42 protein-coding genes (1 of these 42 cut by a window edge) are annotated in these 44,077 nt (G+C 61.9%); 33 read left to right on the top strand and 9 right to left on the bottom strand.

Annotated elements, in window-relative coordinates; translation table 11 throughout:
• Positions 1-283: 283 nt before the first annotated feature.
• On the bottom strand, positions 284-1,534 hold the full coding sequence (locus ACIQAL_RS06280) for an aspartate aminotransferase family protein (RefSeq protein WP_401143650.1): 1,251 nt from the start codon (positions 1,532-1,534) through the stop codon (positions 284-286).
• A gap of 309 nt (positions 1,535-1,843) precedes the next feature.
• Here ACIQAL_RS06280 and ACIQAL_RS06275 point away from each other — a divergent pair, with 309 nt between their 5' ends.
• The 16 genes from ACIQAL_RS06275 (at position 1,844) to ACIQAL_RS06200 (ending at position 18,168) form a co-directional block, all read left to right on the top strand.
• A complete protein-coding gene (locus tag ACIQAL_RS06275; RefSeq protein ID WP_401143648.1) occupies positions 1,844-2,794 on the top strand; it encodes a MurR/RpiR family transcriptional regulator in 951 nt (316 codons plus the stop codon).
• Positions 2,795-2,858: 64 nt separating this feature from the next.
• On the top strand, positions 2,859-3,659 hold the full coding sequence (locus ACIQAL_RS06270; protein ID WP_166594631.1) for a transporter substrate-binding domain-containing protein: 801 nt from the start codon (positions 2,859-2,861) through the stop codon (positions 3,657-3,659).
• Positions 3,660-3,661: 2 nt separating this feature from the next.
• The gene (locus ACIQAL_RS06265; RefSeq protein WP_401143645.1) at positions 3,662-5,050 is read left to right on the top strand and encodes an MmgE/PrpD family protein; all 1,389 of its coding nucleotides are present in this window, start codon (positions 3,662-3,664) and stop codon (positions 5,048-5,050) included.
• Positions 5,047-5,703: an amino acid ABC transporter permease gene (locus tag ACIQAL_RS06260; protein WP_401143643.1), complete on the top strand. Its 657-nt coding sequence runs from the start codon at positions 5,047-5,049 to the stop codon at positions 5,701-5,703. The genes ACIQAL_RS06265 and ACIQAL_RS06260 overlap by 4 nt, the downstream gene beginning before the upstream one ends.
• A gap of 9 nt (positions 5,704-5,712) precedes the next feature.
• Complete coding sequence (locus ACIQAL_RS06255) at positions 5,713-6,357, top strand: amino acid ABC transporter permease (RefSeq protein ID WP_401143640.1); 645 nt, start codon at positions 5,713-5,715, stop codon at positions 6,355-6,357.
• A gap of 11 nt (positions 6,358-6,368) precedes the next feature.
• Positions 6,369-7,136: an amino acid ABC transporter ATP-binding protein gene (locus ACIQAL_RS06250; protein WP_341958151.1), complete on the top strand. Its 768-nt coding sequence runs from the start codon at positions 6,369-6,371 to the stop codon at positions 7,134-7,136.
• A gap of 72 nt (positions 7,137-7,208) precedes the next feature.
• Positions 7,209-8,174 (top strand): agmatinase, encoded by a 966-nt coding sequence (locus ACIQAL_RS06245; protein ID WP_341958153.1) that lies wholly within the window; start codon positions 7,209-7,211, stop codon positions 8,172-8,174.
• Positions 8,175-8,238: 64 nt separating this feature from the next.
• Complete coding sequence (locus ACIQAL_RS06240; RefSeq protein ID WP_166594637.1) at positions 8,239-8,649, top strand: RidA family protein; 411 nt, start codon at positions 8,239-8,241, stop codon at positions 8,647-8,649.
• A gap of 667 nt (positions 8,650-9,316) precedes the next feature.
• On the top strand, positions 9,317-10,477 hold the full coding sequence (gene arnB, locus ACIQAL_RS06235) for a UDP-4-amino-4-deoxy-L-arabinose aminotransferase (protein WP_401143636.1): 1,161 nt from the start codon (positions 9,317-9,319) through the stop codon (positions 10,475-10,477).
• A complete protein-coding gene (gene arnC, locus ACIQAL_RS06230; RefSeq protein ID WP_401143633.1) occupies positions 10,474-11,481 on the top strand; it encodes an undecaprenyl-phosphate 4-deoxy-4-formamido-L-arabinose transferase in 1,008 nt (335 codons plus the stop codon). Before arnB ends, arnC begins: the two co-directional genes overlap by 4 nt.
• On the top strand, positions 11,478-13,469 hold the full coding sequence (gene arnA, locus ACIQAL_RS06225; protein WP_401143631.1) for a bifunctional UDP-4-amino-4-deoxy-L-arabinose formyltransferase/UDP-glucuronic acid oxidase ArnA: 1,992 nt from the start codon (positions 11,478-11,480) through the stop codon (positions 13,467-13,469). Before arnC ends, arnA begins: the two co-directional genes overlap by 4 nt.
• Positions 13,469-14,353, top strand: a complete 885-nt coding sequence (arnD, locus tag ACIQAL_RS06220; RefSeq protein WP_401143766.1) for a 4-deoxy-4-formamido-L-arabinose-phosphoundecaprenol deformylase — start codon at positions 13,469-13,471, stop codon at positions 14,351-14,353. Before arnA ends, arnD begins: the two co-directional genes overlap by 1 nt.
• Positions 14,350-15,996, top strand: coding sequence for a lipid IV(A) 4-amino-4-deoxy-L-arabinosyltransferase (gene arnT / locus ACIQAL_RS06215; protein ID WP_401143628.1), 1,647 nt, complete (start codon positions 14,350-14,352; stop codon positions 15,994-15,996). The genes arnD and arnT overlap by 4 nt, the downstream gene beginning before the upstream one ends.
• Positions 15,993-16,337, top strand: a complete 345-nt coding sequence (arnE, locus tag ACIQAL_RS06210) for a 4-amino-4-deoxy-L-arabinose-phosphoundecaprenol flippase subunit ArnE (protein ID WP_401143625.1) — start codon at positions 15,993-15,995, stop codon at positions 16,335-16,337. Before arnT ends, arnE begins: the two co-directional genes overlap by 4 nt.
• Complete coding sequence (arnF, locus tag ACIQAL_RS06205) at positions 16,334-16,777, top strand: 4-amino-4-deoxy-L-arabinose-phosphoundecaprenol flippase subunit ArnF (RefSeq protein WP_401143622.1); 444 nt, start codon at positions 16,334-16,336, stop codon at positions 16,775-16,777. The genes arnE and arnF overlap by 4 nt, the downstream gene beginning before the upstream one ends.
• Positions 16,774-18,168, top strand: coding sequence for a UDP-glucose dehydrogenase family protein (locus tag ACIQAL_RS06200; protein ID WP_401143620.1), 1,395 nt, complete (start codon positions 16,774-16,776; stop codon positions 18,166-18,168). The genes arnF and ACIQAL_RS06200 overlap by 4 nt, the downstream gene beginning before the upstream one ends.
• Positions 18,169-18,245: 77 nt before the next feature.
• Here ACIQAL_RS06200 and ACIQAL_RS06195 read toward each other — a convergent pair whose 3' ends face one another.
• Entirely contained in the window at positions 18,246-19,871 is a 1,626-nt protein-coding gene (locus tag ACIQAL_RS06195) for an ArnT family glycosyltransferase (RefSeq protein ID WP_401143617.1), read from the bottom strand.
• A gap of 534 nt (positions 19,872-20,405) precedes the next feature.
• Here ACIQAL_RS06195 and ACIQAL_RS06190 point away from each other — a divergent pair.
• Positions 20,406-21,089, top strand: a complete 684-nt coding sequence (locus ACIQAL_RS06190; protein WP_401143615.1) for a histidine phosphatase family protein — start codon at positions 20,406-20,408, stop codon at positions 21,087-21,089.
• Between the two features lie 41 nt (positions 21,090-21,130).
• On the top strand, positions 21,131-21,973 hold the full coding sequence (locus ACIQAL_RS06185; RefSeq protein ID WP_401143613.1) for a phosphatase PAP2 family protein: 843 nt from the start codon (positions 21,131-21,133) through the stop codon (positions 21,971-21,973).
• On the opposite strand, the gene ACIQAL_RS06180 is transcribed toward ACIQAL_RS06185, so the two are convergent.
• The 3 genes from ACIQAL_RS06180 to ACIQAL_RS06170 form a co-directional block, all read right to left on the bottom strand.
• The gene (locus tag ACIQAL_RS06180; protein WP_401143610.1) at positions 21,933-23,222 is read right to left on the bottom strand and encodes a sensor histidine kinase; all 1,290 of its coding nucleotides are present in this window, start codon (positions 23,220-23,222) and stop codon (positions 21,933-21,935) included. The genes ACIQAL_RS06185 and ACIQAL_RS06180 overlap by 41 nt on opposite strands.
• A 122-nt stretch (positions 23,223-23,344) precedes the next feature.
• Positions 23,345-24,559 carry an MFS transporter gene (locus ACIQAL_RS06175; protein WP_401143607.1) on the bottom strand — a complete coding sequence of 405 codons (1,215 nt, stop codon included), beginning with the start codon at positions 24,557-24,559 and terminating at the stop codon, positions 23,345-23,347.
• 178 nt (positions 24,560-24,737) lie between these two features.
• Entirely contained in the window at positions 24,738-25,514 is a 777-nt protein-coding gene (locus ACIQAL_RS06170; RefSeq protein ID WP_401143604.1) for an alpha/beta hydrolase, read from the bottom strand.
• A 270-nt stretch (positions 25,515-25,784) separates the two neighbouring features.
• Here ACIQAL_RS06170 and ACIQAL_RS06165 point away from each other — a divergent pair, with 270 nt between their 5' ends.
• Together ACIQAL_RS06165 and ACIQAL_RS06160 are read left to right on the top strand one after the other, a co-directional pair.
• Entirely contained in the window at positions 25,785-26,057 is a 273-nt protein-coding gene (locus tag ACIQAL_RS06165; protein ID WP_401143601.1) for a DUF2790 domain-containing protein, read from the top strand.
• A gap of 116 nt (positions 26,058-26,173) precedes the next feature.
• Positions 26,174-26,941 (top strand): 2-keto-4-pentenoate hydratase, encoded by a 768-nt coding sequence (locus ACIQAL_RS06160; protein ID WP_401143598.1) that lies wholly within the window; start codon positions 26,174-26,176, stop codon positions 26,939-26,941.
• 112 nt (positions 26,942-27,053) lie between these two features.
• Here the strand turns inward: ACIQAL_RS06160 and ACIQAL_RS06155 are convergent, their stop codons facing one another.
• Both ACIQAL_RS06155 and ACIQAL_RS06150 read right to left on the bottom strand, forming a co-directional pair.
• Positions 27,054-28,169, bottom strand: coding sequence for a hypothetical protein (locus ACIQAL_RS06155; protein ID WP_401143596.1), 1,116 nt, complete (start codon positions 28,167-28,169; stop codon positions 27,054-27,056).
• Positions 28,170-28,251: 82 nt separating this feature from the next.
• The gene (locus tag ACIQAL_RS06150; RefSeq protein WP_166594651.1) at positions 28,252-29,163 is read right to left on the bottom strand and encodes a LysR family transcriptional regulator; all 912 of its coding nucleotides are present in this window, start codon (positions 29,161-29,163) and stop codon (positions 28,252-28,254) included.
• 108 nt (positions 29,164-29,271) lie between these two features.
• Here ACIQAL_RS06150 and gcl point away from each other — a divergent pair, with 108 nt between their 5' ends.
• The 3 genes from gcl (at position 29,272) to ACIQAL_RS06135 (ending at position 33,079) form a co-directional block, all read left to right on the top strand.
• The gene (gcl, locus tag ACIQAL_RS06145; RefSeq protein WP_401143593.1) at positions 29,272-31,047 is read left to right on the top strand and encodes a glyoxylate carboligase; all 1,776 of its coding nucleotides are present in this window, start codon (positions 29,272-29,274) and stop codon (positions 31,045-31,047) included.
• Between the two features lie 49 nt (positions 31,048-31,096).
• Entirely contained in the window at positions 31,097-31,879 is a 783-nt protein-coding gene (hyi, locus tag ACIQAL_RS06140) for a hydroxypyruvate isomerase (protein ID WP_401143590.1), read from the top strand.
• A 297-nt stretch (positions 31,880-32,176) separates the two neighbouring features.
• A complete protein-coding gene (locus ACIQAL_RS06135; RefSeq protein WP_401143587.1) occupies positions 32,177-33,079 on the top strand; it encodes a 2-hydroxy-3-oxopropionate reductase in 903 nt (300 codons plus the stop codon).
• An 87-nt stretch (positions 33,080-33,166) separates the two neighbouring features.
• Here ACIQAL_RS06135 and ACIQAL_RS06130 read toward each other — a convergent pair whose 3' ends face one another.
• Positions 33,167-34,495, bottom strand: a complete 1,329-nt coding sequence (locus ACIQAL_RS06130) for an OprD family porin (protein WP_401143584.1) — start codon at positions 34,493-34,495, stop codon at positions 33,167-33,169.
• A gap of 707 nt (positions 34,496-35,202) precedes the next feature.
• On the opposite strand from ACIQAL_RS06130, the gene ACIQAL_RS06125 reads away from it, so the two are divergent.
• The 10 genes from ACIQAL_RS06125 to ACIQAL_RS06080 all read left to right on the top strand — a co-directional run bounded on the left by ACIQAL_RS06125 (position 35,203) and on the right by ACIQAL_RS06080 (position 43,101).
• A complete protein-coding gene (locus ACIQAL_RS06125; protein WP_401143581.1) occupies positions 35,203-36,840 on the top strand; it encodes a methyl-accepting chemotaxis protein in 1,638 nt (545 codons plus the stop codon).
• A gap of 129 nt (positions 36,841-36,969) precedes the next feature.
• Positions 36,970-37,551 (top strand): cytochrome b, encoded by a 582-nt coding sequence (locus ACIQAL_RS06120; protein WP_401143578.1) that lies wholly within the window; start codon positions 36,970-36,972, stop codon positions 37,549-37,551.
• Positions 37,552-37,642: 91 nt separating this feature from the next.
• Entirely contained in the window at positions 37,643-38,194 is a 552-nt protein-coding gene (locus ACIQAL_RS06115) for a tetratricopeptide repeat protein (protein ID WP_401143575.1), read from the top strand.
• A gap of 72 nt (positions 38,195-38,266) precedes the next feature.
• Positions 38,267-38,761, top strand: coding sequence for an RNA polymerase sigma factor (locus ACIQAL_RS06110; RefSeq protein ID WP_401143763.1), 495 nt, complete (start codon positions 38,267-38,269; stop codon positions 38,759-38,761).
• A complete protein-coding gene (locus ACIQAL_RS06105) occupies positions 38,758-39,543 on the top strand; it encodes an anti-sigma factor family protein (RefSeq protein WP_401143572.1) in 786 nt (261 codons plus the stop codon). The genes ACIQAL_RS06110 and ACIQAL_RS06105 overlap by 4 nt, the downstream gene beginning before the upstream one ends.
• A 139-nt stretch (positions 39,544-39,682) precedes the next feature.
• Positions 39,683-40,069, top strand: coding sequence for a copper homeostasis periplasmic binding protein CopC (gene copC / locus ACIQAL_RS06100; RefSeq protein ID WP_166594660.1), 387 nt, complete (start codon positions 39,683-39,685; stop codon positions 40,067-40,069).
• Between the two features lie 4 nt (positions 40,070-40,073).
• On the top strand, positions 40,074-40,943 hold the full coding sequence (gene copD, locus ACIQAL_RS06095; RefSeq protein WP_401143569.1) for a copper homeostasis membrane protein CopD: 870 nt from the start codon (positions 40,074-40,076) through the stop codon (positions 40,941-40,943).
• An 84-nt stretch (positions 40,944-41,027) separates the two neighbouring features.
• Positions 41,028-42,137 (top strand): bifunctional DNA-binding transcriptional regulator/O6-methylguanine-DNA methyltransferase Ada, encoded by a 1,110-nt coding sequence (ada, locus tag ACIQAL_RS06090; RefSeq protein WP_401143567.1) that lies wholly within the window; start codon positions 41,028-41,030, stop codon positions 42,135-42,137.
• Between the two features lie 47 nt (positions 42,138-42,184).
• A complete protein-coding gene (locus ACIQAL_RS06085) occupies positions 42,185-42,634 on the top strand; it encodes an antitoxin Xre/MbcA/ParS toxin-binding domain-containing protein (RefSeq protein ID WP_401143564.1) in 450 nt (149 codons plus the stop codon).
• On the top strand, positions 42,634-43,101 hold the full coding sequence (locus ACIQAL_RS06080; protein WP_401143561.1) for an RES family NAD+ phosphorylase: 468 nt from the start codon (positions 42,634-42,636) through the stop codon (positions 43,099-43,101). The genes ACIQAL_RS06085 and ACIQAL_RS06080 overlap by 1 nt, the downstream gene beginning before the upstream one ends.
• Here the strand turns inward: ACIQAL_RS06080 and ACIQAL_RS06075 are convergent.
• Positions 43,098-44,077, bottom strand: the 3' portion of a protein-coding gene (locus ACIQAL_RS06075) for an MDR family oxidoreductase (RefSeq protein WP_401143558.1). 4 nt of this gene lie beyond the right edge of the window; only the last 980 of its 984 coding nucleotides appear in the window; its start codon lies beyond the right edge, outside the window; it ends in the stop codon at positions 43,098-43,100. The two genes, ACIQAL_RS06080 and ACIQAL_RS06075, sit on opposite strands and share 4 nt — an antisense overlap.

Raw genomic sequence — 44,077 nt, 5'->3', positions numbered from 1 at the left:
GCAGATCTATGTGCACAAACGCTTGCGGTTGATTCTGGCCGAAGGCCGTGGGAGCGTTGCTTGCTCGCGATCTGCCGGGAACCGGCAGCAAACCCTGTGCACGCGGTCTCCCTCGCCTTCGGCAGAAGCAGATCTATGTGCACAAACGCTTGCGGTTGATTCTGGCCGAAGGCCGTGGGAGCGTTGCTTGCTCGCGATCTGCCGGGAGCCGGCAGCAAACCCTGTGCACGCGGTCTGCCAGGCACAACGAGGTGCCCGGTTCGTCCTGCCTTTCACCTCGATCTCAATCAAGCGCCCTCAAACACGCTTCAAGAATGTCCAGCCCTTCGTTCAGCACGTCAGACTCAATGGTCAAGGGTGCGAGCAACCGAATGATGTGCCGGGATTTGCCGCTCGGCATGAGCAACAACCCGCGTTCCCGAGCCATTTGCAGCAGCTGCGCCATCTGTGCCGTGGCGGGTTTGCCTTCCGGAGTGATGAGTTCAATCCCGCGCATGGCCCCCACACCGGTCAAACGGCCCAGGTACGGCGATACCTTCTCCGTTTGCCAACGCTCGTAACGCGCCAACAACGTCGATGAATACTGCTCGTTCCACGCCGACAAATTCGCATCGGTCATGACGTCGAGCGTCGCCAACCCCGCCGCGCAGGCAATCGGATTGCCGGAATAGGTCCCGCCCAATCCGCCTTTAGGCAGCGTGTCCATCAGCGATTTGCGCCCGACCACCGCGCCCAGCGGCACGCCACCGGCAATGCTTTTGCCCAGCAACAGCAGGTCCGGCTCAATCCCCAGACGGCTGAATGCGAACCGCTCTCCCGTCCGCCCGAACCCCGACTGGATTTCGTCGACGATCAATACAATGCCCTTATCGTCACACAGCTTGCGCAGCGCCTTCGCGAACAGCGGGTCCAGTGCCAGGAAACCGCCCTCGCCCTGCACCGGCTCGATGATGAAACACGCCACTTCGTCGATGTCGATTTCCACGCTGAACAACCGGTCCAGCGCCTTGAACGCTTCTTCCGCAGACACGCCGTTGTCCACGCTCGGGTACGGCACGTGGAACACCGGCCCCGGCAGCACGCCCACTTTCTGTTTATAGGGCGCGACCTTGCCGTTCAGGTTCAGCGTCGCCAGCGTGCGGCCATGGAACGCCCCGTCGAACGCCACCACTGCGCTTTTACCGGTGTGGCCGCGCACGATCTTCAACGCGTTTTCCGCTGCTTCCGCGCCGCTGTTGGTGAGCATGCCGCTGACCGGGTAGCTCACCGGAATGAACGCCGCCAGCCGCTCGATGAACTGCTGATACGGCACGTGGGGCGCGGCGTTGAATGCGTAATGGGTGAGACGCTGGGCCTGCTCGCAAATCGCCGCGACGATCTGCGGGTGGCAGTGGCCCAGGTTCAGCACGCCGATGCCCCCGACGAAATCGATGTAGCGCTTGCCGTCAACGTCCCAGACCTCGGCGTTTTTTCCGTGGGTCAGGCTGACGGGGTGGACGAAGGAAATGGAGTTGCTGACGGAAGGGAAAGCCATGCTCAAGCGCCTTGCAGACTGTGGGAATGGCGCCTATCTAAGCGATGAAGCGCGTTTTCTCACAAGCGAAATAAAGGCAACGGGTCATTCCGCCAAGGACTGAACCCGCACTGACCCGGTGCGCCGCACCAACGTAACGCATGCCCGCGGGCGGGGTTTCAGAGCGCAAACCTGCGTTCAGGGAATTCACCAACCTCCCGCCCGATTCACCTATCAACGATTTTTGAATCAACCCAATCGAAATCGACTCACCCCGGTCACCGCGCCTTGCCCACTGCGGCGAATGACCACGCCCGCAAAATGAATCACTTGAATCATTTCGGAAATTTCTGGCACAACCGTTGCAATTTCACCTGCAACTCCCGCTTTCAGGTGATGCGCCAGATGGACCGCGATCTGCTCTGCAGCCAGCTTCAACAACAGTTCGAGGACTTTCCCCGGCAAGAGCGCGCGGCCGCCAGTTTCATTCTGGACAACCCCCACGAAATCGCCGTGATGTCGATGCGCGACATCGCCCGGCTGGCCAATGTGCCGCCTTCGACCATGACACGCCTGGCCAAACGCATGGGCCTGTCCGGCTACGACGACCTGCGCGAACTGTTCATCGATTCGCTGCGCGGACAGAACAGTGCCTACGGCTCCCGCGCCCATGACCTGGTGGAACTCAAACAGCGGGTCGGCGAGCAGCGAGTGATTCAGGACATGGCCAACAACGCCATCGAACAGATTCAGTCGATGTGCAGCCACGACAACCTGCGGGCGATTTCCCGGGCTGTCGCGCTGCTGGCCGGGGCGCGTCAGGTCTACTGCCTGGGCATGCGTTCGTCGTTCGGCGTGGCGTTTCAGTTCTCCCACGTCGCTTCTTACTTTGCGAAAAACGTGCGGCTGGTGGAAGGCGCGGGTGAAAGCGGCGTCATGTCGATCATCAATCAGACCAGCCCCAAGGACGTGGCATTGGTGTGCAGCCTGCCGCGTTATTCCCGGCGGCTGATCACCCTGACCAACTACCTGCACCAACAGGGCGTGCGCATCATCACCATCACCGACAGCCTGACCTCACCCACCGCAAGGCTGGCGGCGGAAACCATCATCGTGAAGAACCAGACCCCGTCGTTCTACGACACCATCGTCCCGGCCATGTTAGTCAGCGAGATGCTGGTGGCGTTGATGTCGGCCGCCTCGACCCAGGACGTAGAAGCCTCGGTCACCCACACCGAAGAGAAGCTGCTCAGCCTCGGCGAGTGGTGGGACCTGGGCTAGCCCCGCTTTCGATTTCTGCCGTTTTTCAATCCGATTCGACCCCTTCATCTACCGGAGCGTCCTGATGAAAGCCAGACCGTGCAAGCCATTCAGCCACATCCTCTTCGCCGCTGGGCTCAGCGCCCTGCTCTGCTCCACCTTCGCCCAGGCCGGTGAAGCGCTGGACCACATCCTCAAGGCCAAGGAACTGCGCGTTGCCGTGCCCGTCGACTACCCGCCCTACGGCTACGTCGGACCCGACATGGTGCCCCAAGGCCTGGACATCGATGTCGCCAACCTGATGGCCAACAAGCTGGGCGTGAAGCTGCAACTGGTGCCCGTGACGGCGCCAAACCGCGTGGCCTACATCCAGTCCGGCAAGGCGGATTTCACCATTTCGTCCCTGGGCAAGACCGCTGAGCGCGAGAAGGTCATCGACTACAGCATCGCCTACTCGCCGTTCTTCGACGCGGTGTTCGGCAAGGCCGAGTTGCCCGTCAAGTCCATGGGTGACATGGCGGGCAAAACCGTGTCCGTGACCCGAGGCTCGATGCAAGACAAGGAATTGACCGACATGGCCCCCGAAGCGATCACCAAGCGCTTCGAAGACAACAACAGCAGCATCTCGGCGTTTCTGTCGGGGCAGACGCAAATGGTCGCCATTGGCACCACCGTCGCCGCCGCGCTCAAACAGAAAAACCCCAACATGGACATCGCGCTCAAAGTGGTGCTGTCCAACGCGCCCAACTACATCGGCATGAACAAGGACGAGCCGGAACTGCGCAACAAGGTCAACGAGATCATTCGTCAAGCCAAGGCAGACGGCACACTGGACGCGATCTCGCAGAAATGGCTGGGCGCCCCGGCTGGCAACTTGCCGGAATAACCATGAGCGACTTCACCCCTTCACTGGTCACGTTGGCGCGCTGGAGTTCGGGCTTGCAGCTGGCGGACATCCCGCCAGCGGTGCAGGACGCCGCCAAGCGTTGCCTGATCGACACCCTCGGCGTGGCGCTGGCCGGCAGTCGCAGCACAGTCGCGGTTCAGGCCCGGGCGGTGATTGCGGTCACGGCGGGTGCAGGCGAATCGACGGTGCTGGGTCAGGCGCGCAACGCAGCCGCCCCGGCAGCGGCATTTGCCAATGCCACAGCAGCCCACGCGCTGGATTTCGACGACAACTGTTATCCCGGTTTCGTCCACGGTTCGGCGGTGATCCTGCCCGCCGCGCTGGCCGTGGCGCAGATGTGCGACTTGAGCGGGGCCCGCTTGCTGGCGGCCATCGCCGCCGGGGCTGAATGCGAATACGCGCTGGCCAAGGCGTTGACGCGGCAGATTTACGATCGGGGCTGGTGGACCACCGGCGTGCTCGGCGTGGTCGGGGCCTGTGCGGCGGCCTGTCATGGGCTGGGGCTGAACGCGGACCAGACCGCCGCTGCGCTGGGCCTCGCCATTGCAGGCACCGGCGGGATGAAAGCCGGGTTCGGCAGCGACGCCAAGATGCTCATGGCCGGTCGCAGCAGTGAAGCGGGCGTGATCGCGGCGCTGTTGGCCAGTCACGGCAGTCGCGGGCCGCTGGACGTGATGGAGCATGAGAAGGGTCTGGCGGCAATGTTCAACGGCGGGCTGCTCAATCCCCTGCCCGCCCTGGGCAGTCGCTGGAGCCTGATTTACCCCGGCGTAGACATCAAACGGGTGCCGGTGTGCCTGTCATCCCATGCTGCCATCGATGCCCTGCGCGAGTTACTCGATGAGGGCGAAGTCCGGGTCGGGGACATCGACGCGATCCTGTGCGACGTGCCGCCCATCGTGATCCAGAACCTGGTTCACGACGCGCCGGTCTCCCGCCAGCAGGCTCAGTTCAGCATGCCGTTCGCACTGGCCTGCACGGCGCTGCTCGGTGACATCACCGTCGACTCACTGGACGCGACGGTTCTGGCACGCGCTGACCTGCAACAGCTGATGAAACGGGTCCGCATGGCGAGCAGCGCCCGTTGGCAAACCTCTCTGCTGGATTCCGCGCCCGAAGGGGCCTGGGTGAAGGTCGTGCGCCGCGACGGGTCGTCGGTCGAGCGCTTTTGCGCGATGCCGGTGGGCGCCGCGTCACGGCCGCTGTCGGGGGATCAGCTTCACCAAAAGTTCATGCAGTGCGCGACAGGCGTGTGGCCTGTCGCCCGCGCTCAGCGCTTGTTCGATGACCTCTCGCACCTGGAAGACCTGCCCGGCGTTCGTGACCTGCTCACCTGCGAAACGCCCACTGTGGAAACGATGCAATCATGACCCTCGATTTTTCTGTGGTACTCAACCAATGGCCGCTGCTGCTCGACGGCCTGGCGCTGACGGTCGGCCTGACGATGATCGCGGCAGTCCTCGGCACGCTGCTGGGCATTGCCTGCGGGGTGATCCGCAGCAAAGGCCCACGCTGGGCGCGCTGGCTGATCGGCACTTACGTGGAGCTGATCCGCAACACCCCTTTCATCATCCAGCTGTTCTTCATTTTCTTCGGCCTGCCGGGGCTGGGCCTGAAGATGACGGCGCTGACCGCCGCGATTCTGGCCAACGTAATCAACCTCGGCGCCTACGTCAGCGAGATCGCCCGTTCCGGCATCGAAGCCACGCCCAACGGCCAGATCGAAGCCGCCGAAAGCCTCGCCCTCGACCGCTGGCAGATCTTCACCCGCGTGATCCTGCCGCCCGCTCTGAAACGGGTCTGGCCTGCGCTGGTGGGGCAGATGGTCATCATCATGCTCGGCTCGGCAGTGTGCAGCCAGATTTCGGCGGAAGAGCTGTCGTACGCGGCCAACCAGATCGCCAGCAACTCGTTCCGCAATTTCGAAACCTACATCGTCGTCGCGGCCCTGTACCTGCTGCTCTCCATCGCCCTGCGCCGCCTGCTGAACTGGGTCGGACCGCATTTCATCTTCGGTCGCTGAGGGCCTGCCATGTACGAATTCACGCTGTGGGACATCGCCCGGAACCTGCTGCTGGCGGCGCGCTGGACGGTCGGCCTGTCGCTGATCGCCTTCATTGGCGGCGGGCTGGTGGGTGGATTGCTGGTGGTACTGCGCCTGACGGGCACGCGCACCGTGCGCCGTCTGATCATGCTGTACGTGCAGTTGTTTCAGGGCACGCCGCTGCTGTTGCAGCTGTTTCTGGTGTATTTCGGCCTCTCGATGTTCGGCATTGAAACCAGCGCGCTGGTGGCCGCCTCGATCTGCCTGACGCTGTACGCCAGCGCCTACCTGAGCGAAATCTGGCGCGGCAGCGTCGAGTCCATCGACCGAGGCCAGTGGGAAGCGGCCAGCAGCCTGGCCCTGAGTTTTGGCGAGCAGTTGCGCCACGTGATTCTGCCCCAGGCCCTGCGCGCGGGGATCGCTCCGACCGTGGGCTTCATGGTGCAGGTGGTCAAGGCCACGGCGCTGACCTCCGTCATCGGTTTCGTCGAAATGACCCGCGCCGGACAGATCATCACCAACGCCACGTTCCAGCCGTTCTTCATCTACGGGTCGGTGGCGCTGATGTATTTCGCGCTGTGCTTTCCGCTGTCGCTGTACAGCCGCCGACTCGAACACCAACTTCGTCGCTAAGGACCTCTCATATGACTGCGTCATCTCACCACGACGCCGGGGCGGCCTTCGCTCTGGTGGACATTCGCGGCCTGCGCAAGCGCTTCGGTGACAACGAAGTGCTCAAGGGCGTGGACCTGCAAATCGCTCGCAAGGAAGTGGTCTGCATCATCGGCAAAAGCGGCTCGGGCAAAAGCACCCTGCTGCGATGCCTCAATGGGCTAGAGCGTTTTCAAGAAGGCTCGGTGGTGGTTGACGGCCAGCCGATCCAGCCCGACAACCGCGCCGCGATGCGCGAACTGCGGCAGAACGTCGGGATGATTTTCCAGGGCTTCAACCTGTTCCCGCACCTCACGGCCGGGCAGAACGTGATGCTCGCGCCCCGCCTGGTGCAGAAGACCGCCGGGGCAGACGCCGAACGGCAGGCGCGCAAGTTGCTGGAGCGGGTCGGCCTCGGCGAGCGCTTCGACGCCTTCCCCGATCAGCTCTCCGGCGGCCAACAGCAGCGAGTGGCGATTGCCCGTTCATTGGCGATGAACCCGCAAGTCCTGCTGTGCGACGAGATCACCTCGGCCCTCGATCCCGAACTGGTCGGCGAAGTGCTCCAGGTCGTCGAGGGCCTCGCGGCCGAAGGCATGACACTGATCATGGTCACCCACGAAATGGCCTTTGCCCGTCGGGTCAGCGACCGGGTGATTTTCATGCACCAGGGCCTGGTCCACGAAGCCGGACCGCCCCACGCACTGTTCGATAACCCGCAGACCGTTGAGCTGCGGCGCTTTCTTTCACTGGATCACTGACCGCTGCACGCGGCGCTGCTCATTCAGACACACGCTCGGAACCACGCTCAGAATCACTATCAGGAGACACCCATGGATTTTCCGTTGACCGTTCCACCGTCGAAAAAACACCAGAGCTTCCTGTGGTCGCCCATCTGCACCGACCTCGACCAGCTCGACGCACACGTGGCGATTCTCGGCATCCCGTTCGGCAAAGCGTATGTCGCCGAGCACATCAGCAACGACCAGAGCAAGGCGCCAGACGCCATTCGCGCCATGAGCGACCGGATCTGCCGGGCCTTGCACCATTACGACTTCGACGTCGGCGGCCCGATCTATGACAACCGCGCGCTGAAGGTCGTGGACTGCGGCAACGTGCCCGCCGACCCCACCGACCTCAACAGCCACAGCCTGCGCGCCGAACAGGCCGTGCGCAAAATCCTCGACGCTGGGGCGATGCCGGTGATTCTCGGCGGCGACCACAGCATCCCGATCCCGGTGCTGCGCGCCTACGAGGGCCGTGGCCCGATCACCCTGATCCACATCGACGCGCACCTGGACTGGCGCGACGAGATCAACGGCGTGCGCGACGGCCTTTCCAGCCCGATCCGCCGGGCCTCGGAAATGGAACACATCGGCGAAATCTTCCAGATCGGCCTGCGCGCCCAGGGCAGTGGCCGGCCTGCGGATTATCAGGCGGCGGTGGATTACGGCGCGCACCTGATCACCGCTTATGACGTCCACGACCACGGCATGCAATCGGTGCTGGACCGGATTCCCGACGGCGGCCAGTTTTACCTGACCATCGACGCCGACGGCCTCGACCCGTCGATCATGCCCGGCGTGGCAGGCCCCGCGCTGGGAGGCATCACCTACGTGCAAATTCGCCAGTTGATTCACGGGCTGGTGAAGAAAGGCAAGGTCGTGGGCATGGACATCGTCGAGATCACCCCGGCCATCGACGTCAACAACCTCAGTTGCATCACCGCAGGGCGTCTCATCGTCAACCTGATCGGCGCCGCTGTGCGCGCCGATTACTTCGACGCGCCGCCGCTGTAACGCCTATCCCCGGATTCAGCGCCAAGGACGGCCCCTCTCTTTCTGTAACCCAGGCCCGATCACCATGCCCACCCATACCCGCATCCGCATGTTCAACACCAAGGACACTTACCCCAACCAGTCACTGGACAACGATCTGTGTCAGGCCGTGCGCGCCGGCAACACCGTGTACGTACGCGGCCAGTTGGGCACCGATTTCGACGGCAACCTCATTGGCCTCGGCGATGCCCGTGCTCAGGCTGAGCAGGCCATGAAAAACGTCAAGCAGTTGCTGGAAGAAGCCGGCAGCCAGTTGCAGGACATCGTCAAGATCACCATTTACCTGATCGACCCCCGCTACCGTGAAGAGGTGTACCGCGAGGTCGGCAAATGGCTGAAGGGCGTGTTCCCGATTTCCACCGGGCTGGTGGTGTCGGCCTTGGGCCAGCCGCAGTGGTTGATGGAAATTGATGTGATTGCCGTTATTCCCGATTGAGCGGACACAGCCTCTCAACTTCAGGTTCCAGGACAGCGGCGACATTGACGGCTTATCGATGTCGCTGCCTGTTTAAACTCTATTCAAAAGTTACGCGTTGTCGATCACTTTCCTGCCTGCTTCCCAACTCCCCGCCTGACATCACGTCACTGCTTAGTTGTTGAGTCCTCTCAACATCCTTTCCTCATTTGAAGGGCTTTCAGTTTCCGTTCAGCTTTATGAGCGTACGCTCGAATTCAGACCTGGAAATGCCTCGACCGAGTTCCCGACACGTCTTTTCACATGACGAAAATGGCGTTCACCTCCCTGAAACAGGGGGCCTCAGCGCGAAGGGCGGAAGATCATAGACGGAAATAATGACCCTTACATTTCAGTTTGAAAATAATCGTGGCACCGCTTATCGCGGCACATCATTCGATGAAAAACCAACGCGGCTTAAACGGAATTTTCATAATTAACACTCTATTGTCGGACCATTAAGATTCATGAGTCCCTCCGCTGTTTAGAGCGCACTCCTGCAATTAAGGCACGGACAACCCATCGGTTTCAGTTCGATCACGGCTGCACCCGTTACAACGGTTTTACCCCTAAACAACGAGCGCTTTTAAACAAGTGGGCACGGACGTAACCGTGCGCCTCGATCATGCTGAACGAGCGGAGAGTATCAATGAGTCAGGACTTTCTTCCTTTTTCCCGCCCGACCATGGGCGACGAGGAAGTGGCGGCCGCCAGCCGTGTGCTGCGTTCAGGCTGGATCACCACCGGCCCCGAATGTCAGCGACTGGAACAGACATTCGCCGAGCGTTGCGGCGCGCAACAGGCGGTGGCGCTGTCGTCGGCCACCGGCGCCCTGCACATCACCCTTTTGGCGATGGGCATCGGGCCTGGCGACGAAGTGATCACCCCGTCGCAGACCTGGGTGTCCACCGCGAACATGATCTGCCTGTTGGGCGCGACTCCGGTGTTCGTCGACGTGGATCGCGACACCCTGATGACCGATGCCGCCCGCATCGAACGCGCCATCACTCCCCGCACCAAAGCCATCATTCCCGTGCATTACGCCGGTGCCGCCTTTGACCTCGACCCACTGTACGCGCTGGCCGGGCGTCACGGCATTGCGGTGATCGAAGATGCCGCCCACGCTGCGGGCACTGGCTACAAGGGGCGGCCCATCGGCGCGAAAGGCACGGCGATCTTTTCCTTCCACGCGATCAAGAACATGAGCTGTGCCGAGGGCGCAATGTTCGTCAGCGATGACGCGCAACTGGCGGATCGCGTGCGCCGCCTGAAATTCCACGGCCTGGGCGTCGATGCCTACGACCGCCTGACCCATGGCCGCAAACCCCAGGCCGAAGTGATCGAGCCGGGCTTCAAATACAACCTGGCCGACATCAACGCCGCCATCGCCCTGGTGCAATTGGAACGACTGGAAGCCATCAATGCCCGGCGCGCCGAACTGGCCAACCATTACCTCGAACGCCTGGCGGGCAGTCCGGTGCTGCCGCTGGCCCAACCGCACTACGACCAACACCACGCCTGGCACCTGTTCATCGTGCGCATCGATCCAGAACGCTGCGGGCTGGACCGCGACGCTTTCATGAAGGCCCTGCAAGCGCAGAACATCGGCAGCGGTATCCATTTCATCGCCACCCACCTGCACCGCTATTACCGCCAGCGTTTCCCAAACGTCAGCCTGCCCGACACCGAGTGGAACTCGACGCGGTTGTGTTCCATTCCGCTGTTCCCGGACATGACGATTGCCGATGTCGATCGCGTGGTCCGCGCCATTGAATCGACCCTGACCGTTAAAGGGGAAGCCCGCCCGTGAAACCGTACCCCATCCACCGCGTGTCGATCGTCATCCCGGTCTACAACGAAGAACAGAGCCTTCCCGAACTGCTGCGCCGCACCGAGGCCGCCTGCGCGCAACTGAGCGTGCCAGCGGAAATCATTCTGGTGGACGACGGCAGCCGCGACGATTCCGCCGAGATCCTGCTGGACGCCAGTCAACGGGAAGGCAGCCCGGTGGTCGCCGTCATCCTCAACCGCAACTACGGGCAGCACGCCGCGATCATGGCCGGGTTCGGCCAGTGCAAGGGCGACCTGGTGATCACCCTCGACGCCGACCTGCAAAACCCGCCCGAAGAAATCCCCCGCCTGGTCGCCCTCGCCCAGCAGGGCTATGACGTGATCGGCACTGTGCGGGGCAATCGTCAGGACTCGGCCCTGCGCCGGAGGCCGTCGAAGCTCATCAACCTCGCCGTACAACGTTCCACCGGCGTGGCCATGACCGACTACGGCTGCATGCTGCGGGCTTACCGTCGCAGCATCGTCGACGCCATGCTGTCGTGCACCGAACGCAGCACCTTCATCCCGATTCTGGCCAACAGCTTTGCCCGCCACACCACTGAAGTGGTGGTCGAGCATGCTGAGCGCGAGCATGGGGAATCGAAGTACAGCGCCATGAAACTGATCAATCTGATGTTCGACCTGATCACCTGCATGACCACCACGCCGTTGCGCCTGCTGAGTATCATCGGGTTCAGCATGGCCGCGCTGGGCATCGCCTTCGCCAGCCTGCTGATCGTCCTGCGCCTGATGTTCGGCGCCGCCTGGGCCGGTCACGGCACCTTCGTGCTGTTCGCCGTGTTGTTCGTGTTCACCGGCGGTCAGTTCATCGGCATGGGCCTGCTGGGTGAATACCTGGGCCGCATGTACAGCGACGTCCGCGCCCGCCCTCGCTACTTCATAGAACGCGTCGCACGCAGCACCCCCGCGACGCCGGTCAGCAAAGTCGATTCCCCCGCTCTCTTGAACAAGGTGGCCCCATGAGCCTCAACGCCGTTGTTTTTGCCTACCACGATATCGGTTGCGTCGGGATCGAAGCCCTGCTCAACGCGGGCTACACGATTTCGGCCGTGTTCACCCACGCCGACGATCCCCGGGAAAAGACCTTCTTTGGCTCGGTTGCGCAACTCTGCGCACAACACGACATCCCGGTGCATGCGCCCGAGGATGCCAATCATCCGTTGTGGATCGAGCGCATCGGCAAACTGGCTCCGGATTTCATCTTCTCGTTCTACTACCGCCACCTGCTGAGCGAAACCCTGCTGGCCCGCGCGAAACACGGTGGCCTGAACCTGCACGGTTCGCTGCTGCCGAACTATCGCGGTCGCGCCCCGGCCAACTGGGTGCTGGTCAACGGCGAAACCGAAACCGGCGTCACCCTGCACCGCATGGTGAAACGTCCCGACGCGGGCGCCATCGTCGCCCAGCAACGCATCGCCATCAGCGCCACCGACACCGCGCTGACGCTCCACGGCAAACTCCGCAATACCGCCGCCGACCTGCTGGCCGACACCTTGCCGCTGTTGGGACAAGGTCAGCTGTCGGGCACCGAGCAGGATGAATCCAGGGCCAGCTATTTCGGTCGCCGCACCGCTGCGGACGGCCTGATCGACTGGCAGCAACCGGCCTCGCGCCTGTACAACCTGGTGCGTGCCGTGACCCAGCCTTACCCCGGCGCGTTTTGCCCGGTGGGCGAACACAAACTGATCGTCTGGGGTTCGCGGGTCCAGTCCGGCAACGCCGGTCAGGCACCGGGCACCGTCATCAGTTGCGACCCGTTGCGCATTGCCTGCGGTGAGGATTCCCTGCTGATCACCGCTGGCCAACGCGGCGACGACGGCCTGTACCTGAGCGGCGCGCAGCTTGCCCGCGAATTCGGGCTGGTGGCAGGCTCGCGCCTGTTGGGGGGTGAAAAACGCCGCCCAGTCCGCCGCACCCGCGTGTTGATCCTCGGGGTCAACGGCTTCATCGGCAACCACCTGTCCGAGCGCCTGCTGCAGGACGACCGCTATGAAATTTTCGGCATGGACATCGGCTCCGACGCCATAGAACGCCTGCGCAGCCACCCGAATTTCAACTTCATCGAAGGCGACATCAGCATCCACACCGAGTGGATCGAGTACCACATCAAGAAGTGCGACGTGGTGCTGCCGCTGGTGGCCATCGCCACGCCCATCGAATACACCCGTAACCCGCTGCGTGTGTTCGAGCTGGACTTCGAAGAAAACCTGAAAATCGTCCGCTACTGCGTGAAATACAACAAACGGGTGATCTTCCCCTCGACCTCGGAAGTCTATGGCATGTGCCAGGACCCAAGCTTCAACGAAGACACGTCGAACCTGGTCGTCGGCCCGATCAACAAACAACGCTGGATCTATTCGATTTCGAAGCAACTGCTGGACCGGGTGATCTGGGCCTACGGCCAGAAAGGCCTGCAATTCACCCTGTTCCGGCCGTTCAACTGGATGGGCCCGCGCCTGGACCGTCTGGACTCCGCGCGCATCGGCAGCTCCCGGGCCATCACGCAACTGATCCTGCACCTGGTGGAAGGCACGCCGATCCGGCTGGTGGACGGCGGCGCGCAGAAGCGCTGTTTCACCGACGTGGTCGATGGCATCGAAGCCCTGGCGCGGATCATCGAAAACCGCGACGACCGCTGCAACGGCCAGATCATCAACATCGGCAATCCGGACAACGAAGCGAGCATCCGCCAGTTGGGCGAGGAGCTGCTGCGTCAGTTCGAAGCGCATCCGTTGCGTGACAACTTCCCGCCGTTCGCCGGTTTTCGCGAAGTTGAAAGCCAGTCGTTCTACGGCAAGGGCTATCAGGACGTCAGCCACCGCAAGCCGAGCATCGACAATGCCCGTCGCTTGATCGACTGGGCGCCGTCCATCGAACTGAGCGAAACCATCGGCAAGACGCTGGACTTCTTCCTGCGCGAAGCCATGGCCGAAAAGGCGCATGCCCATTGATCCCGGCCGGCCTGCGTATTGACGTCGATACCTATCGCGGCACCCGTGACGGCGTGCCGCGTTTGCTGGACCTGCTGGATGAAGCGCAGATCAAGGCCACGTTCTTTTTCAGCGTCGGGCCGGACAACATGGGGCGCCACTTGTGGCGTCTGATCCGGCCGCAATTCTTCTGGAAGATGCTGCGCTCCCAGGCGGCCAGCTTGTATGGCTGGGATATTTTGCTGGCGGGTACGGCGTGGCCGGGCAAGCCCATCGGTCGTGACCTCGGGCCGTTGATGCGCCGCGCCCAGGCAGCGGGTCATGAAGTCGGCCTGCACGCCTGGGATCACCATGGCTGGCAGGCCAACGCCGGACGCTGGACCCCGGCGCAACTGACCACGCAGATTGGGCGGGGGGTCGATACCCTGTCCGACATCCTGGGTCGGCCGGTGACCTGTTCCGCTGCGGCCGGGTGGCGCGCCGATGAACAGGTGGTGCGGGCCAAGCAGGCCTTCGGCTTTCGCTACAACAGCGATTGCCGGGGCCACAGCCTGTTCCGGCCGCTGCTCGCCGACGGGCAATCGGGTACCCCGCAGATTCCGGTGGACCTGCCGACGTTCGACGAAGTGGTCGGTCCGCAACTGGACGCCAGCGCGTTCGACGATTACCTGCTGCAACGCTTCACACCCGGAAAACTCAACGTCTACACGGTGCACGCCGAAGTCGAAGGCATCGTCATGGCCGACACCTTCCGCCGTCTGCTGGCCCAGGCGAAGGCCCGTGACGTGTGCTTCAAACCTCTCGGCGACTTACTGCCCGCCGAGCCTGAAAACCTGCCCATCGGGCATTTGGTGCGCGGCGCATTGCCGGGGCGTGAAGGCTGGCTGGGAGTACAACAGCCATGACCCGCGCTCAACACATTCTGCTGCTGGGAGCGGTATTCCTGTTGGCCTACCTGTTGCCGCTAGGCTTCCACGGCCTGTGGATTCCCGACGAAACCCGTTACGCGCAAATCAGCCAGGAAATGCTCCACAGCGGCAACTGGGCCGCGCCGCATTTCATGGGTCTGCGCTACTTCGAAAAACCGGCCGGCGGTTATTGGCTGATTGCTGTGGCGCAAGCGGTATTTGGCGAGAACCTGTTCGGGGTGCGTATCGCCTCGGCCTTGAGCACTGGCCTGACCGCGGTGCTGGTCTATCTATTGGCGGACAAACTGTGGCAAGCGCCGCGCAAAAGCTTCGCCAGCACGCTGCTGTTCATGAGCTTTGTGTTCGTCGCCGGGCAAGCGGGCTACGCCAACCTCGACCCGCCATTCACCTTCTGGGTGAGCCTGTCGCTCTTCGCCTTCTGGTTTGCCGTTTCCAGCGTCGGCAGGCGTCGGGGCGGGTATTGGGCACTCTTGGGCGTGGCCTGCGCGATGGGCTTCATGACCAAGGGTTTTCTGGCCCTCGCGCTGCCGGTGATCGTCGCCCTGCCCTACATGGTCTGGCAGCGCCGCCTGCGCGAACTGCTGACCTTCGGCCCGATTGCCGTGGTCGCCGCCGCCGTGGTGTGCCTGCCGTGGGTGCTGACGGTTCACCTGCGCGAGCCGGACTTCTGGCGGTTCTTCTTCTGGCATGAACACGTACGTCGTTTCGTCGGCAGCAACGCCCAGCATGACGAGGCGTGGTGGTTCTATCTGCCGCTGTTGGTGGGTGCGAGCGTGCCGTGGGCGGTGATGCTGCCGGTGACGTTCAAGCAGGCGTGGCATGAGCGTCGCCGTCCGGACATCGGTTTTCTACTGTGCTGGTTGCTGGTGCCGCTGGCTTTTCTGAGTCTGAGCAACGGCAAGCTGCCGACCTACATTTTGCCGTGCCTGATCCCCCTCGCACTGTTGATGGGCCACGGGCTGGTGGAGCGGTTGAACGTCGGCACGTCCCTGTCCTTGCGACTTAACGGCTGGCTGAACATGGCTTTAGGCGCGGTCGGGTTGATCGCCCTGATGGTCATGCAGATCAAGAAATCGGTCTATGACCACGAGCCGCAGCACCTGACGATCGCCGTGATCGTGCTGGTCGGGTGGGTCATCGCCAATGCCTTGCAGGGCCTCAAGCCGCTGCGTTTCTGGCTGGCCCCGGCAGTGGGCGCCTGGCTGGCCATCGCCCTGCTTCCGGCGGCGCTGCCCAACAGCGTGGAATCCAACAAGACCCCCGATCAGTTCGTCGCCCGCCATCAGCCGGACCTGGCGGCCACGACCCACCTGCTCAGCAACGATTTGGGCGTGGCGGCGGCGCTGTCCTGGCGACTCAAGCGCAACGACGTGGTGTTCTACGACACCCGTGGCGAGCTGGAATACGGCCTCAACTACCCACAGACCACCGTCCGCGAAGTGGACTGGCATCAGGTCCAGGACTGGATGACCAACGCCCGCCGCACCGGTTCAGTGGGCGTGGTGATGCGTGGCGATGGCAAAGATCAACAATATGAACTGAGTTTGCTGCCGAACGACGGACAGCAATATCAAGAAGGCAATCTGTTGATTCTGATCTTCGACAGGACACCTTCATGACCCTCGCCCTCTTGCTCAGCGCCTGCCTGCTGACGTGCCTCGGGCAGATCGCGCAAAAGCTCACGGTTGAACGCTGGGGTGGCTTTTTTCCGGGCGTCGCCGGTGCGTTGACCAGCGGGTGGTTGTGGTTGGCGCTGTTCTGCCTGGGCGGCGGCCTGCTGCTCTGGTTGCTGGTGCTGCAACGGCTGGACGTCGGCATCGCCTACCCCATGCTGGCGCTGAATTTCGTGCTGATCACCCTCACCGGCCGTTACCTGTTCAAGGAAACGGTGGACCGTCGGCACTGGTTGGGCCTGGCGATGATCCTCGTCGGCGTGATGCTGCTGGGGCGTCAGGCATGAACGTGTCAGTGATGCCCGCACCCGTCGCGACCCGTCGCGGGCTGGGACTCGCCCTGTGCAGCGTGGCGTTGGTAAGCGCGGCGCAACTGGCCATGCGCTGGAGCATGTTGCGGCTGCCGCAACCGATGCAATGGGCGAGCGCGCTGCAGACCGGGACAGTCGACCTGACGGCGCTCGGCGTGGTGCTGACCGCCATCGTCGTCTACGGCCTGTCGATGCTCTGCTGGCTCGGCGCCCTGCGCGACTTGCCCCTCAGCCGGGCCTATTCGCTGCTCAGCCTCAGCTACGCGCTGGTGTATGGGTTAGCGGCCCTGCTCCCCTTTTTCAACGAGACGTTCACCGTTCCCCGAACGGTGGGCGTGACCCTGACCGTGATCGGTGTGATCACGATCAATTTCCGGCGTGACAGCGATCACGGCGCCAAGGAGTTCTCCCGATGAAAATCAGCGTCTTCGGTAGCGGTTATGTGGGTCTGGTGCAAGCGACCGTTCTGGCGGAAGTCGGCCACGATGTGGTGTGCATGGACATCGATCCCGCGAAGGTCGAGCAGTTGAGCAAAGGCCACGTGACCATTTACGAACCGGGTCTGGAAAGCCTCGTGCGGGAAAACCTGGAAGCCGGTCGGCTGCATTTCACGGTGGATGAACAGCGCGCCGTCGAACACGGCGAGGTGCTGTTCATCGCGGTCGGCACCCCGTCACGGGCCGATGGTTCGGCGGACTTGAACGGGTTCTTCGCGGTGGGCGAATCCATCGCCCGCCACCGCATCGAGCCGGTGATCATTGTCGAGAAATCCACCGTACCCGTAGGCAGCGGCGACGCGTTGCGCAGCCACATCGAACATCACCTGCGCCAGTCGGCCCGGTTGCTGAAATTCGATATCGTCTCCAACCCCGAATTCCTCAAAGAAGGCTCGGCTGTGAAAGATTGCCGTCGCCCGGACCGCATCGTCATCGGCTGTGGCAACTCCGACGTGTTCCCGGTGATGCGCGAGCTGTACGCGCCATTCAACCGTAACCATGACCGCATCATGTTCATGGACCTGCGCAGCGCCGAGCTGACCAAATACGCCGCCAACTGCATGCTGGCGACCAAAATCAGCTTCATCAATCAGATCGCCGAGCTGGCCGAACACCTGGGGGCTGACGTTGAATCCGTGCGCCTGGGCATCGGCGCGGATTCACGCATCGGCTACGACTTCATCTACCCCGGCTGCGGCTACGGCGGTTCGTGCTTCGGCAAGGACATTCGGGCGCTGATCCACAGCGCGCGGGAAGCCGGTTGCTCCAACGACCTGCTGAACGTGGTGGAGAACATCAACGAGCGGCAGAAGAACAAGCTGTTCGACCGGATCAATGCGTTCTACAAGGGCGAACTGCGGGGCAAGACCTTCGCGCTGTGGGGCCTGGCCTTCAAGCCGAACACCGACGACATGCGCGATGCACCGAGCCGCGTGTTGATGGAAGCGCTGTGGGCGGCGGGTGCAACGGTGCGTGCGTTCGACCCGGAAGCCATGCAGGAAACCCAGCGCCTGTACGCGGAGCAGTCAAACTTGATGCTGATGGGCACGCCGGAATCGGTGTTGCTGGGCGCCGATGCGCTGATCGTCTGCACCGAATGGCAACAGTTCAAAGCCCCGGATTTCGACCTGATCCAGCAACGCCTCAAAGCCCCGGTGATCTTCGACGGCCGCAACCTCTACGACACCGAACGCATGGCCAAACGCGGCTTTCAGTACTACCCCATCGGGCGTGGTGAATCCTGCAACCTGCCCATCCCCCAGCAACAATGGGCGCCGTATGAGCTGCTGGCCAACCACCACGCGGTCTGACACGCCGCCCTCCCCGTAGCCGTCCGGCGTGGCGGCGGCAGCGCCCCCTCTGCCGCCACGGTCGGCACGCCGCGGTGCTACGGGCCCGGTAATCTGACGAGGATGTAATCCTCTTTATCGAACCGGCCGTTGAGCAGCACCGGCAGTTCACTGAGCCGGGTGCCTTGGAGTTTCTGGAAATCGTTGTTGCTCATGACCACGTTCGCCGGGCCTTGCACGGAAAGCAGTTGTTCCGGGGTGTTGGTGAACACCGGTTGCAGGTCTTCATCGACGTTGACCATGAATTTGATCGCCTTGGCGTCTTTCCCCATCGAATGCAGAACCAGCGGCGCCTTGTCCGACCGCGTCGCTTCGCGCACCGCTTGAGTGAAATGCCGGGTGTCGTACAGCGTGCGTTCGGTTTTTTCAAACACGCCGATGTAGCTGATCCACACGGCCAGCACCGCACAGGCGGGTAGCCCATAGAGCCGCAGGCGCGGCCGCATCAACAGCGGTAACGCGACCAACTGCAAGATGCCCAGCACCGCGAGAATCGGGCCGATGTCGCTGAGGGCTTCGGGAAAACGCGGACGCACCGCCAGCAACCCCGCCATCAGCACACCGGGAATGAAGCAACAGAAGGTCAGGATGAAACCACGCAGCCACCAGAAGCTGCGCCCTGCACGGACTTGAAACGGGTACGCGGCGATAATCGCCGCCATGGGCAACATCGGCAGGATGTAGCGCGCTTTCTTGGCTTGGGGGATCGACAACCCGACCATCACCGTCAAACCGGCAAAGGCACACACGTACAGTAAATCCAGCGCTTCGCTCCGCTGTTTTCTCGCCACCACCGCCACCGTCGCCAACACCACCAGCGCGAGCGGGTAAGCCAACGCATAGTTGCCGAACGCGCTGCTGAAGTACCAGAACACCGGGCTGCTCCCCTCGCTGCCGTCCATGCGTGAGGTGAACTGCATGCGCACGACCTCGGCCAGCAATGCCTCCCCTCCGCTGATTCTCGCCAGCAGCAACAGCACCAGCACGCACGCCAACAGCAACACGCCGGCCGCCAGCCCGACTGTCCAAAGACGGCGCCATTGCCGGTTCAAACCGTAATAGCTGCAAAGGACACCGGCGGGCACCACCAGTCCAATCGGGCCACGAATCGCGAAGCCGAGGATTAACAGCGCGAGCACGGCGCTCAAGCGTCGGGCCGAACCGAAGTGATCGGTGGCATAGGCGAGGTAGAACACGGCGAACGCCACCGTGGCGAGCATCTGATCCAGCGACACGGCGCGGGTTTCGGTGATGAACGTATTGCTCAGTAGCAACAAGGCGATGCTGAGCCATGCCCAGCGGCGCGAATACGGCGACAGCAACCGGTACATCAACCCCACCATCACCGCTGACGCGATGCAGGTCGGTAGCCAGGCGCTGAAGCTGGTGACCTGACCGAAGGGCAATGAACCGAGGTAGATCAACCACGTCGTAAAACCTGAGTAGTCCGGGTACGGCTCGCCGTAAGTCGTGGGGAAGACGCCTGGACCGTGACGCAGCATTTCCTGCGCGAACATCACGAAGCGAGAGTCGAATCCGATGATGCTCAGGTGCCAGCTGGCCGTCACGAACAACAGAAAGGCCAGTCCTCCTGCCCACCAGGCCTGGCGTCTGGCCCGAGCCGGGGTGACACCCGACAAAAACTCGGAATCGATCGCTGTCAATACAGACTCCTGTGGGCACGCGGATCGGTTAACGACTGCCGGAAGAGTAGACGTGATCCAGAGATTCCGTGTCGGCCCGTCGTCCACGACGGTTCACTGCGAAGCACAGCAGCCGCACGCACATTAACATTGCACTACGGCGATAACGACGTCCGTTTTTATTTCTCGCCCACTGTACTGCTGCAAGCGTGCACGTATAAAAAGTGAAGAATGACATTATCGTCAATGGCAGTTCGCCAGAGAGCGTTAATGGTTGACTGTCAAGCTTTCGTGAAAATTGCATGAGCGAACCATGACATCTTCGTGACATGTATCGGCGCCCGCTTCGGTCATCGCACGCCAGCGATAACATCCTGCCAAAGCCTGCAAAATCGCGCCGTTGAGGGGCGAGGCAAATGTGAAAACGATTTTCACAAACGCTTCACTCCCTGTTGACTCTGGCTCGCTTACTTTGAATCGGCGCGACGCACTCATCTCGACTTAGTTTGAAAATTGCGTCTTGAATACTTTTCATTTATTGCCGCAGGGCTCGTCATGACGCTCAACTTCAGCCACGCCCTGGATCAATTGAACGCGCGGTATCAGGCGCTGGGAAAGTTATCCCGTTTAATGGTGTTTAGTATGGCAATGCTGGCATTGGCCGGGGTGACCACGCTGGCGTTGCGACCGCCGCCGCTGACTGACCTCTCGGACGGCCATCGTCTGCGCAAGATCAATTTTTTCCCGCTCTGGGCTCAGGGCGATCTGGTGGTGCTCACCCGTCACGCGGAGCGTTGCGATCACTCCACCAACCCCTGCCTCGCACAACCTGACGGCATCACGGTCAAGGGAAGCCGCGTTGCCGAACAGTTGGGGCGTACGTTTCAGGCCTTGGGGCTGGATCAAGCCACGATTTACAACAGTCCGCTGCGCCGCACCGAGCAGACGGCCGCGTTCGCCTTCAACCGCGCGCCCGTGGCTCAGGACTGGTTGATCAATTGCCGCAAATCGATGCTCGACGACGTCCTCAAACACAAGATGGATGGGTACAACCTGATTCTGGTGACCCACAGCGAGTGCATCAGCGAGGTTGAAAAATCCCTGAACGTCCGCGCCCCGGTCACGCTGGATTACGGCTCGTCGCTGATCGTCTCGGTCAACCGCAAAGACCACATCGCCACCGTATTGGGCTACATCGACGCCCAGGACTGGAACACCGTCCTCGCCAAACGCCCCTGACCCATGCCTTTTCCTTCACCCGCCTTTCGGAACATCAGACCGTGCACAACAGCCGAAACCGTTTCTACTTCAAGCATGTGGGTGTCCCGCTGCTGCTGGCCTTGATCCTCTTCGTCAGCTTCGATTTGACGGGACTGGACGTGATCCTCAGCGACTGGATGTACAACGCGAGCACCCAAGCCTTCCCGCTTCAACACAACAAGCTGTTCGAAACCATCACCCACAAGTGGGCGCGGATCATTCCGAACTGGACCGGCGAAGCCGCAATCATTGGCGCGTTGCTGTCGTTCATCTGGCCGCGATTCAAGGCCGAAAAACACGTGAAGATGATGGCCTGGCTGGAGCAAATCCGCGTGGCGCCCTTGCTGCGTTTCCTCACCCGCCATCGCCGGGACCTGCTGTTCGTGGTCTTCGCGTTTTCCCTCACCACCGGCGCGATCCACTATTTCAAGAGCCACACCAGCATCTATTGCCCGATCGAAACCACGCTGTACGGCGGCATCGAAAAGCAAAAGGAATGGTTCGAGAACTTCAACCTGCTGCATGACGCTGGCAAAGGGCGCTGCTGGCCGGGTGGTCACGCATCGGGGGGGTTCACCATGATGGCGCTGTTTTTCGTGGCGCGGCGTTACCGCTGGCGTCACGCCCGCAAGCTGATGGGCTTCGCGCTGGTGCTGGGCATGGTCTACGGCACCACCCGGGTGCTGCAAGGCTGGCACTTCATGTCCCACACTTTTTGGGCCGGCATCATCGTCTGGTTCTCGATGTTACTGACCGCGTTGGCCTTCTATGGCCGGGCCAGGCTGGACCCCGGCATCGAACTCAAGCCCGCGCCCAAACCGTTCACACCGACAATTGTCCCGGCGCCTCAAGCACAACGCTAAAACGGCAGCCCGCCGGTTCCCGGCTGGTCAACGTCACGGTCCAGTGCTGATTGCCACAAATCCGCTGGACCAGCGACAACCCTAATCCGAGTCCTTCTCCGCGCTGTTCGTCGCCCCGCACAAAGGGCTGAAACATCGCCTGCTGCTTCTCCAGCGGAATCCCGATCCCGCTGTCTTCGACCGTAAACCCATGGGCATGCAACGTCAGCCGGATGAAGCCCGTGTCGGTGTAATGCCAGGCGTTGCGCAACAGGTTGCCCATCACCGAACGCAGCAGCGGCTCGTTGTAAAGCCCTTCAGCTTCATCACAGGGTTCATAAATGAACGTCAGGTTTTTCTCTTCGATGGGCGCACGCCAGACCTCAAGCAATTCGTCAGCAATCTGTGACAGTGTGCCCCGCTGGCCTTGTGGCGCGTTCTTGCCTTCAGTCCGCGCCAGCAACAGGAAGGTTTCCACCAGTTGATTCATGCCCGCCGTGGCTTTGCTGATGCGTTGCACCTGCGTTCGTGAACGCTCGTCCAGACGCGGGTATTCCAGCAGCAGCTCGCAGGACGTCGCCAGCACCATCAGCGGCGTGCGCAATTCGTGGCTGACATCGCTGGTGAACAGTTTCTCGCGCCCCAATGCCGCCCGCAGGCGTCCCAGGGTTTCATCGAAAGATCGCGCCAGCGCGCCGACTTCGTCCCTGGCATACCCGTTAGCCAGCACCGGCGCCAATTCGAGCAGTTGATCGCGATGACGCACCTGCCCCGCCAGGCTCGACACCGGTGCCATCACCCGCGACGCCAGCAGGCGGCCGAGCAGCACCGCCAGCAGCACGCTCAGAATGAAACCGATCAGGACCACGCCAAACAGAATCCGCTCGCGCTTGGCGAACGAACGTTGGTCGCGCAACAGCACGTAATGCCGCTCCCCGACAGACGCCACCATCGCGTAATAGGCACGCTTGCCACGGAAAAATTCCTGAAAGCCGAGGGGCAGGCCCCGCAGGTCATCGGCCATGGCCAGATCGCTCGCGCCATCATCGGCATAGAACAGCTCGCCTTTTTCCGGGCGATGGCGCCATTCCTCGACATTGTCCAGCTTGAGCAGGCGATGCAGATTGCCGCTCATGTTGATGGCCGTCAGACGTTTTTCCACAACGTGCACGGTGGCGATGATGCCCACCGCGAACACGCCGGCCACCAACGCGCTCATCAACGCAAAAACGATCACGATCCGCTGTTTCAGACTGTGTTTGATATCCATGGGGTTCCGTGCGTCACTCAGATCAGGGCTTGCGCCGCCGGGCTGATTATCCGGATGCCATGTCATGGTTTCGTCAAAACGTGGACGGTGAAGCGCAGCGTGGGGTGAATGCCCCCCGGAAGCTAGGGCGTCGCAGGCCGCATCATCAACATCACCGCCGCGCAGACCGCCATCAAGACACACGTCGCGATGAACACGATGGGCATGCCGAAGTGTCCGCCGAGATACCCGCCCGTCAACGGCCCCAGCACCTGGCCGACGTACTGGCTGGACGTCGAGTAGCCCAACATGCGCCCCGCGACCTGATCCGGCACTGAATGCCGGATAATCGCCGCGATACACGGCAGCAGCCCGCCCAAGGCAACGCCCATCAAAAAGCGCAACGCCACCAGCTGCCATTCGTTGGTCACGAAGGCCTGGGGAATCAACAGCACGGCCGCGGCGATCAAACACCCCATCACCACTTTCCAGTGGCCGATGCGGTCTGCGAGCTTGCCGATCCGCGAGGCCGACAACACACTGGCCAGTGCCGTGGCGGACATCACCAGCCCCGCCATCACGGTCACGTTTTCCGTGTGCAACTGCGTGAGGTACACCGTGATGATGGGTTCGATGGACATGATCGAAAACATCACCAGGCACGCGACCACGAACATGGTGATCACCGGCCGCTTGTCCGGGATCAAGTCCCAGGGCCGCACGGCGACAGGCCTGGCTTCGCCTGCCGCACGCTTGGGCCTGGGCGCTTCTTTCATGATGAACAGCGTGGCGAGAAACGTGAGGAAGATCACGCCGCCGGCCAGGAAAAAGGTGTTGCGGATGCCGATCAGCGGCGGCAAGAATCCGCCAACCAACGGCCCTGTGAGATTCCCCGCCATGATCCCCGACGAGAGCATGCCCAACGCCCAGCCAGAACGTTCTTTGGGCGTCTGGGTCGCCACCAGAATCGTCGCCCCGGACGCATACCCGCCCAACAAGCCTGCCAGCAGCCGCAGCCCCACCAGTTGATAGATGTTTTCTGCCAGACCGATCAGCGACATCGCCACGGCCATGCCCAGACTGGCACGAATCAACATCAGCTTGCGGCCGTAACGATCCCCTAACCGCCCCCACAAAGGCGCGGTGAACGCGGCAGACAGAAAGGTCGCCCCGAACGCCGCGCCGGACCATTGCACAATGGCCGCGGGATCGCTGACACCCAGGTGTTCGACGTACAGCGGCAGGAACGGCAACAGCAAGGTCATGGCGATGATCGTGGTGAACGACCCGGCCACGCAGACCGCCAGGTTGCGCTTCCAGTGTGCTTCGAGGATTGCAGCGGGGGGTTGAGCGGTCATCTCTGATCCGTGCACAGGACATGTCCGTACACGGTAGAGGGTTGATGCCCATAAATAAAATTCATGTTTTTTATGGAGTGGATTCCAGGGAGGAATGACTCAACTGCCCCGGTTTTTTTGCGCCCTCTGTGGGGGCGAATGAATTCGCCCCCACAGATTGAATCAGGCGCCGGTCAACTCACTTCCCATCCTGTGCGTGCTGTGCCGCCTGTTCGATCAGCGCTGCCACTTCTTTCGGGTGGGATTCGTACACCGCGTGGCTGGCGCCTGCAATCTCAATGGTGTGCGCGTTGGCTCGCTTGGCGTACATGCGCTCCAGATCGGGGTTGATGATGCGATCAGACTTGGCCACCGCGTACCAGCTCGGTTTGGTCTTCCAGGCCGCGACAGTGGCCGCCGTGGTGAACACCGAGGCCGACGTCAGGGACTGGCTGTGAGCTTCGAACTCGGCCTGAGCCTTGGGCAGATCGGCGGCGAAATCCGCCGGGTAGAACGCCGGGTCCAGGTACAGGAAACCGTCGTCGGTTTTCTTCACGGCCTTGGTTGCGTTCGGGTACAGCTTGCCGTTGGCGGCCTCGGTCTCGCCGACGTCGAGCGCGTGGGCGGCGATGTACACCAGACCCGCGACGTGGCTGTCTTCGCCCGCGTCGGAGATGATCGCCCCGCCGTAGCTATGGCCGACGAGGATGGTCGGGCCGTCCTGCATCGCCAGGATGCGCTTGACGGCGGTGACGTCATCGCTGAACGACGTCAACGGGTGCGCGGCGACGGAGACGTGATAGCCGTCTTTCACCAGAATGTCGTACACCGGCTTCCAGCCCGCGCCGTTCACGAAGGCGCCGTGGACCAGCACGATGTTTTTCACAGGGGCCGCCGAAGCGGCAGTGGCAAATCCGGCGGTGGCCAGGGCGAGTGCGGCGACTGCGAATGCGGAACGGACGTGACGAAACTTCATGGCGTGACCTCAATCTGTAAGTAGGGGTGAACGCCGCAGCGTTCAGTCAGTGACCGCAGCAAGACGTACCCGCTCGGCAGTTATTCCACCGCTCGCACACATTATTTCGAGGCCCGCCGACGCATCGCCCCTCGCCCACACCGGGCATCAGCTCCGTTGATGACGTGTATCGACACGCACCATTTCAGCTGCGTCCCGCCCGCTCCCTAGAATGGCGCCATACCCGAGCCAACCTCTGAGCCCGGCGCAGCGGATCACGTGGAGCCTGCCATGAAAACCTTTCTGTTCATCGCGTTGTCGTTTTTCAGTGTGTTCACCTTTGCCGACGATACGGTCAGCCACGCCACCGCGGCGGCGGTCCAGGACGGCCAATACGATTACACCCAGGACCTGGACATCGCCAAGGTCGTGCGCATCAACACCGCCAGCAACGCCCCCGGGGAATGCGGGCCGGTGAAGGCGCAAATCGAGTACGTCGACAGCAAAGGCGTCAGCCACACACTTGAATACACCCGTCTAGGTGACGACTGCCAGAACGGCTGATGTGTAACGCAGGGTTCTGCGCGGTCGGCAAATGGGGTTAGAGTAGTCACGCTGGCCCCACGACTGAGACCGGATCGTGGGGCACTTTCCATTCAATTGACTGAAGGAAGTCCCGCGTGAATCAACCGTCTCACCCAGCAAAAATCGCCGAATTGATCGTCGACGCCATGCGCGACGGCCAGAAAATCACCGAGATTCGCCCTGATTACATCCCTGCCGATGCGCCGAGTGCCTACGCCCTGCAACGGGAAATCCTGCGGTTGCGAGACACCACGGTCGGCGGCTGGAAAGTGGGTTCGAAAGCCACTCATGGCGGCCCCATCACGGGCGCATTACTCCCGGACGACGGCCTGTTTGCCAGTGGCAGCCAGGTGGAAATCATCGATTACCCGCACCCGATCCTCGAACTTGAAATCGCCTTTCGCCTGAACCGCGAATTCACGCCCCGCGCCGAAGCCTATTCCGATGAGGACGTGCTGGCCAGCATCGGCTCAATGGGCGCCACCATCGAAATCGTCTCCAGCCGGTTCAGAGCCTGGCCGAAGATTGATCCGCTGCTGGCGCTGGGCGATCTGCTCAACCACGGAGCATTGATCGTCGGCGACTTCGTGCCGTACGACCCCAGCTTCCCCTTCGTCGAACCTGCCGTGACCTTCACCTATGCCGACGAAGACATCGTGCCCGGCGACGGCGCCAACCCGGCGGGTGACCCGCGTCGCCTGCTGCCGTGGGTGGTCAACTACCACACGCAAAACGGCCAGAGCGTGACGCCGGACCTGATCATCACCACCGGCTCGTACACCGGCATGTATTTGACGAAGGGGCCGGGTGTGGCCGTCGGAGAGATTCGTGGATTACCGCCGATATCCGTGGAGTTGATCTGACCGGGCATGGGCTTCACTGTGGGAGCGAATTCATTCGCGAATAATCGTCCAGGCGACAGACAGGTGGCGGATGTACGAACGCCTCGCAAATGAATTCGCGCCTACAGGGGCGTCACGCCTTGCCGAAGGTGACGTCCAGCGACATCGCGTCAGTGTGGCGCATCGGGTTGTTGCCCTGGCCGAGGGTGTCGTCGTTCGGGTGCATGTAGGTCATGCCCGTGCCTAGGGTCTGGGTCAGGAAATCCCCGCCCTTGCGCATGGCGTCGGTTGAACCGTCATAGAAACCCGCCACGGTTTTGTTGCCTGCCGAGTCGGTCGAGACGATGTCGCTCGATGCCTTGTCCGCCACGCTCTGGCTGTCGCCCACTTCGAAACCCTTGCCATCGGTGGCATGGATCGCGGCGTTGCGGCCGTCGATGTCGCTGGTGTTGATGAACCCGTTGTAGAACTCCAGACGGCTGGCGTCCGGCTTGTACTTGCCATCGGCGTCGGCCTGCTTGAGCAAGCCGGTGGTGTCGTTCTCGAACTTCATCGTGCCTGTCTGGCCGGGCTGCAGGGTCAGCTCGGCCGTCAGTTGATCGTGCTGGTCGAACTGTCCGATCTTGATCGGGTGATCCTGAGTATTGGTGATGTTGAACGCGCGCGGACCACTGCCCGCGACCGGATTGTCTCCCGTGGCAGCCGTGCTGCTGGCGCTGTTCGTGGAAGGCGTGGCCGTGGCCGGATCGGCTGTGGCGGTTTGCGGTTCGGCAGCCGCTGTTTGCAGCGTCGCTGTTTGCGGTGTCGAGGTCGGCGGTGTCGCTGTCTGGCCCGCAGGCTGAGCCGACTGATCGGTTTGCGGGGGCTGCGCGGCGGCGTTCGTCACCGGCTTCTGCGATTGGCCCGGCGAACTGCCATTGCCTGCGCCATCCGACGGGTTCTGCGGCGCACTCTGGTTGTTCTGCATCATCTGCGCGATGAGCTGGAGTATCTGCTGCACCAGGTCCCGCACCTGATTGCTCAGGCTGTCATTGCCGTCTGCCGGTGCCTGAGCCGCCGCAACCCGACTGTCGCTCAACGCCGCAGGCTGGCCGCCGAAATTGACTTGCCCGCCTGCCCCGGCTGCCCCACCAAAACTGACCAACCCACTCTGACCGGATGAACCTCCACTGCCCTTGAACGCGTCCTTGTGGGCGAAGTCGCGGGTGTCCAGGCCAAAGCCCTGCTGGGCGGGACCGAGTATTTTCATCGACATCTGACACCTCCGGGACGGTCTGAATACCGCGTGAGTGGCGTCAGCGTCCTGATCGGTTCCCGCTGAGGACTGCCCGTTATCCCCCGTTCGTCCAATACCCCGGCCGGTTGTACACCTCCTTCAGAAACGCGATGAAAAACCGCACCTTCGCGGGCAGGTAGTGCTGATGGGGATAGACCCCCTGAATGTCATAACTGGGCAACGCAAAGTCATCCAGCACCGTGACCAGCGCCCCGCTCCCCACGGCGTTCTGGATCTCCCAGGTTGAGCGCCAGCAAAGGCCCAGCCCGCGTTTGGCCCAGTCGTACAACAGCTCGCCATCGTTGCAATAGAGATTGCCCGTGACCTTGATCGCCACCGGTTTGCCGTCCCGCTGAAAGGTCCAACCCCTGTGCTGGCCGCCCTGCAGGTTGAACGTCAGGCAATTGTGATCGGCCAGGTCTTCCAGCGTCTGCGGCAGACCGTGTTCCGCAAAATACCCCGGTGAGCCGCACACCACGCGTTTGTTGGCGTACAGCTTGATCGCCACATAGTTGGGGTCGAGCACCTCGCCGATGCGGATGCTCATGTCATAGCCCTCGCGCACCAGATCGACCACGTTGTCAGTGAGGTTGAACGACAGCTGCAAATCCGGAAAACGCGCTTGAAACTCCGGGGCGTGCGGGGCGACATGTTGACGCCCGAACCCCGCAGGCGCCGAGACAACCAGGTGCCCGCGCACGCTGTTTTCGTTCTCGCTGATGCTCGCGTCCAGCTCTTCGAACGACTGCAACACGGTCTTGGCGTTTTCCAGGTACGACTCGCCCGCATCGGTCAGGGTCAGGCCGCGAGTGGAGCGGTGAATCAGCTTCACCCCCAATCGATCTTCCAGTGCGCTCAGGCGTCGTCCCATGATCACCGGCGTCACACCTTCCACCAGCGCCGCTGCCGCAAAACTGCCGTGGGTGGCGACCAGCACGTAACTGCGTACCTCTGTGTAACGGTCCATTCGATACTCCTGATACCGACAGAACTGCCGAAAGCAGCCATTCACAAACTCTTCAATTCAAATCAGGCTGAGCACGTACAAAAACTATCGAGTTCAGGAGACTAACAAATGACCATCATGAGAGCCATCGAAGCCGCCGTTCTGGTGATGCGTCGCGAAGGGGTCGATACCGCGTTCGGTATCCCCGGCGCTGCCATCAACCCGCTGTACGCAGCGTTCAAGAAACTCGGCGGCATCGATCACGTGCTGGCCCGCCACGTCGAAGGCGCCTCGCACATGGCCGAGGGGTACACCCGCGCCATCGCCGGGAACATCGGTGTGTGCATCGGCACCTCCGGCCCGGCCGGTACCGACATGATCACCGGCCTGTATTCAGCGTCCGCCGACTCGATCCCGATCCTCTGCATCACCGGCCAGGCGCCCCGCGCACGCATGCACAAGGAAGATTTCCAGGCCGTCGACATCGCCAGTATTGCCGCGCCGGTCGCCAAATGGGCCACCACCGTCATGGAACCGGGCCAAGTGCCTTATGTGTTCCAGAAGGCGTTCCAGCTGATGCGCAGCGGCCGCCCGGGTCCGGTGTTGATCGACCTGCCGTTCGACGTGCAAATGGCCGAGATCGAATTCGACATCGATGCCTACGAGCCGCTGCCGGTCATCAAGCCACAGGCCAGCCGCAACCAGATCGAAAAAGCCCTGACGATGCTCAACGCGTCCGAGCGTCCGCTGATCGTCGCCGGTGGTGGCATCATCAACGCCGATGCCTCGGATGCGCTGGTGGAATTCGCCGAGCTGACGGGCATCCCGGTCATCCCGACCCTCATGGGCTGGGGCACGATTCCGGACGATCACCCGCAAATGGCGGGCATGGTTGGGCTGCAAACCTCCCACCGCTACGGCAACGCGACGATGCTGGAGTCGGACATGGTGCTGGGCATCGGTAACCGCTGGGCCAACCGCCACACCGGTACGGTGTCGGTGTACAGCGAAGGCCGCAAGTTCATCCACGTCGACATCGAGCCGACGCAAATCGGCCGCGTGCTGACACCGGACCTGGGCATCGTGTCCGACGCAGGCGCAGCCCTGGCGATGTTCCTGGAAGTCGCTCGCGAATGGCACACCGCCGGCAAGCTGAAAAACCGCAGCCAGTGGCTGGCCAGTTGCCAGGAACGCAAGCGCACGATGCAGCGCAAGACCCATTACGACAACGTGCCGGTCAAGCCGCAGCGCGTGTACGAAGAGATGAACCAGTATTTTGGCAAGGACACTTGCTACATCAGCACCATCGGTCTGTCGCAGATCGCGGGCGCACAGTTCCTGCACGTGTACAAGCCGCGTCACTGGATCAACTGCGGACAGGCGGGCCCGCTGGGCTGGACCATTCCGGCAGCGCTGGGCGTGGCCAAGGCCGACCCGAGCCGCCAGGTTGTCGCACTGTCGGGCGACTATGACTTCCAGTTCATGATTGAAGAGCTGGCCGTAGGCGCGCAGTTCAAGCTGCCGTACATCCACGTCGTGGTGAACAACTCGTACCTGGGTTTGATTCGTCAGGCGCAGCGCAATTTCGACATCGATTACTGCGTGCAGCTGGCGTTCGACAACATCAACGCCCCCGAGCTGGAAGGCTACGGCGTGGACCACGTTGCAGTGGCTGAAGGACTGGGCTGCAAGGCTATTCGTGTCAGCGACCCGGCGCACATCCAGGCCGCGTTCGCCGAGGCATCAAGCCTGATGCAGCAATACAGCGTGCCGGTGGTGGTCGAGATCATCCTTGAGCGCGTGACCAACATCGCCATGGGCACCGAGATCAACGCGATCAATGAATTCGAGTCGCTCGCCGACAGCCGCGCCGACGCCCCGACCGCGATCAGTCTGCTCGACTAAATAACGGCACTGATCGACGCCACCGAATAAAGAGAAGAAGGAGCGAACCATGCCACGTCTGTGCGCCAACCTGTCCATGCTGTTCACCGAGCTGGACTTTCTGCAACGCTTCGAAGCCGCGGCCAACGCCGGGTTCAGCGGGGTCGAGTACCTGTTTCCGTACGATTTCAGCTCGGCGCAAATCAAGGCCGAACTGGACGCCAACGGCCTGACCCAGGTGCTGTTCAATCTGCCAGCGGGCGACTGGGCCAAGGGCGAACGCGGGATTGCCTGCCACCCGGACCGGGTCGAAGAATTCTACGCCGGGGTCGATCTGGCCATTGCCTACGCCAAGGTGCTGGGCAACACCCAGGTCAACTGCCTGGCCGGGATCAAGCCACAGGGTTTCGATGACGCGCTGATTGAAAAGACCTTCGTTGACAACCTCACGTACGCGGCCGACAGGCTGCAAGCCCAAGGCATCGATCTGGTCATGGAAATGATCAACACCCTCGACATCCCGGGCTTCTACCTCAGTACCACGGCCCAGGCCCTGGCGATCCGCGAGAAGGTCGGCAGCCGCAACCTGTCGCTGCAATACGACATCTATCACATGCAGATCATGGAGGGCGACCTGGCCCGCACCCTCGAAAAAAACCTGCCGGTGATTCGCCACGTACAACTGGCCGACAACCCTGGGCGGCATGAGCCGGGGACTGGCGAGATCAACTACGGGTTTCTGTTCGGGCATCTGGACAAGCTGGGTTATCGCGGGTGGATCGGCTGTGAGTACAAGCCGTTGACCACCACGGAAGCCGGTTTGGGCTGGCTCAAGACCCACAATTTGATCTAAGCGCTACGCCTGTCGGGTTCCAACGCAGCACTGAATTTGAAACTCGATAACGCTTCTGCCCGAAGGGCGTAGGAGCTCGGCTCGCCAGCGACCTGCCTGGAACCGGCAGTAAAAACGGAACACGCGATTTGCCAGATACAACCAGGTCGTCTGGTTTCGCTGCCGCTTCGCGCCAGATCGCTGGCAAGCCGGGCTCCTACGGCCTTCGGCCAGAATCAAAAGCAAGATCGCAGCAACAACAGAATTTCAGCGAATACCTAAATCTTGTTCGCTTCTCTAACAAAAGAGGAACATCTCATGGCTAACATCGGCTTTATCGGCACCGGCATCATGGGCCTGCCCATGGCGGAAAACCTGCAGAAAGCAGGTCATCAACTCATCCTGTCGAAACACTTCGTCGCCCCGCCCGCCTCCTTGGTCGACGGCGGCGCGACGGTGTTGAACAACCCGCGAGAAGTGGCCCAGGAAGCGGAATTCATTATCGTCATGCTGCCCGACACCCCTCAGGTCAACGACGTGCTGTTCGGCGAGAACGGCCTGAGCGAAGGCACGGGGGCGGGCAAAGTGGTGATCGACATGAGCTCGATTTCGCCGTCCGCCACCAAAACCTTCGCCGAGAAGATCAACGCCACGGGCGCGCAATACCTCGACGCGCCGGTGTCCGGGGGCGAAGTCGGCGCCAAGGCTGCAACGCTGAGCATCATGGTCGGTGGCAATCAAGGCACCTTCGACCGCGCCCTGCCCTTGTTCCAGACCATGGGCAAAAACATCACCCTCGTCGGCGGCAATGGCGACGGCCAGACCGCAAAAGTGGCCAACCAGATCATCGTCGCCCTGAACATTCAGGCGGTGGCGGAAGCCCTGCTGTTCGCCTCGAAGAATGGCGCTGATCCGGCAAAGGTCCGTGAAGCGCTAATGGGCGGTTTCGCCTCGTCGAAGATTCTTGAAGTTCACGGCGAACGCATGATCAAAGGCACCTTCAACCCCGGCTTCCGCATCGCTCTGCACCAAAAGGACCTGAACCTCGCGCTGGAAGGCGCCCGCGAACTCGGCCTCAACCTGCCAAACACCGCCAACGCCCAACAGGTGTTCAGCACCTGCGCGGCACTGGGTGGCAGCGGTTGGGACCACTCCGGCCTGATCAAAGGCCTGGAGCACATGTCGAACTTCTCGATTCGTGGGGATCACACGCCGGATTGATCTTTCACACAGCGTTCTACGCCATGAAAAAAGCCAGGCAACCGCTACGGGTTCGCCTGGCTTTTTATTGCCAGCAGGTTTAACACATCAGAACACGTTGATCGGGTAATCCGCGATCAGACGCAATTCATTCACGTCGCCTTCCGCCTGGTCGGCATTGGCGCGATGGATCGCTTCACGCAAACGCAGCGACAGGTTCTTCGCCGGACCGGTCTGCACCACATATTTGGCCTCGACGTTGATTTCGTGGTGCTTGCCATCTTCACCGTAACCATAGTTCACGTAGGTGCTGTTCGACGGCATATGCGAGCCGTCGATATCATCACCGGTGATATAACGAGCCATGAAACTAAGCCCCGGCACGCCGTAGCTCGCCATGTTCAAGTCATAACGGGCCTGCCACGATTTCTCGCCGGGGCCGTTGAAGTCCGAGTATTGAACGGAGTTGGCGAGGAAGATCGAATCCGCCGTGTCGCCAGGGCCGTTAATACCAAAGGCCACATAGTCGAAAGGGGTATCGCCATGCACTTTCTGGTACGCCAGGGTAATCGTGTGCGCGGTCAGGAAGGAATAAGCGGCCGCCAGCGACCACGTAGTGTTGCTGATATCACCGGCCTTGGCCGAACCGGCATCATTGGTGCGATAGATATTGAAGTCGAAGTTGACGGACTGGGTGTCGGTAATGCCTTGGGTGTAATTGAGGTTACCGTAGTACTGATCCCAGACGTCCTTCAGGTTGGAGCCATACAGGCTGGCCGTCAGGTTGTCGTTGAAGGTGTACTTGCCACCGGCATAGTCAATGCTCGACGCCGTAACACCCGCGTACGACGCATAAATATCGTGATCGTGGTTGGTGGTGACGGGGCCATTGCCGCCCGTGAAGTGACCGCCATCCAGTTCCAGACCGGCGATGTCGCTGCTCAACAGGTTGAAGCCCGTGGCCGTCTGCGTAAACAGGCGCGAACCGCCCGCGGCAAACACCGGCGCGGTCGGCATCAGGTCGCCGTAGCGCAATTCGGTCTTGGAAATCCGCATTTTGATAGCGCCGCCCGCGGTGCCGTACTCGTCTTCCGGATCGCCGTGGCGATCTACCGGCAGGTTGCCAGTCCCCGCGGTGCCTGCGCCGCCGTCCAGCTTGATGCCCCACTCACCATAGGCATCGACGCCAAAGCCCACCGTGCCTTGGGTGAACCCAGAGCTGAAGTTGCCGATGACGCCCTGGGTCCAATCCTTGCGGTCGCCACCGCCGTTCTTGCCGTCGCGATTGAAGTAATAGTTCTTGAGATGAACGGTCAGGCTGCTGTCTTCGACAAAACCCTTGGCATCGGACTGATCACTGACGACGCCAGCGGCCGCCATCTGGCTCACGCCCAGCGAAACCGCGAGCGTCACGAGGTTCCATTTCACAAATGTCATTATTATCCCCTGTCTCAATTAAGGCCCAACGTTCCGCAGACCCTGACATGCAGGGTATCGTCCTGAGTTCAGGAGAAAGATGAAACGGTGGAATGTGCGCTATGGCAGATGGGCAAAAATATATCGGCACCGTAATTGATGTTCACGGTTGATCTACAGGCTACAGGCCCATTTCCTTATTGTTGCAATGAGGTCTATCTACCCCCATTTCTTGCCGAGTGTGCTCCTCGGGCGAAAAACTTTTAGCATTTTTCCGCCGAACGGTTCATGAATGGGTCGTGATAGTCACTATCGATCTTAGTAATAGTTGAAGCGCCGGCACCGGTGTTACCTTTGTCGGCGATGAAGCACACGAATCAATGACTTGGTGAATCCGCAGCATCAAGTAATCGAATCTTGCTCCACTTCATCATTCCTTTGGTAAGACTTTTTAGCCACCCCACGTCAGTGCGGTGGCTTTTTTTATTAAATAATCTTCATGCAGTTTTCACTATCTGGTTAATTCACGATAGTTCGCAACTCTCCGCGCACTTGATGCCATCCCTCACACTGTTTAATCACCCGCATGCTCCTTTCACGACGCGCACCGCCACCGGCGGCGTATATCGCCCCGATAGATAAAAGCGCATGCAAGCGCCTTAGCGATGACGTATAACGAGCATCGGTAGTAGCCATCTAATATCAGACAACAGTTGGAACCGGCGGACATGTTCAAACAGCTTACGATCGGCAAACGGCTTGGGCTCGGCTTTGGTCTGGTACTCGCCCTGATGATCCTCATCACCCTCATCGGCGTGCACCGGGTCAGCATTATTGAAAATACGCTGACGGATGTGAGCGAAGACGCCACGATCAAGCAGCGTTATGCGATCAACTTCCGAGGCAGCGTGCATGACCGGGCCATTGCGGTGCGCGACGCCGTGCTGGTCCGCGACGATCAGGGCCTGGCGACCCACATGCGCGACATCGAGCGCCTGAACGCGCTGTATCAAGCGTCCGCCAGCCCGATGGACCAGATTTATCAAACCAAAGGCGCCACTGCCCGCGAACAGGAGTTTCTGGCCAGCATCAAAGCGGCGGAACGTGTCGCCCTGAGCGCGACCGACAAAGTGCTGCGCCTGCGTCAACAAGGCGACATCGACCAGGCACAGACCGCGCTGATGGCTGACGTTTCGGGCGCGTACAAGGACTGGCTGAACCGCATCAACGCGCTGATCGATCTGGAAGAAGCCTCCATTGCCGACCATATCGGCATGGTGCGCGTCACTGCCGCCAGTTTCGCGGTGCTGATGTTGATTGCGACCGCCGTTGCCGTGGCGCTGGGCGTTGTGGCTTCGCTGCTGATCATCCGCAGTATCAAATCGACCCTCGGTGCAGAACCCCACGAAGTCGCGGCCTCTATCCGGAGGTTGGCGTCGGGTGAACTGACTCAACCCATTGAAACGCCCTACCCCGACAGTGTGATGGGCGCCTTGAAAATCACCAATGCGCACCTCTCCGCCACCATCAACCAGGTTCGGGCGGCGGCGATGGATTTGATGGGCTCGTCCTCGCAACTGCGCGCCAGTTCCGACAGCAACAGCGAACAGATGCGCCTGCAAGCCACCGAGACCGAGCACATGGCCACGGCTATCGGCCAAATGGCGGGCACCGTCAAGGAAGTCGCCGGCTACGCGGCGAAGGCGGCGAACGCCACCGAAACAGCCGATCAGGAAGTCGAGCACGGCAAGCTCATGGTCGAAGGCACCGCCAAAGCCATGCACGAGCTGGCGTACAAGCTGGAAAGCGCCGCTGATTCGGTCGGAAAAGTCTCCGAAGACAGTCAGTCCATCGAGACCATCGTCGCGGTGATCAACGCCATCGCCGAACGCACCAACCTGCTGGCCCTGAACGCCGCCATCGAAGCCGCCCGCGCAGGTGAAGCAGGCCGTGGCTTTGCCGTGGTGGCCGATGAAGTTCGCTCGCTGGCCACACGGACACAGGAGTCCACACAGGAAATCCGCAACATGGTTGGCCAGTTGCAGGCCGGTGCTGGCGTCACGGCCGGGCTGATGCGCGAAAGCCGGGAAATGGCTCACCGTACGGTCCAGCAGACCCAGGAAGCGCAAACGGCGCTGGTGAAAATTCGCCACGAGGTCGGTGCGCTGAATGACATGAACGCGCAAATCGCCAGTGCCGCTGCGCAACAAGGCGCCGTGGCGGAAGACGTCAGCCAGAACATTAACCGTATTCATGACTCGGCCCGCGAGGCGGCGGTGGGCTCCAATCAGGTCGCACTGTCGAGCAAGGAGCTTTCGCAACTCGCCGATCAACTCACTGCCCGCGTGAGCTTTTTCAAGGTCTGAATCGGGCTGGGCGTGCCGGGATGACGTGGGGTCCCGGTACGTCGGACCGTCTCGGAAAAGAATTTACGACGGGGCCGAATAACTTTCTTCGCCGGGGTGTTTACGGTTCGACACTTTCGGGGATTCCACATGAACAGCACGACTTCACGCCTGCACAGCCTTTCCGCTCACCGCTACGACCGCATCACTCGCCTTTTTCACTGGCTGACCGCCGCCATTGTCATTTTTCTGTTCGCCAGCGCCCACATCTGGGCGTTTCTCGCCAAAGGCACGGACCTGCGCAAAGGGCTACAGTCAGTGCATATTTCCCTGGGCATCGCCTTTGCCGGGCTGATCGTCGCGCGCATCGTGTGGCGCGTGTTTGGCGGCAATCGTCCGAAACACGACACCCACCCCGCCGCCCATCTGGCCGCCACCCTCGGGCACGGCGTGCTGTACCTGCTGTTGCTGGCGCAGATCTCGCTGGGTTTTCTGTTTCGCTGGGCGCAGGGTGAGCCGTTCACGTTCTTTGGCCTGTTTCCGATCCCGGCGCCGTTCGCCATCGATCACGGGCTGCGGAGCACCCTGGGCGGCCTGCATGACAACGTTGCCTGGGCGATCATCTTTTTGGCAGGGGTGCATGCCGCCGCTGCGTTGTGGCATCACTACATCATCGGCGACAGCACCTTGAAACGCATGTTGCCGATGCCTCGCGGGGATCTGCGCGGCTGATCCTTCGCTGACCGGGCCTGCACCCGGTGGTTGTGGTGTTCGGCAGGGCCGAACGCGTATTCGATCCCATCATTTACGGAGCATGAGAACCATGAACAAACACTCGGCACATGCCACGCCCTCCCGTCCCTCCCTGTTGCTGGGGGCCTGCGTGGCCCTGGCGCTGTTCGCCGGTCAGGCCCACGCCTCGGGCGACGAATCCGCCCCGCCCAAGCCCAACTGCCCGAAAGGCCAGGTCTGGGACAGCAAATCCGGCAAATGCGTGATGCAGACCAGCAAGGCCACCTCGGACGCCGACCGCACCGATTATGCCTACCGCCTCGCCAAAGACGGCCGCTACGAAGAAGCGCTGTCGCTGCTCGACACCCTGCAAAACCCCAACACCGCCAAGGCGCTGAACTATCGCGGCTACGCCACCCGCAAATTGGGCCGGACCGATGAAGGCATCGGCTACTACCTGAAATCCGTGGCCCTGGACCCCAACTATGCGCAGGTGCGGGAGTACCTGGGCGAGGCGTACGTGATCAAGGGCCGCGTCGATCTCGCCCAAGAACAGTTGGTGAAGATCAAGGCGCTGTGCAGCACCACCTGTGAAGAGTACGAAGACCTGGCCGACGCCATTGCCGCTGCGCCGCAGACCTGAGTTCGCGTCAGTGAATGATGAGCGACAGGCCGGGAGGCCATCATAGGCAGAGACGCTGAGTTTCGCCGGGAGCTGGGCCTTCTGTTGCCAAGGTTGTGGCGATACGGCTGGGTGCTGTCTCGACAAAGGCACCTGGCCGATGATCTGGTGCAAGCCACCTGTGTCCGGGCGCTGGAGCGTGCCGCGCAGTTCGCGGCGGGCACCCGTCTGGACCGTTGGCTGTTGGCGATCATGCATTCGATCTGGCTCAACGAACTGCGCTCGCAGCGGGTTCGTCAGGGCCAGGGTTTCGTCGATGCCGAGCAGGAACTGTCCTTTGACGGGGAAAGCCAGGCGCAGAAAGAGGTCCTCGCCGCCCAAGTGATCAAACGCGTCAACGCGCTGCCGGAAGCCCAACGCGAAACGGTCTTTCTGACCTATGTCGAAGGACTTTCGTACAAGGAGACTGCCGACATCCTGCAAATTCCCGTGGGCACCGTCATGAGCCGATTGGCGGCCGCGCGCCTGAAATTGGCTGAAACCGCACCACCCGCCATGTCGAGCCCTTCGACAGGAGAACGGCGATGACCCACGACACGACACACGCCCCCCCTTCGGACGAATGGCTGGTCGCCTGGCTGGACGACGAACTCAACCAGGAACAACGCCAGTCCATCGACGACCTCCTGCGCACCGACGCCTCGGTCGCGGCACGGCTTGAACGGCTGAAACGGTCGAACCTGCCGTTTCGCGAAGCGTTTGATTCGGTCCTGGACGATGCCCCCACCGCACGCCTGCAACGTATGCTCGACGGGTTGCCCGCAGCCCCCGCACCTCCGAAGCCAGCCCTGAGCCGTCGCGGTTTCCTGGCCATGGCCGCGACGTTCGTTGTCGCCGGAATCGCCGCAGACCGCCTGTTCATGGGGGTGCAAAACTCTAAATCCGGCGGCGGATGGCGCGGTTCGGTGGCCGAATACATGGCGTTGTACACCCCGCAAACCCTCGACAATCTGACCGCCGACCGCTCATCCCATGTCGCCCAGTTGAGTTCGGTGGGTCAGCAGCTCGGCGTGGCGCTGAGCCCCGACGTGGTGGCCTTACCGGGCGCGGAATTCCGGAGGGCGCAAATCCTCGATTACGACGGCGTGCTCATCGGCCAATTGACCTACCTCGACGCCCGGCACGGCCCCTTGGCGTTGTGCATCAATCAGGCACGCACCGGCGGCGAAACCCTTGGCCGGGAACAACGCCTGGGACTCAACGTGGTGTACTGGTCCAATACCCGGCAGGACTTCATGCTGGTGGGCAAAAACCCGTTCGAAGACCTGGAAATCATGGCCCGCAGCGTTCAGAAACGCCTCCCGGTCTGATGCGCCGTTCAGGGGTTTAACTGGAGTCGAGAGGCGGTTTCTGGTCTAGTAGCGCTCGCATTGACCGGAATCGACACGGCATCGGCTCCAGACCGGCCTGTCGCTGCAACACGCTTTCACGAATTCGAAGGAACCCTTGATGTCTGCCCACCGCTTGAAACTCGCCCTCGCTTGCCTGCCGCTGCTCGCCTCCCTGATCGCCACGCCGGCCTTCGCCCATGCGCACCTGGAGAGCCAGCTGCCTGCCGCCGACAGCGAAGTCACCACGCCCAAGGAACTGCGCCTGAATTTCTCAGAAGGCGTCGAAGAAAAATTCACCAAAGTCGCGATCAGCCTCGACGGTCCGGGGGAAACCACCGAAATCATCCAGACCCAGAGCGTCACCACCGACCCCGCCGATAAGAAAGTGCTGATCGTGGTCCCGGCAGTCCCGCTGGCGCCTGGCAAATACAAGGTCGAATGGCATGCGGTGTCGGTCGATACGCACAAAAGCGAAGGCGTTTATCGCTTTCAGGTGACGCCATAACGCCATGCAAGAAGGGTTGATCCTGTGCCGGTTCGTGCACTTCGGCGCAGTCTTGCTGCTGTTCGGTTCGGGCCTGTTTCGCAGTGTGCTGTTCACTTCGAACCTGACGGCGTTCGTAACACGTCCCGACAGCCGCCGACTTGACCGCCAGCTCGCGTGGCTGACCGGCGTGGCGCTGCTGAGCGCGCTGGGCTGGCTGATGCTGACCGCCGGGAGCATGGCCGGTGACTGGCGCGAAGGGTTTGCGCCCTCCACGCTCGCACTGGTCCTGGGCCACACCTTCTTCGGTCACGTCTGGGTCGCGCATCTGGCGCTCAATCTGCTGGCATTGATCTGGGTGATCCGCCCGGGCACATCGGTGAAGTCCCGCCTCTGGATCAACGCCCTCTTGTTGCTAACGCTGGCGCCGGTGGGTCATGGCGCGATGTTCGACGGCCTGCGCGGCCAACTGCTGATCCTCAACCAGATGCTGCACCTGCTCGGCGTCGCCACCTGGCTGGGCGGCCTGCTGATGCTGGCCGTTCTGATCAGATCCGCGGATCCGATGGACCTGCGTGCCGTGCTGCTGCGCTTCAGCGGCATCGGTTACGGGCTGGTGGCGATGATCATCGTCACAGGGCTGGTCAACGTGCGCGCCCTGAGTGGCGGATGGTGGCCAGACCCGGCGCTTTCGGGGTTCGGCGCAGTGCTGGGGATCAAAGTGGCGCTGGTGCTGTGCATGCTGGTGCTGGCAGCCGTGAATCGAAGCCTGGCGCGCGCCCACGTCTTGCGACTTCCTGTCTTGAGGGCCAGTGTACTGCTCGAATGCCTGTTGGGTGGGGCCGCGCTGGCGGCCGTGTCGTTGCTGGGCACCCTGCCGCCCATGCCAAGCTGAATTTGACCGCAAGACTCGGGGTTCCCGACCTTGGCGCGAGCAGTAGTCTTGAGGCTCAACAGTTATTTTCAGAGGTAACGGGCCATGGGCCAGGGCAAGTTGCAACGGTCTGCACAACACATCGAAGACGACCCGCGCTGGGCGGCGGTGGTGGCCCGTGACCCGGCTGCCGACGCGCAGTTCGTCTACGCCGTCCGCACGACCGGCATTTACTGCCGCCCCAGCAGCGTGTCGCGCCTGCCGCGTCCGGAAAACGTGATTTTCTTCGACTGCGCGGCGCAAGCCGAAGCCGCCGGTTACCGCCCCAGCAAACGGGCCGCTGCCGATCAGACCCACCTGGCCGAGCAGCACGCCGGGATCGTCGCCAACGCGTGCCGACACATCGCCGAGGCGGAACAGCCCCCCAGCCTCAACGCCCTCGCCGCACTCTCGGGCATGAGCCCCTGGCATTTTCACCGCGTGTTCAAGGCTGTCACGGGCGTCACCCCTAAGGCGTGGGCCAGCGCACACCGCGCAGAGCGCGTGCGCCATCGACTGAGCGACACCCAGACCATCACCCAGGCGATGTACGACGCAGGGTTCAACTCCAATAGCCGCTTCTACGAAGCCAGCGAAACCCTGCTCGGCATGACGCCGACGGACTACCGCAAGGGCGGCACCAACGCCGACATTCATTTTGCGGTGGGGGAATGCTTCCTTGGCTCGATTCTGGTCGCTCAGAGCCAACGCGGCGTGTGCGCAATCCTGCTCGGCGACGATCCGGACCAACTCGTCCGCGATCTGCAAGATCAGTTTCACAACGCCACGCTGATTGGCGGCGACGGCGGATTCGAGCAGCTGGTGGCTCAGGTCGTCGGCTTCGTCGAAGCCCCCGGCCTGGGTCTGGATTTACCCCTGGATTTGCAAGGCACGGCGTTTCAGCAACGGGTCTGGCAGGCGCTGAAACACATCCCGCCGGGCACCACCGCCAGCTACGCAGACATTGCCAAACGCATCGGCGCGCCCCGCTCGTTCCGCGCCGTCGCGCAGGCGTGTGGCGCTAACCCCTTGGCAGTGGCCATCCCCTGTCATCGGGTGGTGCGCAGCGACGGCGGGCTGTCCGGATATCGCTGGGGCGCGGAGCGCAAGCGCCAGTTGCTCGACCACGAAGCACAGGCAAACCCGTGTAACAGCTTGGCGCTTGAGAAACCCTGACAGGGGCGTAACGTCCTGCGTCGGACATCTGATGAAGGAGCATGGACGTGCCTGCCATTTTTCAAGCGTCGACTCACGCGGCTTCGCCCGCTTTCTGGCTGATCGCCGATCAGCTCAGCACCCGCAATGAAACAGAACGACTCGCCTACATCCGCACCGGTTTTCCGCCGGGGTGGGTCAAGACCGTACGCAACGCATTTCAATTGAGCAACAGCCAGCTGGAAGCCCTGCTCAACGCCTCGATTTCGACACTGGAACGTCGGCAGCGGCAACGACGGCCACTGGATCTGGTCGGTTCCGAACGGCTGGACCGGGTCGCTTCGCTGGCCATGCGCGCCGCCGAGGTGTTCGAGGATCAAGACATAGCACGGCGCTGGATGATGACCGTTAATCGCGCCCTCAACGACCAGACCCCGCTCACTTTGTGCGAAACCGAAATCGGCGCGGGCCAGGTTCGCCGCGCGTTGGCGGCCCTGGAACATGGCGGGGTGGTGTGATGCACGCCTGGAGAATCAGCAAGGCCGACGACATCACTGGCCTTTCCGGCGCAGGCGCCGCCGTGTACGGCGGTCGCTGGAATCCGCCGGACGTACCCGCCGTGTACCTGGGCCTGAGTCCGTCCGGCTGCGCGCTCGACCCGGTGATCCTCGCCGGGCACGTTCCTCAACTGCGTTTCAAGCTCATGCACCTCGAATTACCGCCCGCCCCCGAACTGTATGAAACGACCGCCGTCGACCAATTGCCGATGGGCTGGGACAACTTCCCCGCTGACCGGCCCAGCATGGATTACGGCGGTGAATGGCTCGAACGCAATGACCAGTTGGGATTGATCCTGCCGTCAGCCGCCATGGAGGAAATACGGCTGGTGCTGATCAATCCGAAACACCCGGCCTGCAGCCTAATCAAGGTGCTGCAAGTCACCGACTTTTTCTACGGCAAATCGGGCACCCGCACTGCGGCTTAGCGCCCGGTGTCGACGACCACCCGCCCACGCACCTGCCCATCCATCAGCCGATGGGCAGTGGCGACCACCTCACTCAAGCCGATTTCGTGGCTGATCAGCGCCAGCGCCTTCGGGTCCAGGTCGGTCGCCAGTCGTGTCCATGCGTCGATACGGTCCTGACGCGGACGCATGACGCTGTCGATGCCCGCGAGCGTGACACCGCGCAAGATGAAAGGCGCCACCGAGGCGGGAAAGTCCATGCCTTGGGCCAGCCCGCAGGCGGCGACCGTGCCCCAATAACGGGTGCTGGCGCAGACATTGGCCAAGGTGTGACTGCCCACCGAATCGATGGCGCCTGCCCAGCGCTCTTTGGCCAGCGGGCGTCCGGGCTCGGACAGGGTGGCGCGGTCGATGATTTCCGCCGCGCCCAGTTGCTTCAGGTATTCCGCTTCGGAGGCCCGCCCGGTGGACGCCACCACGCGATAACCGAGTTTCGCCAGCAAGGCAATCGAGAAGCTGCCGACGCCGCCATTGGCGCCGGTGACCAGCACGTCGCCCTTGTCCGGGGTCACGCCGTTCTTCTCCAGCGCCATCACCGCCAGCATGGCTGTGTAACCTGCTGTGCCGATGGCCATCGCTTGGGCGGGGGTGAACGCTGCATTCAGCGGGATCAGCCATTTACCTTGAACCCGCGCCACCTGCGCCAGCCCACCCCAGTGCCCTTCGCCTACACCCCAACCGTTGAGTACGACTGCATCGCCTGACTTGAAATCCGGATCGCTGCTGTCTTCGACAATGCCCGCCAGATCAACGCCCGGCACCATCGGAAACTGACGGACAATCGGCCCCTTGCCGGTGATCGCCAAGGCATCCTTGTAGTTGAGTGTGCTGTGGGACACCCGCACGGTGACGTCACCTGCGGGCAACTGCGACTCATCGATAGACGCCAGTTTGACGTGATAACCGCTGTCGTCTTTATCAATCAAAATCCCATTGA

The organism is Pseudomonas sp. NPDC088368, from assembly GCF_044753445.1.
Classification (GTDB): Bacteria; Pseudomonadota; Gammaproteobacteria; order Pseudomonadales; family Pseudomonadaceae; genus Aquipseudomonas; species Aquipseudomonas bambusae.
Note: the sequence above shows the minus strand (reverse complement) of the source record. Positions and strands in the feature narration are given on the sequence as shown.

Bases quoted from the DNA above. Each gene is read 5' to 3' on its own strand.
- ACIQAL_RS06105 (WP_401143572.1), top strand. From the start codon at position 38,758: ATGACCCACGACACGACACACGCCCCCCCTTCGGACGAATGGCTGGTC.
- ACIQAL_RS06150 (WP_166594651.1), bottom strand. From the start codon at position 29,163: ATGGACCGTTACACAGAGGTACGCAGTTACGTGCTGGTCGCCACCCAC.
- arnF (WP_401143622.1), top strand. From the start codon at position 16,334: ATGAACGTGTCAGTGATGCCCGCACCCGTCGCGACCCGTCGCGGGCTG.
- copD (WP_401143569.1), top strand. From the start codon at position 40,074: ATGCAAGAAGGGTTGATCCTGTGCCGGTTCGTGCACTTCGGCGCAGTC.
- arnB (WP_401143636.1), top strand. From the start codon at position 9,317: ATGAGTCAGGACTTTCTTCCTTTTTCCCGCCCGACCATGGGCGACGAG.
- copC (WP_166594660.1), top strand. From the start codon at position 39,683: ATGTCTGCCCACCGCTTGAAACTCGCCCTCGCTTGCCTGCCGCTGCTC.
- ACIQAL_RS06165 (WP_401143601.1), top strand. From the start codon at position 25,785: ATGAAAACCTTTCTGTTCATCGCGTTGTCGTTTTTCAGTGTGTTCACC.
- hyi (WP_401143590.1), top strand. From the start codon at position 31,097: ATGCCACGTCTGTGCGCCAACCTGTCCATGCTGTTCACCGAGCTGGAC.
- ACIQAL_RS06130 (WP_401143584.1), bottom strand. From the start codon at position 34,495: ATGACATTTGTGAAATGGAACCTCGTGACGCTCGCGGTTTCGCTGGGC.
- ACIQAL_RS06170 (WP_401143604.1), bottom strand. From the start codon at position 25,514: ATGAAGTTTCGTCACGTCCGTTCCGCATTCGCAGTCGCCGCACTCGCC.
- ACIQAL_RS06175 (WP_401143607.1), bottom strand. From the start codon at position 24,559: ATGACCGCTCAACCCCCCGCTGCAATCCTCGAAGCACACTGGAAGCGC.
- arnE (WP_401143625.1), top strand. From the start codon at position 15,993: ATGACCCTCGCCCTCTTGCTCAGCGCCTGCCTGCTGACGTGCCTCGGG.
- ACIQAL_RS06080 (WP_401143561.1), top strand. From the start codon at position 42,634: ATGCACGCCTGGAGAATCAGCAAGGCCGACGACATCACTGGCCTTTCC.
- ACIQAL_RS06115 (WP_401143575.1), top strand. From the start codon at position 37,643: ATGAACAAACACTCGGCACATGCCACGCCCTCCCGTCCCTCCCTGTTG.
- ACIQAL_RS06245 (WP_341958153.1), top strand. From the start codon at position 7,209: ATGGATTTTCCGTTGACCGTTCCACCGTCGAAAAAACACCAGAGCTTC.
- ACIQAL_RS06255 (WP_401143640.1), top strand. From the start codon at position 5,713: ATGTACGAATTCACGCTGTGGGACATCGCCCGGAACCTGCTGCTGGCG.
- ada (WP_401143567.1), top strand. From the start codon at position 41,028: ATGGGCCAGGGCAAGTTGCAACGGTCTGCACAACACATCGAAGACGAC.
- ACIQAL_RS06200 (WP_401143620.1), top strand. From the start codon at position 16,774: ATGAAAATCAGCGTCTTCGGTAGCGGTTATGTGGGTCTGGTGCAAGCG.
- arnA (WP_401143631.1), top strand. From the start codon at position 11,478: ATGAGCCTCAACGCCGTTGTTTTTGCCTACCACGATATCGGTTGCGTC.
- ACIQAL_RS06265 (WP_401143645.1), top strand. From the start codon at position 3,662: ATGAGCGACTTCACCCCTTCACTGGTCACGTTGGCGCGCTGGAGTTCG.
- ACIQAL_RS06190 (WP_401143615.1), top strand. From the start codon at position 20,406: ATGACGCTCAACTTCAGCCACGCCCTGGATCAATTGAACGCGCGGTAT.
- ACIQAL_RS06250 (WP_341958151.1), top strand. From the start codon at position 6,369: ATGACTGCGTCATCTCACCACGACGCCGGGGCGGCCTTCGCTCTGGTG.
- gcl (WP_401143593.1), top strand. From the start codon at position 29,272: ATGACCATCATGAGAGCCATCGAAGCCGCCGTTCTGGTGATGCGTCGC.
- ACIQAL_RS06120 (WP_401143578.1), top strand. From the start codon at position 36,970: ATGAACAGCACGACTTCACGCCTGCACAGCCTTTCCGCTCACCGCTAC.
- ACIQAL_RS06280 (WP_401143650.1), bottom strand. From the start codon at position 1,534: ATGGCTTTCCCTTCCGTCAGCAACTCCATTTCCTTCGTCCACCCCGTC.
- ACIQAL_RS06180 (WP_401143610.1), bottom strand. From the start codon at position 23,222: ATGGATATCAAACACAGTCTGAAACAGCGGATCGTGATCGTTTTTGCG.
- ACIQAL_RS06260 (WP_401143643.1), top strand. From the start codon at position 5,047: ATGACCCTCGATTTTTCTGTGGTACTCAACCAATGGCCGCTGCTGCTC.
- arnT (WP_401143628.1), top strand. From the start codon at position 14,350: ATGACCCGCGCTCAACACATTCTGCTGCTGGGAGCGGTATTCCTGTTG.
- ACIQAL_RS06270 (WP_166594631.1), top strand. From the start codon at position 2,859: ATGAAAGCCAGACCGTGCAAGCCATTCAGCCACATCCTCTTCGCCGCT.
- ACIQAL_RS06155 (WP_401143596.1), bottom strand. From the start codon at position 28,169: ATGAAAATACTCGGTCCCGCCCAGCAGGGCTTTGGCCTGGACACCCGC.
- ACIQAL_RS06135 (WP_401143587.1), top strand. From the start codon at position 32,177: ATGGCTAACATCGGCTTTATCGGCACCGGCATCATGGGCCTGCCCATG.
- ACIQAL_RS06240 (WP_166594637.1), top strand. From the start codon at position 8,239: ATGCCCACCCATACCCGCATCCGCATGTTCAACACCAAGGACACTTAC.
- ACIQAL_RS06125 (WP_401143581.1), top strand. From the start codon at position 35,203: ATGTTCAAACAGCTTACGATCGGCAAACGGCTTGGGCTCGGCTTTGGT.